This is a genomic window from Stenotrophomonas sp. STEN022, assembly GCF_056760155.1.
In genome coordinates, this window is sequence record NZ_JBRREG010000017.1 from 1 (window position 1) to 55,051 (window position 55,051).

Sequence of the window (55,051 nt, forward strand, 5' to 3'; positions counted from 1 at the left end):
CCCAACTACCCAGGAACCGGCCAGCCACCCCTGACACCCTGGTTTCAACGCAAAGAAGCGAACGCAGCCTTCTCTCAAGAAAGGCGGCGTTTTTGTAGTGGGGGGGCCAACCGGGCGGCGGGGGGTGGGGGGGGGTGCTGGGGGGGGGTGGGGGGGTGGCCTCGCGCCCGCCCACTACGCTCTGCTCCCTCCCTTTCGCGTAGCGAAGGGCTGGGGAGGGGTAGGCTCTTCGCGGGCTGATGCAGTGACGGCTTCGCGGCTTGTAGCCCGAGGCCATCCAGCGCCGCTCAGACAAGTGGCCCGGGGCTGATGCGGTGCTGGGCAAGCTCCTGCCGAGCATGGCTCGGCACTACAAAAACGCCGCCTTTCTTGAGAGAAGGCTGCGTTCGCTTCTTTGCGTTGAAACCAGGGTGTCAGGGGTGGCTGGCCGGTTCCTGGGTAGTTGGGACCACCGGGGTGGCTGCGGTCGCCGGAGCAACGTTGGGAGTGGCCGGCAGGGTCAACTCGGGGTTGACCTGCTGCGCCTGCAAGGCCTTGATCTGCTGGTTCAGGGCTTCCAGCTGGGTATTGGTGGCGCGCAGGTCCGAGCTCAGTGCCACCGCTTGCTGCTTGCGCTCCTGCAGGGCGTTGCTGACCTGCAGCGACTGCTGGCGTTGCTGTTCCGCTTCCTGCTGCAGGCCGCGCAGGCGGCGCTCGTTCATCGCTACCAGCTTCTCGCTATAGCCCTTGCCGGCCTGCAGACGGATGGTGTCCAGATAGACCTGGGCCAACTGCTTGGTCTGCTCGGCGAAGGTGAGGTAGAGCGATTCGGCGCTCTCCACCGAGTCGGTGCGGATCACCCGCCAGAACTCCTTCTCGTGGAACAACGCCACGTAGTAGTTCAGCGAATCGGCGTGGAACAGCAGGCTGGCACCGTAGTTGCCGTTATAGGTAGTACGCAGCTCGGTAAGTTCCTGGTTGCCCATCAAGCGTTTCAGCTCGGCCACGGTATTGCCAACCGCGCTGTCTTCGCTGTTGGCGGGGGCGGCCGGCACCTCGGCTTCACCGCGCTGCCAACGGCCGGCCATCGCGGCAGGTGCCGTCAGCAGGCCAACAATCAGGAATAACGCACAACCAAACCGGCTCGGAAGCATTTCGATCCTTGTCATAAGTCCTCGTAATTCCCCCGAATTGCGATGGCCGTCGCATTTCATGAATGCGCCTTGTTCGTACCCGAGCATAGCACGCGATCTGGCGCTGGAAAGCATTGCGGTGTGGGCGTCTGCACTGTTCGGGATGACCCTCATTCGACCAACTGGCTGCGGCCGCATTGGATCGACTGCATATGCACGTCGGTACGGCCCAGCTGCAGGCCCAGGACGTCCGACAGCAGCTTTGCCAGCAGGTTGCCGACGCCATCGAGCAGCGGCCGCAAGGTGTTGTCGATGACGGGTTTGAGCAACAGGCACAGCACGCTGCCGCAGCTGCCGCTGCCGGTCACCGGGTTGTAGCCGCCGCTGCCGCTGAGGCCACCGGGCTTGGTCTGCAGGTACTTGGCCAGCGAGTTGCTGACGCAGTCATTGAAGGCCAGGCCGGCGATCAGGCCTTGGCAGGACGTCAGCCCGAGTACGTCGAGCAGGCCGCCGAGCACGCTGGGCTTGCTGATCGTGGTCTCGTAGAGAAAGCCCTGCCAGACGTCGCCCTGCACTTTCTTGGGCGTGCAGCCCAGCAGCCAGCTGTCGCAGGTTGGGATTTCGGTGGTCCAGCTACCCAGTGCCGGCAGATTGGCGTCGCTGTTGCCGTTGGTCAGGGCCTGCACCACGACGGCGGGCTGGTACAGGCCGTTTTTCTTGGTGGCTTCCAGGTACTGCACGGCCAGATCCTTGGCCGCATCGCTGCTGTTGCCCTGTGGGGCGAACAGTGATTGCACGGTGCCGAGCAAGGCGTCGACGAGGTCCGAGACCAGCTTGCCTACCTTCAGATCATTGGGTTTGACCGTGCCGGTCTGGCCTGGACTCAAGGTCAGCTGATCGCTTTGTGACAGTGCTTCCAGCGAAATCTTCTTGTTGAGCACATCGCGGCCGAGCAGGCTGACCAGGGTCTCGTTGCCCAGCCCGGTGCGGCACAGCTCACGGGTGGAGTCCCATGGTGTGGTGGCCTTGCCGATGCAGACGTTGGCGATGGCACTGGTAACGTCGACCTTGGCCGTCGCCGGTTGGGTTGAACAATCGATGGCGGTGAGTTGGCCGAAGCCGTCGATCACGTCGATGTAGGTGGGCAGCTTGATGCGCGTGCCCAACCAGTTCAGTACCGTGCCGAGTGCGGGAATCCGTTGCGAGTCGATATCCAGGAACAGCCGCACCTGGCTGTTGTAGGCGGTGGTGCCGACCGGGCCGATGCCGATTGAGGCGGGCTCGACAATACTTGCCTTGGCCTTGAGCAGGCCGAGCAGGTCCAGCTGCGGTACCTCGACGGCGTGCTTGGCATTGGCGACGGAGATGCTTGTGCCAAGCAGATCGAGCGCATTGAGATCTATATCCAGCGCGCCGTTGGCTGCTTCGCTGCCCCCCGCGATCTTGGCGAACAGGCCTGCGCTGCTGGCGGTGGAGCCGAGCTGCACCAGCGCGTTGCTGATACCTGCGCCTAGCAGCTTCTGCTGTAGCAGGCGCAGGTCAACGCCAGCCAGCCCTTGTTGGTTGGCCAGCGTAGCCATGACATCCAGCAGTCTGCCCACGGATACTTGGTTGGCGGCGAGCAGGCTGTTCAATTCGCCTACATTGATGTCGGTGGCAACGGGAATTCCCAATGCCTGCAGCAGGCCGCGCGGGGTGATCTTCAGGTTGGCCAAACCCTGATAGCTTGCGATCTGGGTCTGAGTCAGATCGACACCGACCAATCGCAGTATTCCCTGCAGCGGCGCATTGCTGTTGGTGTTGAGCAGCCGCGAACCGACGCTGAAAGCCGCCTGGGGGGAAGTGCGTTTGGCCACAGCGGTGGCGCTGATCCTTGGCAGGGAGGTGAGCTGGCCCAGCAGCGGTACCGATTGCCGTGAGGCGGTGACTCTTACCGCATTCAAGGGGTGGCTGCTGGAAACTTCGACGAAGCGTGCGCCGGGCGCCAGCTCGGCTCCCCAATAGCCACAGTCGATTGCGAGTTGGCCAGCGAATCGATTGTCGGTGGTCGCATTGTTGCGTGCAGCCAGATTGTCCTTGTAATCGGTGGTGCACAGTTCCAGGCGCTGCGCGCCGGCCAACGCAGCCAAGTCGGCAGTCTTCTGCACATCTCGCTTGCTCCAGTAGAGGTAGCCCACCTCGACCAGGCCAAGTATCACCACCAGCCCGAGCAACAGCAGCAGCATTGGCAGTCCTGCGCCGCCACGTTGGCGCATGCTGGTGGATGGGTCGCTTAGCGCGCGTGACAATGAATGTGATGACCGACGCGGGCTGTACATGGTGGGCCTCAGCGGCTGCCGCCGCCTTGCTTGGGATTGGGGAGCGCTGCTTCGAAGTACTCGGGGATTGGGTGATCAAAACTGTTGAGGTAACGCTGGTAACTGCGGCTCGCGGCCTCGCCGAGCATCGGGAGCACGGTGCCGGGGCGACTGTTGTCGGCCTGCAGCTGCAGCAGGGCGCGGGTGGTGTCACCCACCTGTGAACGTGGCAGGTCGGCAAAGGTGCTGGCCGTTACCGTCGAGGCTGCAGTTGCAGTTGCAGCAACCTCGTTGCCTGCGTTTGTGCTGGTTCCGGTACTGGTATCGGACATGCGCTCGATCAAGGGAGCATGCTGGTCGGCTGCGGATGCGCAGCTAGCGAATGAACCCAGCAGCACTGCTGCGGCAATGGATGCTGTTCGGATCACGGCGTTACCTCCTGCGAAGTGGTCGACGAGGGGCTGAAACGATCAAGCATCGAGCCGGGTGGACGCGGGACATGCCTGCTGCTGGTGGCAGGCTGCTGCGCGGCCAGTGTGGTCGCATTGCTTGCTGTCGTTGCTGTCGTTGCTGTCGTTGCTGTCGTTGCTGTCGTTGCTGCAGGAGCGACAGCGGCTACTGGCTGTCGCAGGGTCTGCGCGAGCCGGTAGATTTCGTTCCGGGTCGATGGCGGCAGATTCGCGCGTTGCATCATGCTTTCCGCCGTCGTGGTCTGCCCGGACAGCAATGCCCACAGCGCCAGATTGGAGATGGCGCGGATATTGTCCGGCCCCAACTCGGCTGCCTTGGCCAACGGCGCCCGTGCCTGTTCGACGTGTCCTGCCTGCAATAGTGCAAACCCAAGGTCGCCGAGGTAGGCGACATTGAGTGGGTCGGCACGCACTGCGTTGTCGAGGGCAAGCTGCGCGGCGGTGTGGTCCTGCGTGGCGGCTGCGATCAGCCCAAGTCCGTGCCAGGCCGGTGCTGCCTGGCTACCCTTGGTCAAACTTCGGTAGATGCCGGCTGCGCTTGCGTCATCACCGGTTTCGCGCAGTGCATTGGCTTGCAGGATGCGTAGTTCCGGGCTGTCGCCGAAGCGTTGCCGGAAAGCGTCGATATGCGCCAATGAGGCGTAGTAGGCACCTTGCAGCTGCATCTGTTTGAGCAGGCCAAGATACATGCCGCGATCGTCCTGCGCGGCTTCCACCAGGGCTGGTTCAACCGGCGGTTGTCTGTAGGCGGCGCGGCTGCCGCCACAGCCCGCGAGCAGGGCAGGGGCTATTGCGATCAGCAACAGTGCCTTGATCTTCGTCAGGTCGGCTTTCATTACATCCCCTTGATCGCGGCAGCCAGCGAAATGATGGCTGGCCCGGCCAGTACCAGCATCAGTGCCGGCAGCAAGGTGATCATCATCACCACGGTCATCTTCACCGAGAGCTTGCCGACCTTCTCTTTCATCTTCATGCGGCGCTGCTCGCGCAGGCGCATGCCGAACTGCTTGAGGGGCTCCTGTACGGCGCCGCCGTGTTGGTGCACCTGCAATATCATCTGTATGAGGCTGCGCAGGTCGTCGTTGTCGAAGGAATCAGATAGACGCCGCAGCGATTGCGCGCGACTGCGGCCGCGGCTATAGCCGGCATTGGCGAGCTGCAGCTCACGGCCGAGTACCGGGATGGCGATGTGCAGTTTTTCGCCAACCATCTGCAGGCTCTGGTCGATGCTGAAGCCCACGCCCTGCAGCAGGCGCAGCAGGTCGATCAGCAAAGGCAGTTCCTCGTCCACTTTTTTTCGAAGACGCCCGGCCCAGCTGCGCAACAGCAGTTTTGGCAGCAGAATTCCCAGCGCAAAACCGACCAATAGAATGATGACCATGTCGCCGCCGTGCGGCCGTAACACCAGTACGGCAAGGAACGGCATCAGCAATGCCAGCAGCAATCGCGCGGCAAGAAAGGCGGCGGTTCCGGTGTTGTGGTTCCAGCCCACCTGTTCCAACAGCAGCTTGTCTTCGGGCGCAAGCAGCGCTTTCTGCACGCGGCTGCCGTCGAAGTGCTGGCCGATGGCGGCAAGGTCGCTCAGTCGTTGCCGCCACCAACCGGCTTTCGGTGCGTTGTCGTGTTCCAGGTGCTGGGCCGTGTCCAGTGCGGTCTGCAATGCCGCGCCCGCTTGCTGGCTGCGGCGTCCGCGGTAGAGCAGGCCGGCCGCGGCCAGTACCAGGGCCAGTACGACCAGCATCATGGCGATGGCGTACAGCTGGTTCATGCGGCTCTCCGACGGAGGTGAGGGGCGATTGATGGCGTCATAGCGATTTGGCCAGCCGGTACAGCAGAAAGCCGCCGCACAGTTCGAGCAGCACTGCGATCAGCAGGATTTTCTTGCCCAGCGGTTCATGGAACATGGGCTGGAAGAAGTCCGGACTCATCAAGGCCATCGACAAGGCCGCGCCGACTGGCAGCAACGCAAGTACCCAGGCAGACATGCGGGTCTCGGAGGTGGTCGCCTGCAGTTCGCGCTGCACCTCTTCCATATCGCGCATGAAGTCGCTCATGCGTTGCAGGATCTGGTCGCTGCGCCCGCCGATGCGGATGCTGGTGCCGAGGATCACTGCCAGCATTTCCAGAGGGCGCAAGCGATAGGCCTGCGCGGCGTGTTGCAGGGCCCGGTCCAGGTCCATGCCCGCGCGGGTATAGGTCAGTGCGTTGTCGAGGATGGGGCGCAGTGGCGGATCGACATTCTGGGTGGCGCTCTGGAAGGCCATCGACAAGCTGTTGCCGATACCGGCCATGCGCACCATGTTTTCCAGGAAGTCCGGCATCTGCGCGACCAGCCGCTGTTGGATCTTGTCGATGCGCCGGTATAACCACAACGCAACAGCCAGCAGATACAACGCCAGCACGAAGGCGCCAAACCAGGCGCTGCCCAGGCGCAGGCCAGCACCGATGGTGGCGATGATCCCGGGCACTGCGATCAGGATCAGTGTGCGCACCGAGTCTTTCAATCCCGCCCGGCGCAGCAGCTCGGCCCAGCGTTTGCTCGGTGGACGGCTGTTGCGGGCTTCATCGGCGGCGCGCTGTGGATCGGGCTGCGACAGCCGGGTGTCGGCGTGGCTGGCGGCGGCGCGCTGTTGCAGGCGGGTAGCCAAGCCCCACCACAGGCCCATCGCCAGCGCCACCAGCAGCACCGCAAAGCTCCCGAGCAACAAGGGCAGCATCATGAAGGGAAGCTCCCCATGTTGGCCTCGCGCAGTTCCAGTCGGAACGGCTCAAGCTTGTGGCAATGCGGGTGGAAGCCCAGACCTATCCAGCGGTCGCGTTCGCGGCTGTCCTGGTCGATCCAGGTTTCGTGCTTGAATAGCTCCTGGCTGGTGATGACGTTGTCGCTGACGCCGGTGATCTCGGTGATGGAGACGATCACCCTTCGGCCACTGCCCAGCCGCGATATCTGCACGATGAAGTCTATGGCACCGGCGATTTGCCGGCGCAGGCTGTCTTCGCTTCCCTGGAAGCCGGCAAAACCGGCCAGCATCTCCAGTCGATACAGGCAGTCGCGGGCGTTGTTGGCATGTACGGTGGCCATCGAGCCGTCGTGGCCGGTATTCATCGCCTGCAGCATTTCCAGCACCTCGGCGCCACGCACTTCGCCGACCACGATGCGGTCCGGGCGCATGCGCAGGCTGTTGCGTACCAGTTCGCGGATACTGACTGCGCCGTTGCCGTCAAAGCCGCCCATGCGTGATTCAAGGCGCACCACATGCGGGTGGTTGAGGGCAAGCTCGGCGGTGTCTTCGACGGTGATGACGCGCTCGTTGTGTGGGATGAAGGTTGCCAGCGCGTTGAGCAGCGAGGTCTTGCCCGAGCTGGTGCCGCCGGAGATCAGGATGTTGCAGCGGCCGCGCACCATCGCGTTGAGCAGGGCATACATCGGCTTGTCGAAGGCGCCGCGTCCCAGCAACTCATCGGGGGTGAACGGGTCCTTGCGGAACTTGCGGATCGACACCATTGGTCCATCAACGGCCAATGGCGAAATGATGGCGTTGAGGCGGCCGCCGTTGGGCAGGCGCGCGTCGACCATGGGGTTGGAGTCGTCCAGGCGGCGGCCGAGCGGGGCGATGATGCGGCGCAGGATACGCAGCAGGTGGCGATCATCGCCGAAGCGCTGGGTCGACCGACGCAGCATGCCACCGGCCGATACATGTACGTCCTTGTAGCCATTGATCAGGATGTCTTCGATTTCCGGATCATGCAGCAGGTCATCCAGCGGGCCAAAGCCGGTCAGTTCCTTCTGCAAGGCGCTGGCAACGGCTTCCATCTCGTGTGCATTGACCGGGATCTTCCATTCCCTGACGAAGGCTGCGGTCTGCGTGCGCACGAATTTGCCGATGGTTTCCGGCGACCAGGAGTCGATGTCGACACGCTGGTCCTCGATATGGTTCAACAGATACTCGTGAGCCGCGGACAGCACGGTCTGGAACTGCTCGGTCTGCTCGAACGGCACGTTCGGCGACGGCTCCACTGACAGTGCTGCTGCGGCGATGCGCGGGGACAAGGGGGTGACTTTGTCTTCCATTGTTATCTACCCAGCAGAGTGGCGAGACGTGCCAGCGGAGAGGTCGGCAAGGTGGTTGGCGCGGTTGCAGGTCGCCGCCTTTCCAGGCGTTGCAGCAAAGGCTGCAACGCTTTGACATAGGGGTCACGCGGAGCAGCGTCCGTCAACAAACGGCCTAGTCCTGCGTTGGAGCGCAGCACCCGCGAACGATCGGGAATGGTGGTCAACAAGGGCAGGTTGAAGCGCTGTGCGATCTGGGTATCGGCCAGTCCGCCGTTGGCGTCGAAACGGTTGACGATCAGCTGCAGGCGCTCGTCGCGCAGGCCGCGGCTTTCCAGCTCGCGCATGGTCTGGTCCAGCGACACCAGCGATCCAATCGCCTGGTCGGTGACCAACCAGACTTCGGACGCGCTCTTGAGCAACGTGGTCGGCAGCAGCTGTACCGGTAGGCCGCCGACATCGCAGAGGCTCAGCGGAAACACGCTGCGCAGGCGGTCGAGCAGGGAGATGGGTTCATGTTTCTTCAGCAGGCTGCCACTGGCGATTCCGAGCAGAGCCATGCCACTGGCGTGGTGGGCAAATGCGGTGCCGGCAAAGGTGCGATCCATCCGCTCGACGCTGCGCAATGCTTCTTCATAGCTGAAGTGACTTTCCATGCCCAGATAAAGCGCGGAGTCAGCAGCGGGTTGACCCAGGTCGATCAGCAGCAGCCAGCCCTGCAGGCCGGCAACATCGGGCGAAACCGGGTTCTGTTCGGCCAAGCTCACGCCAAGATGGGTTGCCAGGGTGCTGGTACCCACGCCGGGGCGCACCCCCAATAGCACGATCAGGCGACCGTCCGGGCGCAGTTCCGGTGCTGCGCTCGCGCGCACCGGGCCGGGAGCCGCGCCGACGCGCTCAAACACCTCCAGCATCTGGGCTGTGCTGTTGTCGATATCGACAAAGTCGCAGACGCCCGCGCGCATCGCTGCCAACAGGTGTGCAGCCTGTTCCGGTCCGGTAGTGCCCAGTCCAATCAGTGCAGGGCAGTCGGGCAGGGCGTGCAGTTGCCGGGCGACATCGGTGGAGTACGCAGCATTGCCACCGCAATAGTCGAGCAACACGAATGCCGAGCCGGCAGCGGCGTCGAGCAGCTGGCGCGGGTTGGTTTCGCGACTATCGACCCAGCGCAGATTGGCCTGCCCCGCGAGTACGGAACCCAGACGCGCCATGTGGCGGTTATCTGGTGCGTACAGCAGCAGATTCAATTCGGGATGGCTCTGGGTCTGGGGCAAGGGCATCACCGGGGGCATGGGGGCACTTCAGCGTGAGAAGCCAGGGAGTTGGTCGGGGCTGGCCGGGTGCAGCAACCATGCGCCCCAGACCGGAAGTTTGGGTTGTGCTTCGCGTTGTCCAGGCAGTGGGATTTCAGTGCCACGCGCCAACGGTTTGACCAAGCGCGGTGTCACCACGATCACCAGTTCTTTGTCCTCGCGCTTGTAGCTGAGGTTGCGGAAGAACGAGCCAAGAATCGGGATGTCGCCCAGCAACGGGATCTTGTTGACGTTCGAGGACAGCTGGCTGCTGACCAGGCCGCCGATGACGAAGCTCTCGCCATCGCCCAGCTCCACCGTGGTGTCGGCGCGGCGGGTGGAGATGGCGGGAATCTGGGTGCCATCCAGGGTGATACCGCGGGTGTAGTCCAGATCGCTGGCCTCCGGTGCCACCTTCAGCGCGATGCGGTCGGCCGACAATACAGTGGGGGTGACCGTCAGGCCGATGCCGAACGGTTTGAAGGTCACCGTGGTGGTGCCAAGCCCTTGCGGCTCGAGGATCGGCAGTTCGCCACCGGCAAGAAAGCTAGCACTCTGGCCAGACAGTGCTACCAGGGTTGGCTCGGCGAGCACCCGCGCCATGCCATTGGCCTGCAGCAGGTCAATATTGGCATCCCAGGCGCCGGGGATGGACTTGGCGACCAGCTTGAATGCCGATGAAAGCGCACCACCGTCATTGCTGCCACTCGGCGAGCTGATGCCGTAGCTGAAGCCGCCATTGATGTTCTTGAAGCTGATGCCGACCTGGCGCAGCACGCTCTTGTTGAACTCCACCACTTTGACTTCGACCTGCACCACGCCGCCGCTGCTGATGGTGGTCGCGTCGCTGATCACGCCTTTTTCGCCGATAGCCGAAGCCGCTGCTTTGCGGCGTGCTTCGTGCTCAAGCAATGAGCCCGCACTGCCTGACAGCAGCGCCTGGCCAGCCTGCACAGTGAGCCCATTGGCGCTGCCATCCAGTAGTCCGCCCTGTACCGCGTTGCGCACGTCAACCCGAATGCGCGTTGGCGCGGCCTGCTTCTGCAGCCACAACAGCAAGGTGGTACTGCCAGCGGACTTGCCCACCAGCAAGGCTTCGCTGTTGCGGCCGATGCGGGTGATGTCTGCGATGGATGGGTCGGCGATGGCGATCCGTTCGACGCCGGCTGGCAGGTTCCAGGGGCGTTGCTCGTTGAGTTCGAGCACAACGCTGTTGCTGCTTGCCTGTGCCTGCGCGGGCTGGGTCAGCGGTGGCATGAAGCCACTCATCGCCAATAGCGCCAAGGTGAACAACGCAGGTGCGGTGATGGAAGAACGCTGGTGCAAGATGATTCCCCCGGTCATGGCGAAGACTGCTGATTGGAAGGGGGCGTGCCGCGGATGATCTCGATGCCTTGGCGGGGGGCTGGACGTACGCCACGTTGGCGTTGCGGTGCGGCCGACGCCGTGCTTGCCGCCGGCGCTGGCCGGCGGCTGCTGCCGGCCAGTCCGTTCAGGTCGATACCCGCGTAGGCGCGGTTTTCCGGGCGGGAGGCGGCGTCGGCCGCCGCTTCGTCAAGATTTCCGCGTAGCGCCAGCACCGCTGCCGGCGTCGTAAAGATGGATTCATCCGCCAATCCAGTGTCGCCGGGATTGCGCAGCGCCAAGAACAACTTGCCGCTATGTGCGGCCAGCAACAAGCGCCCGGCATCCTGCACCGGAACGGCCAGGATCGCACTGCGCGCCTGCGCCGCATCCGCGTTTGCAGAGCCACTGCTACGGCCATCGCGGGATGCAATGGTTTCGGCACGGCTGCCCGGCTCCGGTGACGACGTGCCAACCTCGTTGCCCTGTTCGTCGGCGCGGTTGCTGGTTTGGCCAACATCGGCGTTGCCGTAGCCCAGTACCTGCAGGCGAGAGAGCAACAGTCGCGCCTGGGTATTGGTCTGGCCGCTGCCAGCGCTGGATGGGTCCTGCAGACTCATGAATACATCGACGTAGTCGCCGGGCGTGACGCGGTTGCTGACCCCGGCGAGCTCGTCAACTGGCACGGCTACGGCGCGTTCACCGGGTTTGATGCCAATGGCGATGCCTTGCAGCAATTGTTGGCTGGTGATCAGCGCGCCGGCAGCGATGTTCCTTGCCGGCGTGCGTCCTTCCACCTCGCTGATCGCGGTGTAGCCGTTGACTGGTGGCAAGGCCATTTCGGCGATGGTGAGATCGGCAGCGGTGATCGGTTGGCCGGCGGGTAGATCCTTGCTGGCGACCACCATCATCCGCTTGGGTGGGTTGACCGGTAGCGTCGCGCTGCTGGATTCGGCGGTCGGCGTTGCGCGCCGGCCGATTCCGAAGGCCAGCACCATCAACAGTGCTGCCACGGCCAACAGCAGGATTGCAGCTATGCGTATTGCCTTGGGCATCTTGAAGCTCCTCCCCCTTGGAGTCCGCGTTTAGCGGTCGCCTAGATCCAGTTGAACAACGGCGGTACTGCTCAATGACTTGCCCATGGTCCAGCCCATCAAGGTGCCAGTGCCCGGCATGAAGGGATGCGCATCATGGTCGTAATAGGTGGTCACCTTGATGCACTTGACAGTGCTATCGGCAGCGCAGACATAAGGTTGAGAGACCGCGATCGGTGCGGCATTGGCACTGCTGCAGGCGGCCGATGTCTTGGAATAATTCAACAGCCATTGCATCGAACGTGCGGCGGCCTGGCAGGCATTGCTGCGCCGTTCTGCGGTGGTTCCATAGCGCAAGGATGCACGAGCCCCCTCACCGGCGGCCAACGCCAATGATTGCTGTGCGGCGAAAATCATCACTCCGGTGAAGGTGATGAACAGCAAGGGCAATACGCCAAACATCATCATCAAGGCGAACTCGATGGTTACGACACCGCGTATCCGCTGCCGATTTGGAAGGTGCCGGCTTGAAGGGTGCCGGGCTGGAGATGGATACCTAGGCATGCGTACCTCCCTGCAATACGACTGCTATCAATGCCAGGCCCATGTAGGCGGCGTAGGGAATGCCACGTCGACCTTGGCGTGCAGAACGCAGATCCATCTGCCAGTCGTGAAAAACGGCTGGGCCTTGTAGCGATTGCACCGCTCGTAAGAGCCGGGGCGGTGCATACAGTGCTAGCGAAGGCCATGCGATGAGGAGCAGCGCGTGGGCTCCGGCAGCCAGGCTGGCGATGACCCAGACCGATAGCAGCACGCTGCTTCCGAGCAGAAAGCCGATGACGGAAAACAATTTCACGTCGCCCGCACCCATCCAGCCGATGGCGTAGAACGGCAGTAGTACCGCCAGTCCGAGCGCGCCACCAAGCAGACAATCGGCGAACGGCGGCGAGCCCCCGACCTGCAACAGCTGCATACCGGCTGTGCACGCCAACACGGATAGCAGTACCCGGTTGGAAACGCGACGGGCCATCAGGTCGCTTATGGCGACCTGAGCCCCGAGCAACAGCGCGACCAGGTAGGCAAAGGTCATGTTGGTGGCCTCGTGCTTGGCTCAGATCATGCCGCCACTGCCGCTGCCGCCGCCCGAATCGGCGCCATTGACCAGTGCAGTTAGTTTGGCGAGCACGGTTGTGAAAACCTCCATCAGGCCATCGCGGGCGAAGAAAATAATAAGCCCGGCCACCACCGCGGCCAGCAGTCCATACTCAAGGGCGGTGACACCGTCTTCTTCCCGGAAAAACCTGCGCAGCTGTGCGTTCATGATGTTCTCCCTGATGACCCGGTGTCGGTGTTGCACCGACAGAAAGCCGGGCGATGGGCATTGCTGCCCGATTGAGGTCATTGGGATGCTCATGACACCGGCAAGAGTGTGCCGACGGTTGCTCAGGTTGCCGGGTTGTGCCGGCAGTTCCCTACCTTTGCTTCCGTTGTCCCCTGTCGGCATGCAGCGCATGCCCGGAAACATCATTGCAATCGGGCCCCCGCACAGATGCGCAGATTCGGCAAAAATGAATTGTTTTTCATATATGTGATGGATTTCGCGATTAGTGGATGGCGGAGCCGGCGTGAAGACTTGTTTTTTTTGTCAGTATCCAAGGCGCAAAGGATGTTGAATGCGTCTGTCTTGGCGGTTCCGTAATGCGAGTTTCAGGCTGTGCGGCAGGGGATTGCAGGTTCTGTTCGTTTACCTGCAACGGATGGTCGGGCTTCTGAAGCGTGTCCCCAACTCAGGGGGGCGCAAAGGCGTTCACATGGATGCGGTAGTCGGCGGAAACGGTTTGCGATCATTTGATCTGGCGTCGCTGAGCGGCACGCTTCGCGTGTGCCACGTTGAATTGGTGTTGCTTGATGATCAGCCACCCACGGCGTCGATCACCTCGTTTGTTCACGACCAGGCCTTGTTGTGCACGTTCGAGGTCGGCGCACGGACACGTGGTCGCTTCATGCTGCCACTGGATTGGTGCCTGCTGGGGTGCCTGCAGACGGCGGACCCGGACACCAGCTGGTGCCATGGCGTGCCACTGGTATCGGGCAATATCGTGTCGGTAATGCCTGAGGGTGTTACCGAATTTGCCTTGGGTGCCGGCAGTCGGATGACCTTTGTGCTGGTCCCGCTCAAGCGCTTCCAGGAACGCGCGGCAGCGCAACGTCTCGGTGGTCTTCTCGAAGAAGCGGTCGGCGTACCGGTGTTGAGCAACCGCCCGCACATTCCGCTGCAGGCTTATTACCAAGGGTTGCACGAGCGCATACACCAAGGCGAAGTCGGCGGCGACGAGATAGACGCGATGCTTGATGCGCACGTCAAGGAGGTAGTGACCAATGGCGCGCCGGAACGCGCAGGCTGCAATCGCAGTCGACGCGCTCGTTATCTGATTTTTCGCCGCGCCGAGGACATGATGTATGCGAATCTTCGACGCCACATCTATATGCACGAGCTGTGCGACGCCGCCGGCGTCAGCGAGCGCGCACTGCGCTATGCCTTCGAGGAGCTGGTAGGGATTTCCCCGGTGCGCTACCTGTCGATGCTGCGCCTATGTGAGGCCTGCCGCAGCCTGTCCAGTGCGGATGCAGGCCGCAAGTCGGTCAAGTCAATCGCGTTGAGCTGCGGCCTGTGGGATCTGTCGCGTTTTGCCGACAGCTACCGCAAGGTGTTTGGTGAGTTGCCGAGCGAGACCTTGATGCGTGGAACTTACTCACCTGCCTGAGCTAGGTAGAGCCGCTGTGATGCCCATCACTTAATCGCCGTGGTTGCCGAATACGTGCATCTGCGTGCCGCTAACGGGTATCGCTTTGCCAAATTGCCCTATGGATGTGCCGGATGTGGGCAAACCAACGCGTGCACAAGCGTTGTACTGGCCTCACGAACCAAGACCTGTCCGCGCCCGGATAGGTCGAACCGGAGGCGCCACATGAACCGCATTTATCGTTTGGTCTGGAACCGCACACTCAATGCCTTCGTCGTAGGTTCCGAACTGGCCAGCGCACAGGGGAAACGTTCTGGTCCGGCAAGCTTGTCGCCGTCGATGTCGTGGCGTCTGGCTGGTCTGGGCAGCGCCATCGCGCTGGCGATGGCCGGGCCAGCGTGGGCAACCGACGCAAAGCTTGCCGACCTGCAGGACCTGGTCGCCAAGTACAGCAACACCGACGCGCAGCAGATTGTCGCCACCAGCCTGCCGACAGTCGGCGCTGGTACTGCGCTCAACGCCTCGGTGAGATTGCCGGCGGTGCTGCAGGTGGAGGCGTCGACGACTGTCATGGTCAAATCGCGTGTTGCTGCTGCAACAGCGCCAATACGCGCACAAGTAGGTGTGCGAGCTGCGCTGCCGAAGTTGCACCAGCATGGCGGGGCGACGTCACCAGCAGCCGCGCTGTCAGTCGTAGCTGATGCTGCGCTCGCAGTGAAGCCGCTGGCGGCTTCGGCCAATGCTGCGGTCACTGCAACGGTTGGCCCGCTGACCGGAACCGGCGCGGGACTGCAAGGCATCGCCGCGGTGCTGCTGCCGGGCAAGGAGGAGGGCGGAAGCCCGTTGCATGGAACATTGCTTTCAACGGCTGGTGCGGTCAAAGAGCTCACTGGCGAAGTGCTGACCGGCGAGCCGGTGGCTGCGCTGGAAACACTCACCTCGCATGTGGGGACGACGTTGACGCCGATTGGCCAGCATCTGGGCAGTGGCGTCGAAGCTGTGGTCGGTGGGCTGTTGCCGGGGCAACAGGGTGGAAGCCCGTTGCAGGGTGCGCTGGCTTCAACGGTGGGCGCGGTCAAGGAAGTGGCTGGCGAGGTGCTGGCCGGCCAGCCCGTGGCTGCGGTCGAAACGCTTACCTCGCATGCCAGCACGACGGTGACCTCGGTTACCGGTCATCTGGGCAGTGGCGTTGCCGGTGTGGGTGACCTGTTGCTGCCAGGCGCAAAGCAAAGTGGCAATCCGGTGCTTGGTGTGGTGACCGGCACGGTGGGTGCCGTTGAAGATCTGACCGGCGGGCTGGTCGAGGGTACCGGTCTGGGTGGTGCTGTGAATGGCGTGGTCGATGGCACTGCGCCTGTGCTGGACGGCGTCGGCGATCTTCTCGGTGCGGTGGTGGGTGGTGTGACCGGCTCGAACACGTTGGGCGCAGGTGTCACCAATACGGTTGGCACGCTGACCGGCGGGCTGCAGGACACGACCGGCGCGCTAGCCAATGGCGACGTGACTGGCACGTTGCAGAATCTGTTGGAAACGGTCGACAACACTGCTTCCACGCTGCTGGGTGCGACCGGCAATACGCTGGGCGGCATCGTCGGCTCTGGATCGGGCGTGGGTGGTGTGACCGGTGCACTGAGTGGCGTGATCGGTGGTGTGACCGGTGGGTTGTCGAACGTTGTTGGCGGCCTCACCGGCACTCCGGTGGTGCCCGCTGCACCGCCGGCACCCAGCGCAGGCCCATCTGGCCTGATCGTCGGCAATGGTGGGCTGGTTGGCTCGGTGAACCAACTGGTGGATTCGCCGCTTACCTCCATTCTGGGGGGCAACGGCTATATCAACAGCGGCAGCCTGAAGGTCAACAGCACCAACGTGATGCAGACCTATTCCGAGGTATCGGTGCTGGGTTTGCCGGTGGTTAATCTGAGTCCGGTAGGCAGTCTGCTGGACGGGCTGGGTGGTTTGAGCACCGGCGGCAACTCGCATTTGACCCTGATCGGAGGGGTTACCTCCGACAGCTACATCACCAATATCAACAACGGCGATCCGGGCGGCCTGCTTGGCCTGGTGTTGCCGGACGGCGCTCCGGGCTGGGCCTCCGACTGCCTCAACGTGCTGGGTGCGGTGACTGCCAAATGCTGGGCAGTGCCCGCAGCGCAGGATTACCAGGTGCTGATCGGTGACGGCGCGTTTGCAAATGGCTCCAAGGAAGTGGTGATCGGCAGCAACGCCGAGCACCGGTTGGCAACGCAGACGGCAGACCAGGTGTTCATCGATGCTGCAGGCGGCAAGACCGGTGTCCCGACGGCAGACTATGACGCCCGACTGGGCCATTCGGTGGTGGTTGGTGACAGCGCCAAGGGCACGGCCAACGCGCAGACCCTGCTCGGTGCTGGTGCAACTTCGGACAAGGCCAACAGCGTGGCGCTGGGCTTCAAATCCAATGCCGCCCGCGGCGGCCAGGACAACTACACGGCGTTCGGCCTGACCGCTACCCAGACTTCCATAGGTGAAGTGGCGGTGGGTTCGGCGGGACGTGAGCGCCAGATCACCCATGTCGCCGCGGGCAGCCAGGACACCGATGCGGTGAACGTCAAGCAGCTGCGTGGCGCATTGGACCAGATTGATGATCTGGGGCTGGCCGCCGTGGTCTACGACGAAGACGTCAATGGTGTTGTCAATTACAGCAAGGTGACGCTGGGCAGTGGTCAGGCGGTCAGCGGCACTGTGCTGGCCAATCTTGCCGCTGGCTCGGTCGCAGCGGGCAGCATGGAGGCGGTCAATGGTGGCCAGCTGTTTGGGCTGGGCAGCTCGATGGCGGCGTATCTGGGGGGCGGTGCGACCTTCAACGGTGGTGTACTTGGCGCGCCGAACTACCAGATCAACAGCATTGGTGTGCTGGGTGCGGCTTCGCTGCAGTCTTATGCAAACATCGGCAGCGCGTTCAGCTCCATCAGCGATTCGCTGCTCAACCTGCGCAATCTGTTGCCGGGCAATGTCCCGGGCAGCAGCGATCCCTTGGCGGTGAAATACATCGCCGACGCCGCCGGTAATCCGACCAATGCAGTACGTTTGACCGGCAATGGCAGTGGTGCGGCGGTGGCCCTGGGCAACGTGGCTGCCGGCAGTGTCACCACTGGCAGCCTGGATGCGGTCAACGGTGGGCAGCTGGCCGCAACCAACCAGGCGCTTGCGTCGGCCATCGGCGGCACGCTGCAGTACAACAGCAGCACCGGGCAGTGGAGCGCCGCCAGCTTCAACGTCACTTCGATCAACAGTAGCGGTGTTGGCAGCCAGCAGACGCTGGGCAATGTCACCGATGCACTGGCTGCAATGAACGGCTCCATCGTCAACGTCAACAATCGCATCGACAACATCCAGAACGGAGGCGCCGGCAACCAGTATTTCGCCGTCAATTCAACCAAGGCAGCCGCTTCGGCTACCGGCCAGGACAGCGTGGCTGCTGGTCCGCAAGCAACGGCCAGCGGCAATCAGGCGGTGGCCATCGGCAACGGTGCCAACGCATCCGCCGCCGGCAGCGTGGCGTTGGGGGCGGGCTCGGTGGCAACCCGTGCCAACACCGTATCGGTCGGTGCTGCGGGCGCCGAGCGGCAGATAACCAATGTAGGCGATGGCACCGCGGCCACCGATGCGGTCAACGTGCGCCAGCTGCAGGCTTCGCAGCAAGGTACGGTGCGCTATGACCAGAACACCGACGGCAGCACCAACTATGCCAGCGTGACCATGGGGCGGCCGGGCACCAGTACCGTCATCCACAACGTGGGTACCGGCGTGGCGCCCACCGATGCAGTCAATGTCGCACAACTCAACAAAGGCATGGGGGAGGTCATGGACTGGTCGAAGAACTACACCGATCAACGCTTCAATGATGTCACTCGCGACATCAAGCGCATCGATGACCGGGCCTCTGCCGGCGTCGCCTCTGCAATGGCAATGGCGGGTCTGCCGCAGCCCACCGAGGCGGGTAGGCGCATGGCGTCGATGGCGGCCAGTACCTTCCACGGCGAGTCGAGCATGGCGGTGGGCGTGTCGGGTGTCACCGATGGCGGCCGCTGGATCTACAAGCTCAGTGGCTCGGCCAATACCCGCGGCGATGGCGGGGTGACCATCGGTGCCGGTTTCCAGTGGTGAACACTGCGAACGGCTACCTGCAAGCAGACAACCCTGGCTACGCATCGAGGACGTTATGAACAGGAAATGGACCGCACTTGTCTTGCTGGCAACGCTGACCGCCTGTGGCAAGGACAACGTGCGAGAGGAGTTTCCGGACCCGGCTCGCGCCTATCCCGCGGGCGGCACCTATGTGAATCTGGACAACCTGCGCCAGTACGCGCCAGGCATGAACAAGCGTCAGATCCAGGAGTTGCTGGGTACGCCACAGTTCAACGAGGGTTTGTGGGGTGTGCGCGAGTGGAATTATGTATTCAACTTCCGTCGCTCGGTTGGCGCTGAGCCGATCCAATGCCAGTTCCAGGTCAGGTTCGATTCCAAAGGTGTGGCCACTGGGCAGGGATGGAAGCCGGGCAGCTGCGCGGCCCTGCTGGAACCGGCTCCCGCCCCCGTTGCGCCGGCGCCGCCTCCGCCACCACCGGCGGTGGCGCCGCTGCGGCTGTCGGCTGACGCTCTGTTCGCCTTTGACAGTGCCAATTTATCAGCCGCAGGCAGGGCAAAGCTTGATGAGTTCGTGCAAGCACTCAGTGCCAGCACTGCGACGGAGACGCTGAACATCATCGGCTACACCGATCGCATCGGCAGTGATGCCTACAACATGGAGTTGTCGCGGCGGCGCGCACAGAGCGTGCGCAGCTATCTGGTGCAGCAAGGTATTCCCGCTGCCGCGATCCATGCCGAAGGACGCGGCAACAGCGCGCCCCTGGTGCAGTGTGACGACACTGCCGGCGCAGCACTGCTGGACTGTCTGGCGCCGAACCGCCGGGTGGAAATCGCTGTGACTGGCGGCTGAGTGCTGGCAGCCAAAGCATGCGGCCGATGTCATTGTCGGTCGTAACCCGCACAATGGCGGCTGGTAGTCGTGGCAGCTGTGCCCCGGCCAGAGCGGGACAAGGTGTGCTGTGTTGAAGTGGAACAATGTAATGGCCTGGGCTGGTCCCGCGGCGGCGGCGGTGTTCATTGCCGCGGTGGCGGGCTTCGGTGCGCAGCTGCACGGCTACGACCAGATGTTGCACCCGGTGTCCTTGCTGGGCGCTCGTGGCATCCCTGGTGGCACCACCTTCAGTCTGCTTGGCTTCGTGGTGCCAGGCCTGCTGGCGGCGATAGCGATGCTGGACCTGATCCTGCGCATGCCGGCCAGCGCGCCGCGTCCGCTGCGGGTAGGTGGGCAGATGCTGCTGTTGGCCGCCATCGCCTTTGCCGCGATGGGGCTGTTTCCGCTGGATGTGGAGGATATCGAGAACCGCGCCAGCCAGTTCCACGCCAGCGCCTGGTTGCTGTGGCTGCTGGCGTTCACTGCTGCCGCCATCACCCTGCGCTTTGGGGCAGGCAAGGCCAGTGGCTGGCGGTCCTTGTCGACACTGACCGTGGTCTGCGCGCTTTGGGCTGTCTGCAGTGCCTTCCTGTTCGAGGTCGCCATGCCGGTAGCCATGGCGCAGCGTTTGGCGTTCCTGGGTTGGCTGGTATGGCTGTTTGGCGCCGCCCGGCTGGCACCGCCGCGCAGCTGAGTGGCGCGGCACAATTACCCCACTGGCGGGGCAGCGAACGCGCAAGCGACGCGCCCGGCGCTGGCCCGAGAATCTGCTGGTTTATTAAAAGCTCTATATTTCAATGACCTGCGATTCTTGCTGGATGCTGGTCCGCGCCCGGATTGGAGTGCAATGATGCACTGCGGTACCCTTTGCCGCTTTGCCGTTGCCCAGCGTTGACATGTCCAGCGTCGAACCGAATATCTACGATCCCCAGCAGGTTGAAGCCGCCGCCCAGAAGTTCTGGGAGGCCGAGAAAGCATTCGAGGTAAACGAAACCTCGGACAAGCCCAAGTTCTACTGCTTGTCGATGCTTCCGTACCCGTCCGGTGCACTGCACATGGGCCATGTGCGCAACTACACCATTGGCGACGTCATCAGCCGCTACAAGCGCATGACTGGCCATAACGTGCTGCAGCCGATGGGCTGGGATGCTTTCGGTCTTCCGGCCGAAAACGCCGCGATCAAGAACAAGACCGCGCCGGCCAAGTGGACCTACGCCAACATCGGCCACATGCGCAGCCAGCTCAAGTCGCTGGGCTATGCGATCGACTGGTCGCGCGAATTCGCTACCTGCACGCCGGATTACTACGTCCACGAGCAGCGCATGTTCACCCGTCTGATGCGCAAGGGCTTGGCTTACCGCCGCAATTCGGTGGTGAACTGGGACCCGGTCGACAACACCGTGCTGGCCAACGAGCAGGTCATCGATGGCCGCGGCTGGCGTTCCGGCGCACTGGTCGAGAAGCGCGAGATCCCGCAGTGGTTCCTGCGAATCACCGATTACGCCCAGGAGCTGCTGGACGGCCTGGACGAATTGCCGGGCTGGCCGGATTCGGTCAAGACCATGCAGCGCAACTGGATCGGTCGCTCCGAGGGCCTGGAAATCCAGTTCGACGTGCGTGATGTGGATGGCGCTGCACTGGATTCGCTGCGCGTGTTCACCACCCGCCCGGACACGGTGATGGGCGTGAGCTTCGTCTCCATTGCCGGCGAACACCCGCTGGCCGTGCATGCCGCAAAGAACAATCCGCAGCTGGCCGCCATGCTGGCTGAGCTGAAGCAGGGTGGCGTCTCCGAAGCAGAGCTGGAAACCCAGGAAAAGCGCGGCATGGACACCGGCCTGAAGGCCATCAATCCGGTCAGCGGCGAGCAGGTGCCGATCTGGGTCGCCAATTTCGTGCTGATGGGCTACGGCACCGGCGCGGTAATGGCCGTTCCGGGCCACGACCAGCGTGATTTCGAGTTCGCCACCAAGTACAAGCTGCCCAAGCTGCAGGTCATCGCGCTGAAGTCGCCGAAGAACGACGACGAGCGCAGCTACGACGACAGCCGCTGGCAGGACTGGTACGGCGACAAGACCCGCGAAACCGAGTTGGTCAATTCCGCCGAGTTCGATGGCCTGGATTTCCAGGGCGCGTTCGAGGCACTGGCCGAGCGTTTCGAGCGCAAGGCCCAGGGCCAGCGCCGCGTCAATTACCGTCTGCGCGACTGGGGCGTGAGCCGCCAGCGCTATTGGGGTTGCCCGATCCCGGTGATCTACTGCGACAAATGTGGCGCGGTGCCGGTGCCGGAAGACCAGTTGCCGGTGATCCTGCCGGAAGACGTGACGCTGAATGGAACCGGTTCGCCGATCAAGGCTGACCTGGAATGGCGCAAGACCACCTGCCCGGACTGCGGTGGCGCGGCCGAGCGCGAAACCGATACCTTCGACACCTTCATGGAGTCGAGCTGGTACTACGCCCGCTACACCTCGCCAGGTGCTCGCGAAGCCGTGGACAAGCGTGGCAACTATTGGTTGCCGGTCGACCAATACATCGGTGGCATCGAACACGCCATCCTGCACCTGATGTATTTCCGTTTCTTCCACAAGCTGATGCGCGATGCGCGCATGGTGGACAGCAACGAGCCGGCGCAGAACCTGCTGTGCCAGGGCATGGTCATCGCCGAGACCTTCTATCGCCAGAACAGCGACGGTTCCAAGGATTGGTTCAATCCGGCCGACGTGGACACGGTGCGCGACGAACGCGGCCGCATCACTGGCGCGACCCTGCGTGAAGACGGCCAGCCGGTGGTGATCGGCGGCGTCGAGAAGATGTCCAAGTCCAAGAACAACGGCGTCGACCCGCAGACCATGGTGGCCAAGTACGGCGCTGACACCGTACGCCTGTTCTCGATGTTCGCTGCGCCGCCGGAACAGTCGCTGGAATGGAACGAGGCCGGCGTCGACGGCATGGCGCGCTTCTTGCGCCGGCTGTGGGCAATGGTGCACAAGCACGCCGCCGACGGCGCTGCGCCGGCCCTGGATGCTGCTGCGCTGACTACCGAGCAGAAGGCGATCCGTCGCAAGACCCACGAAACCATCAGCAAGGTCAGTGACGACTACGGTCGCCGTCACGCCTTCAATACCGCCATCGCCGCGGTGATGGAGCTGCTCAACACCCTTGCCAAATTCGACGATGCCAGCGAACAGGGCCGTGCGGTGCGTCAGGAAGCCCTGCAGGCAGCAGTGCTGCTGCTGAACCCGATCACCCCGCATGCCTGCCATGCGATGTGGCAGCTGTTGGGCCACGCGCAGACCCTGCTCGAGGACCAGCCGTTCCCGCAGGTGGATACCGCTGCGCTGGTCAAGGATTCGCTGACCCTGGCGGTGCAGGTTAACGGCAAGTTGCGTGGCACCATCGACGTGGCCGCCGATACCTCGCGCGAGCTGATCGAAACCCTGGCCAAGGACGAGCCGAACACGGCCAAGTTCCTGGTCGGGTTGACGATCCGCAAGGTCATCATCGTGCCAGGCAAGATCGTCAACATCGTTGCGGCGTAAGCCGCAACGGGTATCTCAAGTGCAGTTCACGCGGCATCAGGCAGGCTTGCTGCCTGTTGCCGCTCCCGGCCGGCTCCTCCAGACTGTGTGCATGACTCGATACCTGACTGCCCTGATTCTCGCTGCCACCCTCACTGGGTGCGGTTTCCATCTGCGTAACAAGCTCGCGCTGCCTGCCGATATGCCGGCGGTGCAGGTGGATTCAGCGGTGCGTTACAGCGAGCTGGTCAAGTTCCTCAACCGCGGCCTGCGCTCCTCTGGTGCCACCGTGGTGGAGGACGGCGATACGCTCGCTGTGGCTGGCAAGACGCCAGGCGTCGCCCGGCTGCTGATCCGCTCCGAGCGCTGGGGTGACCTGCCCATCGCCATCGACGGCCAAGGCCGTGCCCAGGAATACAGCCTGCGCTACGCGGTGGTGTTCTCGTTCCTGCGTCCGGACGGCGGCGTGATCGTGCCGGAACAGGCGGTGGAGCTGTCGCGCGACTATGTGTCGCCGCCGCAGGATTCCACCGGTACCACCACCGAGCGCGAAATCCTTGCCGATGAGCTGCGTCGCGAAATGTCTGCCTCGATCCTGCGCCGTATCGACAGCGTGGTCCGCGCCGATGTGGAGAAAGCCCTGCAGGCACCCAAGCCTGCGGAGGACGCAGCGGGTGGGGCGCACTGAGTTGACGCGTCCTGGCGCTACGCAGACGCATAGGGGCTGAACAATGGAGCTGCGACCGGAACAACTGGCCAGCCAGATAGCCTCGCAGCCCTTGGCGCCGGTGTACCTGATCGCCGGCCCTGAGCTGTTGCGGGTGATTGAAGCTGCTGATGCGGTGCGCGCCAAGGCGCGTGCCGATGGCATTGGCGAGCGCGAAGTGTTTGATGCTGATGGTCGCGATTTTGATTGGGGGCAGTTGGCCTCCAGTTTCAACGCGCCCAGCCTGTTCAGTGCGCGCCGCCTGGTCGAAGTACGCCTGCCCAATGGCAAGCCGGGCAAGGAGGGCGCTGAGGTGATCAGCGACTTCTGCGCACGGCCTGCGCCGGATGTGGTGCTGCTGATCACCGCTGGCGAATGGAGTAAGGCACACCAGGGCAAATGGGCCGAGGCGGTCAACAAGGTTGGCGTGCTGTCAGTGGCTTGGGCGATCAAGCCGCATGAGCTGGCTGACTGGATCGAGCGGCGCCTGCGCAGCAAGGGTTTGCGTGCCGATCCTGCGGCCGTGCAACGCTTGAGCGAGCGGGTGGAAGGCAATCTGCTGGCCGCAGCCCAGGAAATCGACAAGCTGGCGTTGTTGGCCGATGGCCAGCCGCTGGATGTTGCCAGGATGGAGTCGCTGGTCGCCGATGCTGCGCGCTACGACGTCTTCAGGCTGAGTGAGGCTGCATTCTCCGGGCAGGCGCCAGCTGTGCTGCGGATGGTGGCTGGCTTGCGCGCCGAGGGCGAGGCGGTGGCTGCATTGATGCCGATCCTGATCCGTGAACTGCTGATCACCGCCGGGCTGGCCCGGGTGCAGGCCAGTGGCGGCAACCTGGCCGCGGAAATGAAATCCAAGGGTATCTGGGAGTCGCGCCAGGCGCCGTTCAAGCGTGCCCTGCAGCGCCACCCCGATCCCCGCCGCTGGGAGCGCTTTGTCGCCGAGGCCTCGCAGGTCGATCGCATGGCCAAGGGGCGGGCCGAGGGCGATCCATGGCTTGCTCTCGAGCGACTGCTGGTTGCACTGGCGGAAGCCCGCGCGGTGCGTCTGCTCGTCCGTGGTGTGCGCTGAATGAGTGCTACGGGGCTGTCGCCGGCAGCTGCTGGCGCAGACGACGGCCTGTGGCTGCTGTACGGCGGTACCTTCGATCCGTTTCATAACGGCCATCTGGCCATCGCGCGCTGCGCTGCAGCCGAGCTGCAGGTGCCGGTGCACCTGATGCCGGCCGCCGATCCGCCGCACCGTGCCCCGCCCGGTGCCAATGCTGCCCAGCGTGCGCAGATGCTGGCACTGGCGGTAGCGGGAGAACCCAGTCTGTTGGTGGATACCCGCGAGCTGCAACGCGCTGAGCGCCAGCCCGGTGTGCCGTCGTGGACCGTGGACACCCTGCGTGAGATCCGTGCCCAGATCGGCCCGCAGCGGCCACTGGCGATGCTGATGGGTGCGGACAGCCTGCTCGGCCTGCCGAGCTGGCATGAATGGGAGCATCTGCTCGATCTTGCGCATATCGTGGTTGCTGAACGACCGGGCAGCGGCTTGGACGGTGAGTTGCCAGTGGAACTGGCGCGTCGGCTGGACGGAGCTTGGGCCGGCTCGGCCGAAAGTCTGATTGATAGCCCGGCAGGACGGGTCTGGCGGCTGCGCCAGCCGCTGCATGCCGAGTCCGCGACCGAGGTGCGGGCCGCCATCGCCAGCGGCGGGCAATGGCGGGATTTGTTGCCTTCGGCGGTGGCCGGGTACATCCTTGCGCAAGGCCTTTATGGCAGTGCCGCGCGGGCGTGAATGCCGGCAGCGGCCATGTTCTCTATAATCGTTCCCCTTAATTCATCGAGTTCTGCTGCTTTGACCACCGAAGCCCAAGTCATCAAGACCCAAATGCCCAGCCCGGCACCCTCCGTACCGGCCCTGCTGGCGTCCGTTCACTCCGCCCTTGAGGAGATCAAGGCCCGGGATGCCGTCGAGCTCGATGTGCGTGGCAAGTCCAGCGTGGCTGACTACATGGTGGTGGTCTCCGGTACCTCCACCCGTCACGTCAAGTCGATCGGTGAGGAAGTGGTGCGCTTTGCCAAGAACCTGGGCGTGATGCCGCTGGGCGTGGAAGGCGAGCGCGAAGCTGAGTGGGTGCTGGTCGACCTGGGCGACGTCATCGTCCACGTCATGCTGCCGCGCGTGCGCGAGCTGTATGCGCTGGAGCGTCTGTGGACCGTTGGCGACCAGCCGCGCTCGGCCTATGACGACGAAGACGAGCAGGATGCTGGCTGAGCCTGAAGGCCGCAGCTTCTGTGACGGCGCCGCAGGGCGCCGTCTTCGTTTGTGCCGTTTGAAAGGAGGCCATGCATGAAAGCCAGATTGATCGCCACCGGCGAACGCGCACCGGCGTGGGTGGCGCAGGGGTTTGCCGAATACCAGAAGCGGCTGTCGCATTGGTTGCCGTTGGAGCTGGTCGAAATCGAGCCAGGACTGCGCGGCAAGGGCCGCGATCCCAAGCGTGCGATCGAGGACGAGGGTAAGCGGGTACTGGCCGCGCTGCCCAAGAATCCCTATGTGGTGGCGTTGGACGTGCCAGGCCGCCAACTCAGTTCCGAGCAGCTGGCACAGCGCTTGGAGCATTGGCGCACGCAGGGGCGCGATCTGGCGTTCCTGATTGGCGGCCCGGAAGGGCACGCGGCAGAAGTATCCGCAGTGGCAGATGAGAAGTGGTCGATAGGCCCGCTGACCTTGCCGCATATGCTCGTTCGGCTGGTCGTAGCCGAGCAGTTGTATCGCGCAGCGGCGATGTTGGCCAATCACCCCTACCATCGCGCGTAATTAACGTATAGAATGCGCCTCCCCGCCCGAATAGCTCAGCCGGTTAGAGCACTTGACTGTTAATCAGGGGGTCGTTGGTTCGAGTCCAACTTCGGGCGCCAAGTTTTAATTGAAAACCCGCATCGCGAGATGCGGGTTTTTTTTGCCTGTTGTTCAAGCTGGTGTGACGTATAGGGCGCGAGCACGGCTCGCACAAGGCGAGCGAGCTCTCAACATGGCGCGAGCGGAAGCTATCGAACTTTTCCCAGCATGGCGACGCTCGCTGTTGGGGCTGGGCTGGCAGTGCCCATGGCAGCACCTCAACTCGCTGCCATGAACGGTAGCCAGAACTGTTAGCCAAGTTTGAAGTCGACCGGGATCAGGCCATAGGCCTGTACCGGACGGCCACCGTCAGTTGCGGGTTGGAACTTCCAGCGGCGCAGCACCTGGCTGCGGGCGGCGTTGTCCAGGCTGCGGTTGCCGCTGCTGCGTTCGATGCTGACTTCCAGCGGCGAACCATCCACATCCACCAAGACCCGTAGTGTCACCGTGCCTTGTGCGCCGGCGATCAGTGCATCACGCGGATAGCTCGGCGCCGGAGCGTTGCGGTAGCGCAGCTGCACGCCCTGCAGCGGTGTGGATGCGCCGATTGGATCGATGGCCGGGCTGTTGTCGATCGCGGGTGCAACATCCACCGGCGCGGTGACGACCGCTTCGGTAGCGAAGATCGGCATCGGTGCGTTGTCCACCGGTGCCGCCAGCGCCGGTTGCCGCGGCGGTGACGGACTGTGGGTCACCGGTACATCGACCGGCGGTGTGGGCGGGTTGGGGATGATGGGTTTGACGTCGGGGACCTGCCAACGCTCACGCACCGCTTCGTTGTGGATCGGTACCTGTGACAGCGGAATCAACAGCAAGCCCAAGGCAAATGCATGCAGGGCCAGGGCCGTGCTGTAGGCAAGGATGCGCGAGGGTTCTACGTGCAGGGAAGGACTGCGTTGTTGCGTGCGGACCATATTCCACCTCCATGCGTGGGCGTGTGACAGAGAACAACGCGCGATGACACGGGACGGGGTTGCTGATTTGCGTCCCGTGGCTGCAGTGCGCCTGTTATTTGCGAGTTCGGCAAGCAGGGGGCTTGTATTTGGTCAGCTGGCGGACAGCTTTTGGGTGCGAAGGCCGGCTCTTGTGGGAGCGGCGAAAGCCGCGAAGCAGGTGCCGCGTCAGGTGGCACAGCTGCTGATGGGTTCGATAGTTCCAGCTTCGTCGCTTGCGCCGCTCCCACAAAAAATGCCGGCCAGCTCACCAAGGTAAGTGGCTGAAACAAGAACGGCGCCCGTAGGCGCCGTTCCGATTGCAATGGCCGCGTTGCTCAGCGGCCCAGTTCGAACACAACGTCCAGGTTGACCGAGACGGTGGTTTCGCCCGGAGACACCGCGGTATCCATTTCCATCTTGTTGGCACGACCAGCGGCCATGGCCATCATCGGCATCGGCCGGAAACCGCCCTGGCTGCCTTCGGAAATGCTGACGATGCGGCGCACGCGCAGGCCCAGCGACTTGGCATAGGTCTCGGCGCGGGCCTGGGCCTTCTTCAGCGCGGCCAGGCGGGCTTCGTCATACACCGGTTCCGGCTGGTCGATCTCGAAGCTGGGGCCGTTGATCTGGTTTGCGCCCTGTGCGGCCAGGCTGTCCAGCACCTTGCCCAGCTTGCTGATGTCGCGAACCTTCAGGCTGACGGTGTTGCTGGCCTGGTAGCCGGTGATCTTCGGCGCTTCGTTCTCGGCGTAGCGGTACTGCGGGCTGAGGTTGATGCCGCTGGTCTGGATGTCGCGCTCGGCAATGCCGGCAGCCTTGATCGCCGCCATCACCTTGTCCATCTGCACGGCGTTGTCGCGCATGGCGGCGTTGCCATCGGCGGCCTGGGTGACCACTCCGGCAGACAGTGTGGCCACATCCGGTACCCGGCGGGCCTCAGCCTGGGCGGAGACGTTCAACAGGGTCGCGTCGCTGGCAACCACGGCCGGGACGGTTTGGGCATTAGCGGTCATCGAGACTCCCAGAGCGAGTGACAGGGACAGCAGCAGTGGGGCGAGGGCGGTACGGCGCATGGTGATCCTCCTTGGCTGGATCGTGAAAATGAACACAGAGCGATGAACGGGTGGTGAGCCATGATGGGGTCACCGTCACTTTGCCAGCAATGCTCATCATTCAGGCTGCTGGCGCAGGTTATGCTTTCACGATGCTTTATCTCGCCTCCCGCTCTCCCCGTCGCAACGAACTGCTGTCCCGCCTTGATGTGCCCTTCCGCGCCCTCGATCTGGAGGTGCCGGAGCAGCGTGCGCCGGGTGAGGCGGCCGAGGCCTATGTGCGCAGGGTTGCGCTGGACAAGGCGCGGGCGGGGCTGGCGCTGGTCGCCGACGATCCGCAGGCGGTGGTGCTGGGCTCCGATACCGAGGTCGTGCTGGATGACCGGGTCTATGGGAAACCGGCCGATACCGACGATGCAGCGGCCATGCTGGCCTCGCTGGCCGGGCGCACGCACCGGGTGATCACCGTGGTGGCCTTGGCTGCGGCGGGGCGTCATGCGCTGGAAACGGTGATCTCGGAAGTGACCTTCGCGCCGATGAGCGCGGCGCAGATCCAGGCCTACGTCGCCACCGGCGAGCCGATGGGCAAGGCTGGCGGCTATGCCATCCAGGGCGGGGCGGAGCGTTTCATCAGTCATTTGGCCGGCAGCTACTCCGGGGTGATGGGGCTGCCGTTGCAACAGACCGCCGCGCTGCTGGCGGCATTTGCCGCGGGCGCGGGCGAGGATTCCATGGACAAGGGGGAATGAAGGACGTGTCTGAAGAAATTCTGGTCAACGTCACCCCGCGCGAAACCCGCGTGGCGGTGATTGAGAACGGCATGTTGCAGGAGCTGCACATCGAGCGCGGTTGGCGCCGTGGTGTGGTCGGCAACATCTACAAGGGCAAGGTGCAGCGGGTGATGCCGGGCATGCAGGCGGCCTTCGTCGAGGTCGGCCTGGACCGTGCTGCGTTCCTGCATGCCAACGACGTGGTGCGTCCGGCGCCGGTAGCGGCCGATACCGACGAAACCGCGCCCAGCCTGCCGCTGCCGTCCTCGGTGCCGATCGTGGAGTTGCTGCGCGATGGCCAGGACGTGGTGGTGCAGGTGGTCAAGGACCCGATCAGCACCAAGGGTGCGCGCCTGACCACGCAGATCAGCATTCCCTCGCGTTACCTGGTGCTGCTGCCGCAGTCGAAGATGGTCGGTGTCTCGGCCCGCATCGAGGATGAGGGCGAGCGCGCGCGGCTGAAATCGCTGGTCACCGAGATCTCGGCCCAGCACGGCGGCTACGGCTACATCGTGCGCACCAATGCCGAAGGCCAACCGGCCGAGGCCTTGGCTGAAGACATCTCCTATCTGTCGCGGGTTTGGGCGGTGGTGGAACGTCGCGGCCGCGAAGCGCCGCCGTGCAGCATCATCTATGAAGACCTGAGCCTGCCGTTGCGCTCGGTGCGTGACCTGATCCGCAAGGACGTGGACAAGGTCAAGGTCGACTCCAAGGAAACCTTCGGCCAGCTGCAGGCCTTTGTCGCCAAGTACATGCCGGTGCTGGGCGAGAAGCTGGAGCTGTATACCGGCGACCGCCCGATCTTCGACATGTTCGGGGTCGAGGATGAAATCGTCCGTGCCTTGAACAAGCAGGTGCCGCTCAAGTCCGGTGGCTATCTGGTCATCGACCAGACCGAGGCGATGACCACCATCGACGTCAATACCGGTTCCTTCGTGGGCCAGCGCAACCTGGAAGAAACCGTATTCCGCACCAATCTGGAGGCGGCGCAGACGGTGGCTCGGCAGCTGCGGCTGCGCAATCTGGGCGGCATCATCATCATCGACTTCATCGACATGGATGACGCCGAGCATCGCCGCCAGGTGCTGCGCACGCTGGAAAAAGCGCTGGCGCGCGACCACGCCAAGACCACGGTTTACGATTTCTCACCGCTGGGCCTGGTCGAAATGACCCGCAAGCGCACCGTCGAAAGCCTGGAGCGGCAGCTGTCGGAAACCTGCCCGCAATGCAGTGGCCGCGGCAGCATCAAGACCGCCGAAACCGTCACCTACGAGATCTTCCGCGAGATCACCCGCGCCGTGCGCCAGTTCGAAGCCGCGCGCCTGCTGGTGATTGCATCGAGCAAGGTGGTCGCGCGCATAACCGACGAAGAGTCGGCGGCGGTGGCCGAGCTTGAGGAATTCCTCGGCAAAAGCATCCGCTTCCAGGCCGATGACCAATACCTGCAGGAGCAGTTCGATGTGGTGCTGCTCTGAGCCGGCTCACTTCGCCGCACGGAAGCGCGAAGTGAGCTGATGACCACGTTGTTGCGCCACCGCCTGCGCCGCTTCCGTCGCTATGCCTTGATGGCATTGGCGATCGCGTTGGTGTGCGTGGCCTTGCTGGTTGGCACCGTCAGCCAGCTGCTGCCGATGGTGGAGGCGCATCCAGACAAGGTTGCCGCCTGGCTCAGTGAGCGCGCCGGGCAACCGGTTGCGTTCGATAGTCTGGACACCCACTGGACCCGACGCGGCCCCATCCTGCAGCTCGATGGTTTGCGGGTGGGTCAGGGCGAAGGTGTACGCATCGGCCAGGCCGAAGTACTGGTGGCGGTGTATTCGGGCCTGCTGCCCGGCGCGCCGCTGACCGAGCTGCGCCTGCGCGGGCTGGCGTTGACCCTGCAGCGGGCCGATGACGGCCGCTGGTCGGTGCGTGGTCTGCCCGAGTCCAGGACAGGCGGCGATCCGCTGGACGCGCTGCGCAGGCTCGGCGAACTGCAGGTGATTGGCGGTCAACTTCAGGTGCAGGCACCGTCGATCGGCCTGCAGACCCGCATTCCGCGCATCGACCTGCGCCTGCGTGTGGATGGTGAGCGCCTGCGGGTAGGTGCAAAGGGCTGGATCAATACCAAGGCCGCGCCGGTTACCGTGGTATTGGATTTCCAGCGCCAACGCGGTGATGGCCAGGCCTGGTTCTCCGCTGATCCGGCCGAACTGGGTGCATGGTCCTCGTTGTTGAAATTTGCCGGAGTGCAGCTGCGCCAAGGCAAGGGTGAACTGCAGGGCTGGGTGCAGCTGCAGGACAACCGTGTGGTAGCGGTCAGTGCCGAGGGCGAACTGGACGATGTGCAGCTTGCCGGTGCGCCGTTGCAGGGTGTTGCCGCACCGAGCGTCGCCTTCAACAAGCTGCAGCTGCGCGCGCGCTGGAAAGTGATTGACGGCGGCTGGCGGCTGGACGCGCCCAGGCTGCGGATTGCCACCGACAGCAATACCCAGTCACTGGATGGCTTGCTGCTGGCAGGCGGCAAGCACTATGCGGTGCAGGGCAAGCAGCTCGATGCCGGTCCGATGCTGCAGGTGCTTGCGCTCAGCGACCGCCTTGAGCCCAGCCTGCGGAACTGGCTGCATCGTTCCAAGCCGTCGTTGAAATTCGCCGACATCAGTGTGCTCGGTACTGCCGATGGCCCCTTGCGTGCCAGTGGCGAACTGCTGGACGCCAGTTTTGCGCCGGTTGGTGGCAGCCCCGGCGTCACTGGTCTACGCGGTCATTTCGAAGGCGATGCACAGGCGTTTTCGCTGGGTCTGAAGCCGGACCACGTTGTGCGTTTTGATTGGCCGACAGGCTTCGGGGTGCTGCATGAGCTGCAGCTTTCCGGTGATCTGGTCGGCTGGCGTGAAGGCGCCGGTTGGCAGATAGGGACGCCGGCATTGCGGGTACAGGGCCAGAACTACGCCGCCGATGTGCGTGGCGGCCTGTGGTTCCAGGGCGACGGCACCCGGCCATGGATCAGCCTGGCTGCCAAGATCGATGATGTGCCGATGACCGCTGCCAAGCAGTTCTGGGTGCGCTCAAGCATGAGCGACGCGGCGATCGAGTGGCTGGATGCGGCGCTGGTGAATGGCACCCTGCGCGGCGGCACCGGTTTGGCCGTCGGTGACCTGGACGACTGGCCGTTCACCGGCAACAACGGTCGCTTCGAGGCGGGTGGGCATATCGATGACGGCTCGATCCGCTTCCAGCAGGAGTGGCCGTTGATGCAGCACGTCAATGCCGATATCAACTTCATCGGTGGCGGTTTTGATTTGGCTGGCCGCGGGGATCTGGCGGGGGTCAAGGTGGATCGCCTGCGTGCGGGTATCGCCAGCTTTGCCGACTCCAAGCTGGTGGTGCAGGCCAGTACCGTCGACGAAAGCGCGCGCCTGCTGGCGATGCTGCGGCAGAGCCCATTGCAGGCCAGTTACGGCGACACTTTGGACAACCTGACGGTGGCCGGGCCGGCGGCGGTCAATTTCGATCTCTTGTTGCCGCTGCACCACGATGGCGGAGGACATCTGCTGGGCGACGTCGATCTGCGCGACGTGCGCATGGCCGACAAGCGCTGGGACCTGCAGTTCGAGGGGGTGCGCGGCAAGGCCCAATACAGCAGCGAAGGCTTCGACGCGCCGGCTTTGCAGGTACGCCATCAGGAACGCGATGGGATGCTGGCGCTGCGCGCCGGCAAGCCGGTCAAGGATCCCGCGCACGCCTTCGAGGCCGAGCTGAGTGCGGATCTGGATGCAGGCAAGCTGCTGGACCGCGCGCCGGAGCTGGCTTGGCTCAAACCCTATGTGCATGGCACTTCGGCATGGACGGTCGGGGTCAGTCTGCCCAAGGAGCAGGCCGGTGCGCGCACTGGCCCGCCAACCCTGCTGACCTTGCGTTCGGACCTGCAGGGCACCCGCCTGCAGTTGCCGGCGCCATTGAACAAGCCGGCCGCCGATGCCTTGGCAACCACCGTGCAGGCAGCCTTGCCGATGGGGGCGGGGCGGATTGATGTCTCCTTTGGCAAGCTGATGGCCTTGGCTGCGCGCAGCCAGAACGGCAAGACCGGCGTGCAGGTCACGATGGGCAGCGACACGGTCGATCACGAGCCGCCGGCCGATGGGCTGGTGGTCAATGGCCGCACCCCGTCGCTGGACGCGCTGGAATGGATCGGCCTGGCGCGCGGTGGCGACAACGACGGTGGTGTAGCGCTCAAGCAAGTTGACGTATTGGCTGACCAGCTGTTGATGGTGGGCGGGCGCTTCGCGCAGACACGGCTGCAGCTGCGGCCCGGTGCCGATGCGGTTGCCGTGCAGCTTGATGGGCCGGACCTGGCCGGCAACCTGCGGGTACCTACCGCCGACGGCGGCACGGTGAGTGGGCAGCTGTCGCGGGTGCATTGGCAGGCAGCAAAGGCGGCCGCGGCCGAATCCAGCGACACCCCTGCCGAACCAATCAACCCGGCCAATATCCCGCCGCTGGCACTTGATATCGACGACCTGCAATTCGCCACGGTCAAGCTTGGCCAGACCCGTCTACGCACGCGCCCGACCAGTGACGGCCTGCAGGTACAGGAGCTGGCGATCCGCGCGCCCAAGCAGGTCATCGACGTGCACGGCGAGTGGCGTGGCATGGGCGTGCAGGCACGAACCCAGGCAACGGCGCAGGTACAGAGTGAAGACCTGGGCGACTTGTTGCAGCGTCTTGGCTATGCAGGGCAATTGCGTGGCGGCCAAGGCAAGGTGAATCTGCAGACCGGTTGGCAGGGCGGGCCGATGGCCTTCAACCTGGCCACGCTGGAGGGCGGCATGGACATGAACCTGCGCAATGGCCAGTTGCTGGAAGTAGATCCCGGCGCCGGCCGTGTGCTCGGCCTGCTCAGTGTGGCGCAGTTGCCACGGCGGCTGCTTTTCGATTTCCGCGACCTGTTTTCCAAGGGCTTGGCATTCAATCATGTCGAGGGCGCGATGCGTTTTGGCGATGGCCAGGCCAGTACTGACAAGGTCGCCATCGAGGCGCCAGCAGCGGAGATCACCATCCGCGGCCAGGCTGACCTGGTTGCCCAGCAGTTCAACCAGACCATTGACGTGAACCCGCGTTCGGGCAACCTGCTCACCGTGGTGGGTGCAGTGGCCGGTGGTCCGGTAGGTGCGGCAGTGGGTGCCGCAGCCAACGCGGTGCTGGGCAAGCCGCTGGGCGAGATCGGCTCCAAGACCTACAAGGTGACCGGGCCATGGAAAGACCCCAAGGTCGAAGTGCTGGACCGTGACGCCGTCCGTCTGCCGCCCCCGGTAGTTACGCCCGGCGCTGCCAGCAACCCTTGAATCTGTGCAGGCTTGCATGCGGCCAGCCTGCCCCCATCTGGATAGTCATGACCGAAAACGCTCTCACGCTCGCCGAAACCCGCCTGCTGCTGCCCGCAGGACTGGATGCCAACCGTCTTGAACGCACCTTTGGCACCTTGCTGGGGCCGGGCATCGACTTTGGTGATCTGTATTTCCAGCATTCGCGCCGCGAGAGCTGGAGCGTGGAGGACGGCATCGTCAAGGACGGTGCGCATTCGATCGAGCAGGGCGTGGGCGTGCGCGCGATTGCCGGCGAAAAGACTGGCTTTGCCTACTCGGACGATATCCAGCCGGCAGCCCTGCTGGCCGCTGCACAGTCGGCACGCGCCATCTCCCGCGAGGGCGGTGAGCAGAACGTGCGCTCGCTGGTGCGCGGCAGTGGTCGCGCGCTGTACCCGGCGCTGGACCCGGTGGACAGCATCGGCAACGAGACCAAAGTGGAAGTGCTCAAGCGTCTGGATCGCTACCTGCGTGCGGCCGATAGCCGCGTGCAGCAGGTGATGGTGAGCCTGTCCGGCGGCGTCGATACGGTGCTGATCGCGCGCAGCGACGGCGTGTTGGCTGCTGACGTGCGCCCGCTGGTGCGTTTGAACGTACAGGTCATCGTCGAGCAGAACGGCCGCCGCGAGTCCGGCTATGCCGGTGGCGGTGGTCGCTACAGCTATGAAGAACTGTTTGCCGGTGAACGCCCGGAAGCCTTCGCCCGCGAGGCGCTGCGCCAGGCACTGGTCAATCTTGAAGCCATTCCGGCGCCGGCCGGGGTGATGCCGGTGGTGCTCGGCCCGGGCTGGCCCGGCGTGCTGCTGCACGAGGCGGTAGGCCACGGTCTGGAAGGTGATTTCAACCGCAAGGGCACCAGCGTCTACGCCGGCCGTATCGGCGAGCGCGTGGCCTCGCCGGGCGTGACCATTGTTGATGACGGCACGCTGGAAGGGCGCCGCGGTTCGCTCAATATCGACGACGAAGGCACCCCGACCCAGTGCACCACGTTGATCGAGGACGGCATCCTGGTCGGCTACATGCAGGACACACTCAATGCCCGTTTGATGGGCGTTGCGCCGACTGGCAATGGTCGCCGCGAGTCGTTCGCGCACATGACCATGCCGCGCATGACCAACACCTACATGCGCGCAGGCAACCATGACCCGGAAGAGATGATCCGCTCGGTGAAGAAGGGCTTGTACGCGGTCAACTTCGGTGGCGGCCAGGTCGACATCACCAGCGGCAAGTACGTGTTCTCGGCCACCGAGGCCTACCTGATCGAGGACGGCAAGATCACTGCGCCGGTGAAGGGGGCGACCCTGATCGGCAACGGTCCGGAGACCATGCAAAAGGTGCGCATGATCGGCAACGATCTGGCGCTGGATGAGGGTGTGGGTATCTGCGGCAAGGACGGGCAGAGCGTGCCGGTCGGTGTCGGCCAGCCGTCGTTGCTGATTGATGGGCTGACGGTGGGTGGTACGCAGGCTTGAGGGTACGGTTCAGGCTGAAGGGCCTCCCTCATCCGCCCTCCGGGCACCTTCTCCCGTAAACGGGAGAAGGGATTGCAGAGCTGCAGTTCGAGCTGACTCCGCCAAATTCCAAATTCCAGCCGTCCCTTCTCCCGCGAGCGGGAGAAGGGACTGTCCCCGCGAAGGCGGGGATGCCCCGAAACGGGCGGATGAGGGGAAGCTTTTCGCTACAGAACCAAACCAGCAGCAACGCCCCTCAATCCAGATCAATCCTGCTCGTCTTCACCTTCAACATCATCAGCAGCGTCGTCATCACCGCCACCAACTTCCGCAGCCGCGCTCAATACCGGCACCAGCATCAGCTCGCGCAACACCTGGTAGATCTCGCGGAAGGCGCGCGGCGGCTTGTTCTTGGCCTTCTCGGCCAGCGCATTGCGCACCAGCGTGCGCAGGGCTTGGCGGTCGGCCTCCGGATGCTCGTCCAGCAGTTCGCCAAGGGCGACGTCGCCTTCGGCCAGCAGCCGTTCACGCCAGCGCTCCATGCGGTGCATGATCGCCACTTCGCGGCGCGAGGTCTCGCTGTTGGCATCCAGTGCGTTGCGGATCGCGTCCAGCGTCTCGTCTTCCTCGCGGCGCATCTGCTTGGCCAGGAAGGCCAGCTGGCGCTTGCGCGCGCCGTGCGAGGTGATGCGCTTGGAGTACTCGATGTGTTCCAGCAGGCCTTCGGGGATCGGCAGGCGCGCCAGCTGCGCCGGGGTCAGCTCCACCAGGGTTTCGCCCAGTGCCAGCACTTCCAGCGCTTCGCGCCGGTTCTGGCTACGGCTTTCGCCCAAAAATTCACCGGTTTCTTGATCGCGTCCGCGCATCGCACTGCTACCTACTAAACTTCATGACAGGAAAGCCTGGCGCTCGCCGGGCTCCACGAAAAACCCACGTCACGCCGCCGCCAGTCAAGCAAGACCGGGCAGATGTGAAGGGATTTGGCCACCAAGGATAAAGCATTGAACGCCATTAGCACCGATAAGCCTGCCGTCGACGACAGCCTGCAGCGCCTGGAACGCCTGACCGGCATCTCCCAGCGCCTGCTGGAACGGGCCCGCGCCATGGGCGCCAGCCAGGCCGAGGTCAGCTGCAGCGAGGACCGAGGGCTGGACGTGAACGTGCGCCTGGGCGAGGTGGAGACGGTCGAAGCTACCCACGACCGCGGCATCGCGGTGACCGTTTACTTCGGCCAGCGCAAGGGCAGCGCCAGTACCGCCGACCTGCAGGAAGCCAGCCTGGAGGCCACAGTGGCCCAGGCCTGCGCCATCGCCCGCCATACCGAGGACGACCCGGCCTCCGGTCTGGCCGATCCGGCGTTGATGGCCACCGAGTTCCCAGACCTGGACAGCTGGCACCCCTGGGAGTTGAGTGCCGAACAGGCGCTGGATCTGGCGCTGGCCTGTGAATCGGCTGGCCGTGCCAGCGACAGCGGCATCAGCAATTCCGACGGTGCCTCGGCCTCCACCGCGCAGAGCGTGTCGGTGTATGCCAACTCGCATGGCTTTATCGGCCGTGACCGCAGCAGCCACCATTCCATCGGCTGTGCGCTGATCGCCGGCCAGGGCGACGGCATGCAGCGTGACGGTTGGTACACCAGCGCCATCGCCCGCGAAGACCTGGACGACCCGGCAGCGGTGGGCCTGCGCGCGGCCGAGCGTACCGTCGCCCGGTTGCAGCCGCGATCGCTGCCGACCGGCGAGGTGCAGGTCTTGTTTGCTGCGGAAATGGCGCGCTCCCTGATCGGCCACCTGCTCAGCGCGGTCTCCGGTGGCGCCCTGTATCGCCGCGCCAGCTTCCTGCTCGACAGCGTGGACACCCAACTGTTCCCTGACTGGTTTGCCATCGACGAACTGCCGCTTCTGCGTCGCGGCCTACGCTCCAGTTCTTACGACGGCGAAGGCGTTGCAACCCGCAACTCGGCCTTGATTACCGACGGTATTCTGCAGCGTTACATCCTGGGCAGTTACTCGGCGCGCAAGCTCGGCTTGCAGACCACGGCCAACGCCGGTGGCGTGCACAACCTGAAAGTGAAGGCCAATGCTGGCGACCGCGCATCCATGCTGTCGGGTATGGGGACGGGGCTACTGGTGACCGAGTTGATGGGGCAGGGCGTGAATGGCATCACCGGTGATTACTCACGCGGAGCCGGTGGCTTCTGGGTCGAGAACGGGCAGATCGCCTATCCGGTTGACGGCATTACCATCGCTGGCAACCTCAAGCAGATGTTTGCCGGCATTGAAGCAGTGGGTACCGATGTGGACCCGCGCTCGCATGTTTCCACCGGCTCGATCCTGGTGGGGAAAATGACCGTGGCAGGTAATGATTGACGGAGTCTTGCCAAACAGCGGACTATTCTTACGTGGGAGCTGATGTGCTCCCTATAGTTGTCAGCCATTACGGATAAACCCTTTACAAGGATCTTGGGGAAACAATGAGCGATTACCAGACCACTCCGCCGCCGGCACCGACCAGCGCAGGCGCTTCCGACGACAACAGCATTGCGATGCTGGTGCACCTGTCGGGCATCTTTTTCAGCTTCATCGTGCCGTTGATTGTTTGGCTGATCAACAAGGACAAGCCGGAAAAGGCCTTCTTGAATGCCAACTCCAAGGAAGCGCTGAACTTCCAGCTGACCCTGCTGGGCGCCTACTTCATCAGCGGCATCCTGATGGTGGTGCTGATCGGCTTCCTGACCTATGCCGTGGCATGGATCGGTGGCCTGGTGTTCGCGATTCTTGCTGGCCTGGCTGCCAACAAGGGCGAGACCTACCGCTACCCGATGACCATCCGCCTGATCAAGTAATCGGCGCGGTGTTTGTTCGACAAAAAGCCCGGGGAATCCCGGGCTTTTTGTTTGGGTAGAGAGCGCTCGTTTTGCCCCTTCCCTTTGCCGAAGGCAAGGGCAGGGTTGGGAGGTGGTGGCTTTGCGCTGTTGCTTTGTGAGCTTCGCGGCTTACGCCGCTCGCACAAGACCAGCAGTTGCGCTCAATGCGAGCGACGCACCGTCAACTCGGCCAATGCCGACAATGCCGCCGCGCGCTGGCCGAACGGTATCAGTGCCGCCTGCATTGCCGTTGCCAGCTCGGCCAGGGTGGCCTTGGCGCCGTCCATGCCCAGCAATGAAGGGAAGGTCGACTTGTCCTGCGCCTGGTCCTTGCCGGCGGTCTTGCCCAACTGCTCGGAGCTGGCCTCGACATCGAGGATGTCGTCGCGGATCTGGAAGGCCAGGCCCAGCGTGTCGGCGAAGCTGTCCAGCTGTGCAAGCTGGGCATCGCTGGCTTCACCACACAGTGCGCCCATGCGCACTGCGGCGCGGATCAGTGCACCGGTCTTCATCGCATGCATGCGCTTGAGCTCGTCCAGTGCCTGCTGCTGCCCGGTGGCGTCGATGTCCAGCGCCTGCCCGCCGCACATGCCGGCAGCACCGGAGGCACCGGCCAATGTCTTCATGCAGTTCAGCGCCAATGCCGGTGGCATCCAGGCGTCGGCGAGGATCTCAAAGGCGCGGGTCTGCAAGGCATCACCGGCAAGGATCGCGGTGGCCTCGTCAAAGGCGATATGGGTGGTCGGGCGGCCGCGACGCAGGGCGTCATCGTCCATTGCGGGCAGGTCGTCGTGCACCAGCGAATAGGCGTGGATGAACTCGACCGCGATCGCTGCGGCGTCGAGGCGCGCCTCATCGGCGCCGAACAGATAGCCGGTGGCGTAGACCAGCATCGGCCGCATGCGTTTGCCGCCACCAAGCGCTGCATAGCGCATGGCCTGGTGCAGGCGTTGTGGGGCGAGCTCCGGATCGGGCAGGGCGTCCTGCAGCTGTTCTTCGGTGCGTTCCAGCCAGCGGGTGAGCAGGGCGTCAGTCTTCATTGCCGCTGCTTTCAAAGGGTTCGGATTTCTCCGGCTGGGCCGGATCGGTAACCAGGCGTACGCGCAGCTCGGCCTGTTCCAGCGCCTGTTGGCACTGGCGGTAGAGACCTACGCCACGTTCGTAAGCGGTCAGCGACTGGTCCAGACTCAGGTCGCCAGCTTCCATCTTCTCTACCAGCTGCTCCAGTTCTTCGAGTGATTGCTCGAAGTGGGCGACCGGTGAGGTTTCATTGGGGGACTTCTTTGCCATGACGCAAGTGTGAGCGGCCAGCGGGAAAGGGTCAATTCACCGGATCTGGCGATTGCCACTCCAGGGATGCGCTGCGGACCTGTAGCCAATCCTGCAGCGGGGCCGAGATGACCCGATCCGCTGCAGCCAGCACGCTGTCGCCAATGCAGAGCAAGGGCAGCTGAGCACGTAGCCATGGCGGCACATCGGCTTGCTGCAGGCAGTGTTTGAGCTGGTGGCTGTGGCTGCGCCCGGGCAACTGGATGCGTTCGCCGCCGTGACGTTGGCGCAGTTGCAGCGGTTCATCGAAGGCGTCCGCGCCGCGCAGCAGCAATTTGCCGCCGTCGGGTAGCTCCACTGGTTCAGCGCCGTCCCACTCCCGCGTCCAGCCCTCGGGCCAGGGCTTGATCAAGGGCACTGCATGCAGTTGGTCACGCCAGCGCACGATGCGGGCCTGCTGCCAGCGGAACTCGGCTTGCTGGTCATGGCCAGCGGCCATCAGTTGTTGTTGGATGGCCAGTACACCATTGGCCGGCAGTGCTGGCAGTCCTTGTTGCTTCGCCCATAAGCGCAATACCCGGGTTTGCTGTGGGGCTGCGAGCTGGTTGAGCTCGGTCAACTGCAGTGCATTCCCTGCACTCAGGCAACGCAGCAACAAATTTGCGTCATTCTCGTGTAACAGCGCCGCTGCCTGCGACGCGAGCTCGGCGCTGCGGGCCATCGCAGCTGAGGCGTGCGGCCAACGTTGACGCAGCAGTGGTAGAACCTGCAGGCGCAGGAAATTGCGGTCGAAGTCCACACTGCTGTTGCTGGGGTCCTCGATCCACTGCAGTTGATGCTGGCTGGCATAGGTCTCTAGTGCGCTGCGCGCTACCTGCAGCAGCGGCCGCCACAAGGTGTTGATCCCGAAGCTGCGTTGCGCCTGCATCGCGGCTAGACCATCGACACCGGCGCCGCGCAGTGCGCGCAGCAGGAAGGTTTCTGCCTGATCGTCCTGGTGATGGGCCAAGGCCAGCCATTCGCCTTCGCGCAGGTGGGCTTTGAAGGCAGCGTGGCGGGCATCGCGGGCGGCCGCTTCCAGCCCTTGGCCAGCGTCGCGCGGAACATCGACATGCACTACCTGCAGCGGGATGTCCCACTGCGCACAGAGGTTGGTGCAATGCTCTTGCCAGTCATCGGCAGCCTTTTGCAGCCCGTGGTGCACATGCAGTGCGCGCAGGCTGGCGGGCTGGCGTCCAGGGGCGTTGGCCAGCAGATGCAGCAGCACGGTGGAGTCCAGGCCGCCGCTGAAGCCGACCATCACCGGGATGTCGGTTGCGGGCTGCAACAGGGAAGAGGAAAGCGGGTTCATGACCGCGCCGAGTATCGGCGGCGGCGGCGATGGCTGCAATTGTTGGTGCGCCGTGTTGTGGGAGCGGTGAGAGCCGCTAAGCAGATTGACCCTCAGATTGCTGGTGGGCTGGCGATTTCATTGTTGCCAGCTTCGCGGCTGACGCCGCTCCCACGAATCCACCCAAGACCAGGCTCAGGGCAGGATCTTGCCGTGGCGATCGATGCGGTAATGCTTGCCGCCCTCGATGGCGGTGTGGCCGCCGGGGTCGGGTTTGCCTGGTGCGCAGCCCTGGCAGACCTCGGCAACACCGTCCTTGAACGGCCAGCCCCAGTCGAAACTGGCGGCAAAGGCCGGTTGCAGTTGACGGTCGTAGTAGCCGATCTGGCCGTCGACCATGGAACGGGTCAGGCCTTCTTCGAAGGCATCCGGGCCGTTGTCGTAAGTAATCACCGGCAGATGGCGGCCATCGCGACGCAGGTAGTAATGCTGTTTCCCTGCACTGACCGCGGTCAGCCCATCAGCATCGTACTCAAGCTGCGCCAGTGCCGTTTCGGCGACGATCAGCCTGCCATCGCCGGTCCGCTTGCAGCCTTCCAGAATCTTGAACGTATCGGTGTCCATCCGGTAGCAGGCATCGTCGGCCAGCGCGATCGCTGGCAGCGAGACCAGTGACAGCATCGCTGCCACTGGCCATCCGGCACGTTGCCGGAGCAGGCTCACTGCGCCTTGCGTTCGAACTTGGCCGGCTGCGGCAGCTCGACCGGTACGCCCTGCGCGTCGCAGGTGCCAAGTGCGCACAGACGCTCACGCAGGCGCGGGGTGGACTGCACGATCAGGTGGTAGATGGTGTTCTGTTCCATCGTGCCGCGCACCGCCTTGCTGCCGGGGCCGCGTGCCCAGATGCCGACGTCTTCACCGCCGTGCGATTCGCTCTTGGACGGCACCAGCGCTTCCTGCATGTAGTCCGGGTGCTCGGTGTCGACATGGGTAAGGTCGGGGCGGCCGTTGGCGGCTTCAAAGCTGCTCGGGCCGTGCGGGAACCGCTTCGGGCCGGCCGGCTGCTGGTTGCTGGCACCGGTGTAGCCCGGGCCATTGGCATAGCTCAGGGTGGTGTAGGGCATGCCCATGCCGTCGCGGGCCAGGTCCAGTGCGCCCATGCCGTCTTCGCCGCCCTTGTCCTTGACCTTGCCGAGGATGGCGTTGCCGCGTGCCGGGTAACCGACGAAGTTCAGCGTATGCGAGTGGTCGGCGGTGACGATGATCAAGGTGTCTTCGGCCGACGTGGCCTCCACCGCAGCCTTGACCGCATCCGACATGGCGATGGTGTCGCCCAGTGCGCGGGCCGCATTGCCGCTGTGGTTGGCGTGGTCGATGCGGGCGCCTTCGACCATCAGCACGAAGCCTTCCTGATGCTTGGATAGGTTGGCGATGGCGGCGCGGGTCAGTTCTGCCAGCGACGGCTCACCGGCGCGGTCCTTGGGGCGATCCTGCTCATATTGCATGTGGTCCGGCTCGAACAGGCCGAACAGGGCCGGCGCGTTGGCGGCAGCCTTGAGCTGGTCGGCATTCCACACGTAGGCGCCCTGCGGGTGCTTGGCCTGCCATTCGGCGACCAGGTTGCGGCCATCCAGGCGCAGACCAACCTTGTCGGCGTATTCCGGATCCTGCTCGTTGATGGTGGTGAACTGGCCGCGACCGCCGCCCAGTGCAACCAGTGGGCCCTGGCCGTAGCGCGAGGTGGAGATCAGCTGCTGGGCAATGTCCACGCAGCCGGCAGCCTTGGCCGCTTCCGGCAGGTCGGTGTCGTTCTCCCAGTTGCGTTCGGGCGAGTGCGCGTAGGTTGCCGCCGGGGTGGCGTGGGTCAGGCGTGCGGTCGAGACGATGCCGGTGGCCATGCCGGCGCTGTCGGCCAGCTGCAGCCAGGTCAGCAGGCCCTTGGGCAGGCTGTCGGCGCAGTTGTTGCGGCTGCCGGCGCTGACCCCGATGGCGCCCATATGACTCTTCACGCCGGTGGTGATGGCGGTCATGGTCCCGGCCGAGTCGGGGGTCTGTGAGTCGGTGTTGTAGGTCTTGCTGAACGCAGTGGCCGGGAAGCGCTCCCAGGACAGCAGGTTCTCTTCACCTGGCTGGCCCTTGCGCTGGCCTTCGAGGATGCGTGCGGCGGCCACGGTGGTCAGGCTCATGCCGTCGCCCAGGAACAGGATGACGTTCTTGGCCTTGCCGGCCATTGCGCCATTGCCAGCGGCGCGGGCGGCACCGTCGCGGTACCACCACTGCGGCGTTTCCCCGTCCGGGTGGTTGATCTGGGGGACGTCAACGCTGAGCGCGTTGGTCGGACCGGTCTGCGAGCCGGTGCTGGCGCAGGCGCCGAGCAGCAGGGTGGACAGGGCGGCGGACAGGAAACAGGCTTTTTGCATCGGGGTTGTTACCGCTGGATGAATACAGACCCCCATTATGGTCAAGCGTGGAAGGCATGCATATGACACGCAGCTTTTCTGTGTGGGCATCGTGCTCGCCCAGGCCTTGCGCTATCGTGGCAACCTTCGATTTGTTTTCCGGATTGACGATATGAATGTGGTTTCTGCCTGGCTGCGGATCCCTTTCTGGCAGCGGGTGGTCGGCGGCTTCGTGCTGGGCGCGCTGGCTGGCTGGGCGCTGGGACCGGCGGCTGAGACCTTTTTCGGTCCGTTGGGCGAGCTCTATGTCACCTTGATCAAGATGATCGCGGTGCCGCTGGTGTTCTTCGCGGTGATCAACGCGATCGGCTCGCTGCACGGGCAGAAGTCGGTGGCCGCGCTCAGTGGCCGCACCTTCCTGTGGTTCGTCATTACCGCTGCGTTGGCGGTGGGCATCGGCTTGCTGGTCGGTACGGTGATGCAGCCGGGCACTGGTGGCCTGAAGCTGGCGGTGGATTCGGCCTACACGCCGCGTGACGTGCCATCCATCGCCAAGGTGCTGATGGATGTGGTGCCGTCCAATGTGTTCTATGCGCTTGCGGGTATCGGCACCAAGGCCAATGCGGCCGGTGAGCAGGTGCTGGCGGCCGGCCGCGGCTCGATCCTGCCGGTGATCTTCTTCGCTGGCCTGCTCGGCTTTGCGATGGTCAAGCTGGGCGAGAAGGTCAACGAGGCACGCAAGCTGGTTGGCCAGATGAGCGAGATCATGATCCAGGTGACCCGCTTCGTGCTGGAGATGACGCCGCTGGGTACCTTCGGCCTGATCGCAGGGCTGGTCGGCAGCTACGGCTTCGAGAAGCTGCTGCCGCTGGGTAACTTCGTGCTGGCGCTGTATGTTGCCTGTGCGCTGCATATCGTCATCGTCTACAGCAGCCTGCTGCTTGCCCATGGTCTGAACCCGTGGAAGTTCTTCCGCGGCGCGGCGCCGGGCATGCAGGTGGCATTCGTGGCCTCGTCGAGCTTTGCAGCGATGCCAGTGGCGATGCGTTCGATCAGTGACAACCTTGGCGTCAACAAGGACTACGCCTCGTTCGCGGTGCCGCTGGGGGCGAGCATCAAGATGGATGGCTGCGGGGCGATCTACCCGGCCTTGTGTGCTGTGTTCATCGCCCAGTACACGGGCGTGCCACTGACGCCGGAACAATACGTGATCGTGCTGATCGCATCAGTGCTGGGCAGCTTCGGTACGGCCGGCGTGCCAGGTACTGCGGTGGTGATGGCGACGGTGGTGTTGAGCGCGGCCAACCTGCCGCTGGAAGCGATTGGTTACCTGTACGCCATCGACCGTATTCTCGACATGATGCGCACCATGACCAATGTCACCGGGCAGATGGTTGTACCGGTGATCGTGGCCAAGGAAACCGGCCTGCTTGACCAGCAGGTATACGACGCTGCGGGTACGCCGGCGATGGGCGCTGGTGCGAATGGACGCCATCTGGATTAGTGACGCTGTTGCTGCGAGGTAAGGAGAAGGCCGGCATTGCCGGCCTTTTTCATGTCGACGGTTGTTGCTTGTAGCAGGTGTAACACTGGTCTGTAACAAGGCTGATACAGCGGTGTGAAAGCCAGACCACGTCAGCCTTTTGCGGCTCCATCGGTGCTGCCCTACGTCGTATCTGATAGCCGTACTGCTGTTACATGGATACACCTGCAGTTGCCAGGGTGAGTTATTAACCAATTGTTTTTGCAGGTAATAATTGCTTGGCACGGATGCTGCTCTAACACTCGCGTTGGTACGAGTGGACGACGCAATGGACAGCTGGACCCTACATCGTTATTCCGCCCTGATCGGATTGCTGCTGGTCAGTACTGTCGCCAGTGAGGCCGCAATGGCTTCGGGCGCACGTCAGGGCGTAAAGGCACAACCGGGTGAGATCGTGCTGCTGCGTGATGTATCCACGCGGCCGGCCTACCGCATGGCACCGCCGGGCATGGCCTTGATTGCCGATCCCTCTCCGCGCAAGGAACTGAGCTCTGCGTTGGGGGTCGGTGGCATGAGCGAGCTCAGTGATGACGACTATGCGGCAATGGGCTCGGGCATGGCTGGCAGTCAGCTGGCTGGGCACGGCCAGACCACGGTCGAGAGGGTAACCACCGGGATGGTTGGTGGGACCTTGGGACGCGTAGTTGGCGATGACGGCATGTTGTCCGGAGGGCAGTTGTCACGTGCCATCGGTGGACCGATGGGTGCTGTGGGCGGTGCGACGCGCGGCATCGGCGACCAGGTGCGCGGTGCCTTGGCACAGTTTCCACTGGGCCAGCCGGCCGGGCCGGGTGGCAAATGAACACCTCCATCGTCCGCCGCTCTGCTGCCTTGCTTGTAGTAGCGCTTTCCGCAACTGGTTACGCGAACGCGCAGTCGGGCACTGACAGCTACAGCGGGATGCTGTCCTATCTCTCCACTGATACGCGGATTGAAGGGGGAGCCATGGCTGGCGCCAATGGCTCGATCAAGATCAATCAGGCTGCGGGTGATCTCAACCTGCAGGCCAACCTGCACAGCATGGCCAACGGCCAACAGGCATCGGCCGGTGTCAGCAGCCTGCAGCAGCGCCAGTCCAATCTTTTCGATTCACCGATGCAGGCCACGGCCACCATCGGCGGCAATGCGCTGGCCGGGGCCGGTGGTATTGCTTCAATCAATCAGGCCAGTGGCGGCGGCAATGCGGAGTTGAACTCCGTCACCGCGACACTGGCCGCACAGGGCATACGCGAGGCAAGTGATGAGGCCATGACTTCATCCGAAGTGCTCGCGTCGGCAGGGGGGCAGGCCATCGTCAGCGACCCACGTGCTACCCGACGGGTAGGTGTGGAGGCATCCGCGTTGCGCGGATTTGACGGCGTACTGCAACTCAATCAGATCGCGGGATCAGGCAATGCAACGGAGAACAGATTCAGCATCTCCGTGCAGGGCACCCCGTGAGCACAGCTCCATCCACCCGATGCATCAGAAAACCTGAAGAGGGCACCATGAAAGCGAATAAATGGACAGTACTCGCCATGGCGGTTACCGCATTCACCATGAGTGCGGCAGCCAATGCGGCGGACGACCAGAACGCGAGCGCGAACATCAATCACCAGCACAACGTGAATGAGACGCGCACGCACACCAATACCAACGTCGATACCGACATTGATCTGAAGTTGGATGCCGCAGCCCGCCTGCGCTACAACGACACGCGTACCAACACCGAAACCACCACGACCGTAACCGAGAATGTGCAGAAGACCTCGAACATCTCGGCCGACGAGCGCAAGGAAAAGAACAACCACGGTGTTGATGTGAACCTCGAGAAGGATATCCGTCTGAGCTCGGACGTGAACTTCTCCGGTGATCCGACCATTACCGGCAACATCGATCTGGATTCGGCTGCGATTGCCCTCATTGACAACCGTCAGTCGGTCTCGAACAACCACGCCCGCAATGGCTTGCTGGACAACACCGCAACGATCGGCGATGACGTGGGTTCCGAGGCCTCGGGCAACCTCGGCTTCAACGTGGCTGCCGGTGACAACAACACCCAGGACAATGCTGCCGCACTGTCCGCTGCTGATGCGTCCTTCAGCTTTGGCATGGCCGACGCGGAAGTGTTCGTGAACCAAGCCGGCATGAACAACATGACCTGGAACCATGGCGTGACCAATGCGGCTGGTATTGGTGACAACGCCTTCTCCGGCGCAGCCGGCAACATCGGCGTCAACGTGACCTCGGGCAACAACAACGAGCAGAAGAACGCTCTGGCTGCCTCGGTTGCAACCAGCGCCTATGCGACCTCGACCATCAGCTCGAACCAGAGTTCGAGTGGCAACAAGGTCGAGAACAACGGCTACTACGACCGCATGGTCAGCACCGTCAACGTAAGCCTGAGCGGCAAGGTGACGGGTACCACCACGGGCACCGGCACTGGCGAGTACGCTGGCACCGGTAATTCCTACCAGAAGACCAACTTCTATCCGGACAACTGGAGTGGCGACACGCATCCGGCCGGAAACCAGACCGGTCACTCTGATTGGGACAACCAGACCCAGGGTGCCGTCGCCAACCCGAATCGTCCGGGCGTGGGGGGCATGGCATGGGATACCGATGAGAAGGGCAACCTCAAGTTCAGCGAGATGGGAACTGCTGACCTGACGGCCAGCCTGAGCGGCCAGGTAACCACCGTTGACTGGGTGGCGGTCAATGCGACCAATACCGCCAGTCTGTCGGGTTCGGCGTTCTCCAACGCTTCCGGCAACATCGGTGTGAACGTGTCCTCGGGCACCGGCAACCTGCAGGCCAACAGCCTCGCGCTGGCGGTTGCACAGCCGTCAACCGGTGGTGGTGGCGGTACCGGTAACGAGCCGTAACCGGATGCGTCATCCGCGTGGATGACGCACTGGCTTGGCGTAACAAACCCGGCCATCCGCCAATGACCGGGTTCCGGGAGCCCCCATTCCCCTCCCCCGGGAGGGGGCTCCCACCTTCCGGCGCTCTGGAGGTACTACGCTCATGTTTGCTCGTTCGCTGCTGTTGGCTTGTGCGTTGAGTGTGTCGCCGGGCCTGCTGCATGCAGGCGAGGTGGCGTTCAGCAGTGTGTTGCCCAATGGTGCGTTGTACAGCGGCAAGATCGAGAGCATGAAGGAACGGCGCTTCCGTAACCTGGTGCGGCAGCAGACCGATTACAGCTGCGGTGCCGCGGCGTTGGCGACTATCCTCAAGCATGCCTACCACCTCAACACCGACGAGGCGACGGTGATCGAGGGCATGATGGGTGTGGCCGACCCGGAGTTGGTGAAGCAACGCGGATTCTCGTTGCTGGATATCAAGCGTTACGTGGAATCCCTGGGTATGCGTGGTCGCGGCTATCGGATTGATGAAGAGCGGCTGATGAACCTGCGCGTCCCAAGCCTGGTGTTGATGGATGTACGTGGCTTTCGCCACTTTGTCGTTCTCAAGCAGATACGTGATGGCATGGCCGAGGTCGCTGATCCGATTCTCGGCAACCGCGTTGTGCCGTTGCCGGAGTTTCTTGAAGCCTGGCCGTCGCGCGCGGTATTCGTGGTCATAGGCAGCGACTTCGATCGCAATACGGTGCTGCTGCAACCCAGTGAGAGGCCCAGTGCACGCGCGCTGTATGCACGCCAAGGGGCCAACCCCATTACCGATGCGGAACTGGTCGATTTTGGCTTCAGCCATGCCGACCTGTTCTGAAGGAGTGTTGTGATGAACGTATTCAAATTCGCCCTGCTGGCTTTGGCGCTGAGTGTCGCGCTGCCGGCGCTTGGCGCGGAGGCACCACAGAAGCCGGGCAAGGGCCTGCACGAGATCCCCGACCCGGAGCTCAACCTGATGCGTGGTCGCTATACCGTGGGTGGCAATGCGGTGGCATGGTTCGGGGTGACCATGGTCTCGACCTGGCAGACCACGACTGGCCAGAGCCTGCAGGGCGCCATGACGCTTGGCATGGACTTCAGCAAAGGTGGCAACGTACCGAAGGTGACGTTCACACCCATCGTCAGCATCACTGATGCCAACGCGCCGTTGCCTGATGCCAGCGGACGCAGCATCGATGGCAGTGGTTTGAACAACGTGGCAGGTGTCAGCCAGAGTGTGCAGATTGCCGGCGACGGCAACCGCGCCAGCAATGTGATGCATCTGAATGTACGCAACGATGGCATTGTGCCGGGCAGTAGCGGCTCGGTAGCGGGTAATGCGGCGGCACAGTCGGGTGACGCAAGTGCTGTAGCCAGCTTTGACGGCAATGCGGCACGCTTGCAGCTGACCATCCAGGGACAGGGTGCGGTGCAACAGTGGCTGCGTAGTGGCAGTGTTGGCCAAAGCGTCCAGTTGACCAGCGATGGCCAGTTGGTCAGTAACCGGCTGCAGATCGATCTGGTAAGGGAGTCGATGGCGGGGAACCTGCCGTTGGCCCAGAACGTGGCACAGGCCATCACGCTCAATCGGGGGATTGGCGGGATAGGCGGGCAGTGAGCACGCGCCTGGCGCGTGCATTGGTTGGTTCAACGTAGAGGAACGACACAATGAAACGACTGGCGATGGCGGCGCTGGTGAGTCTGACTGTTGCTTCACCACGGGTGATGGCGCAGGAGGCGACAACCGGCAGTAAGGATGCAGAGGACGTAAGGGCACTGGTGGCACAGCTGGAGGCGCTCAAAGCCAGCTACGCCCAGGAAGTGCGGCGTCTGCGCGAGCTGGACATGCAGGTGCAGGCAATCCAGGCGCGGGTCAGTGGCAAGACTGCACAGGCGTTGCCGCCCCCTCCGCAGCCCGCGGGCGAGGCAGCGACTGCTCCGGTTGCTACGGCGCCGCCAGCAGCGGCAGCGCCTGCTGGTGAGGGCTATGCCAGTAGTGCGGCTGAAGCGCAGCAGGCCAAGGAAGCGGCGCGGCGCAGTGTTGACGATGTGAAGCAGCAACAATCGGCACTGTTCAATCAAAAGCTCACGCTGGAAAACAGCATCACCTACGCACGTTATGACCGCAAGCAGCTGACCCTCAATGGCTTCCTGGCGTTGGACGCGATCTTTCTCGGCAACATCGCCATCGAAAACGTCGAGTCCGATTCGCTCACCTACAACTTTGCTGCACGCTGGGGCCTAAATCCCCGCCTGACCTTGAATCTGGATGTGCCCTACATTGCCCGCAAGACGATCTACCAGAAGGGCGGTGCGGGTGGTTCAGCGGCTGCCATCGCGCAGGAGGAAACCCATGGCACCGGCATTGGCGATGTCACCGTCAGTGCCAACTACAAGCTGTTTGGCGAGCGCGGCTGGCGCCCGGAAACCGTCCTGACCGGCGGTATCACCGCGCCGACGGGGCGCGAGCCCTATGGCCTGGATTGGAAGGTGATCGAGCGCGACGATGATGATTTCATCCGCTTCGCGGTGCCGTCGAAACAGCCGACCGGCAACGGTCTCTGGCAGGCGAACATCGGCCTGTCGGCGGTGAAGAGTGCGGACCCGGCGATCCTGTTCGGCAACATCGGCTATGTGCGTTCGTTCAAACGCAGTTTCGATGACATCGATGCCAATCCGGACACGGTCAATCCTGGTGAGGTGAACCTGGGTAACTCGTATTACTTCGGTGCGGGTGTGGCATTTGCATTCAACGAGCGGACCAGCCTGAGCATCTCCTTCAGTGATCGCATGAGTGCACGTGCCAGTACGCGTTACAAGAACGGCAAGTGGATGAAGGTGATCGGCAGTGATGGCAACGCGGGCACACTCAATCTGGGTGTGACCTATGCGCTGACATCCAAGGCGACTTTTGTCAGCATGCTGGGCATTGGCCTGACCCCGGATGCGCCGGATTTCACCTTGGCGTTCAAGGTGCCTTACATGTTGTGACGATGTGTGCAGGATGAGCGTGGATGAAGGGCGGAGGCGCTGCGTTCAGTCGATCAACGCAGCGCTTCCAGTTCCAGGTGGTGCTTGCGGCACATCCGGTAGATGGTGACCCGCGAGACCTTCATCAATCGCGCGCACGCGCTGATGTTGTATTGGCTTTGTTGCAGGCAGGACAGCAGGGTTTCGCGTTCGGCATGACAGCGTGCCTGGCTGAGTTGGGCGCCATTCGCGGGCTGATTGAGCTCCAGATCGGCGCAGCTGATCAATTCGCCTTCGGCGGTGATGGCCGCACGTTGTACGCGGTTGAGCAGTTCGCGGACATTGCCGGGCCAGGGAAAGCGGTCCATCGCCTGGCGTGCTTCAGTGGTGTAACCGCGCGCGCGGGTGGGGTGGCGGGTGCGGAAGTTGCGGAGGAACTGGCGGGAAAGCAGCTCGATGTCGCCATCGCGTTTGCGCAGTGGCGGCATCGCCAGGCGCAGCACGTTCAGGCGGTAATAAAGGTCGCGACGGAAGCGGCCTTCTTCCACCGCACGTTCCAGATCCACGTGGGTGGCGGCGAGGATGCGTACATCCACCGGGATGGGCTGATTGCTGCCGACCCGTTCGATGGTGCCTTCCTGCAATACCCGCAACAGGCTGGTCTGCGCATCCAGTGGCAGGTCGCCGACTTCATCCAGGAACACGCTGCCGGTGTGTGCGGTTTCAAACAGGCCTTGGCGACGGCCGGTGGCACCGGTGAAGGCTCCACGCTCATGACCGAACAGTTCCGACTGAACAAGGGTGGAAGGAATGGCACCGCAGTTGATGGCCTGGAAAGGCTTGCCATTGCGTGCCGACAGGCGGTGCAGCGCATGTGCGGCGACCTCCTTGCCGGTGCCGGTTTCTCCGGTGATCAGGACGGGGAGATCCACCGGCGCGTATTTACGCAGGGTGGCACGCATGACCAGCATCACCTCGCTCTCGCCGAGCAGGGTATCCAGCACGTCTTCACTGGCTGCGTGAGGTATTTCATTGCTCAGGCCCTGCAGCCCGCGCAGCAGTTCCTTCAGATCCGGTGGGTGTGGGAACTGCTGGCGGCAAGCAGCAAGCAGGGGATGCCGCGGCAGGTTCTCGATGTCATCGGTGGCCGGGGTGATGGCAAACAGTGGCATATGGTGATGCTCGGCGGTGAGCTTGCCGATGCGCTCCAGCTCACTTTCCGAGCTGGTGCGGAAATCGATCAGGCCAACCACCGTGTCGCCGCCACGCATGCCAATGTCGGCGGGCTGTTGGGGAAGTACCGTCCGTACCTGCCAGCCATCCGCAGCCAGCATTACTTTCTCCCTTGCCCCCGGATTTCCAAACCAGATCACACAACGTGTACTTGACACAGATGTCGCGGCCATGCCTGGTCACTCCTCCATTCGGCGTCACCATATACCTGTGATTCACGCATGCGCAATCGTATTTGGCACTTTGTTGCAGGCGGCAGAAGTGTTGTTCGTATTAACTTTTGTGCAAGGAGAGTGATCTGAAAAGGCATGCAATAAAAAAGCCGCAACCCAAAGGTTGCGGCTTGGCAGGTAGTGGCCGGCAGGGCGCTTACAGCGCCATGCGGCGGGCCTGCATGAACTTGTCACCCCAGTAGCCGGTGAGCAGGGTGTCGGTGCGGACGTCCTTGCCGGTGCTCGGGGCATGCAGGAAGCGGCCCTCGCCTACGTAGATGCCTACATGGTCAACGCGGCCCTTGCGACCGAAGAACACCAGGTCGCCAGCGGCCAGCGCCGCCCGGTCATTGATCAGTTCGGCATTGGCCTGGCTGGCCATTTCGCGCGATACGCGCGGCAGCTCGACACCCAGGGCGGTACGGAACACGTAACCGACCAGGCCGCTGCAATCAAAGCCGGCGTCCGGCGAGGTGCCGCCCCAGCGGTACGGAGTGCCCAGCAGGGTCATGGCGCGGCGCAGGATGGACTGCACCTTGCCATCGGAATCATTGGCCAGCGCTGCCTCGGTGGCAGCGGAGACACCCTTGGAGGCGTCGTAGGCGGAAATCAGGCGGCTCAGATCGCCGGCAAACATCGCCGAGCGGTCCATCAGCGGAATGGTGTCGCTGGCGGCAAGATGCGGCAGCAGCGCGGCGAGGGTTGCAGTGGCAGCGCTGTCAGCCTTGCTGCGCGGTGCTTCGGTTTTGGCCGCCGCGGGCTTGGCAGCCGGGGCGGTATCGGCGCTCTGAGCGAGGGCTGGCAGGCTGGCCAGAGCCAGTGCCGCGGCGCAGATCAGGCGGCGGAGGGTGAGCGGAACAATCTTGGGCTGGCTCGGATGGGACGTGTTGTCAGTCGTCACGCGGCAGTCACTGGAAAAAGTCGATGGGGGATCATGCCTTGTGAAACGTGTGGATAGGTACAAATTTCGTTAATAAACCGTTATTTTTCGTGGTGAAAGTCTCGTTTTATCGCAATACCCGCTTCGCACCGGTGTAATGATCGCGCCAATAGGCTCCGTCAAGGTGGTCGAGGCGAACCGTTCCGCCGGTGCTGGGCGCGTGTACAAACCGGCCTTCACCGACATAGATTCCCACGTGCCAGACGTTGCCTTTGTTGCCGAAGAACACCAGATCACCGGCGGTCAGACGGTCGGGAGCGATCTTTGGTCCCTGGATGGCAGCCAGTTCGCGCGAGGTGCGTGGCAGGTTCAGTGCCAGCATGTCCCGATATACGTAAGTGACCAGGCCGCTGCAGTCGAAACCGGACTCCGGAGTGTTGCCGCCGTAGCGGTACGGGGTGCCGACCAGCCCCAGGGCCCGCATCAGCACCGAGGCCGCCGCGGCGGGGTCTGCAGGGGCGACCGGCGAGTAATTGCGGGCCGGATCGGGTGCTGAGGCCCGTTTCGGGGGGCTGTGCCCGCAGGCGGTCAGCAGTGCGGCGGTCAGGAGCGTGGCCGGCAGGCGCCACGAGCGGAAGCGGGGAACTGGCGTGATGTGCATGGAGCCCGGATAATGCGCCACCTTAGAAGGCCGTCATCATGGCGGCGTCCCCGGCGGCCGACAAGCCGCCCCAACGTCTGCCAGCGGGCAGCCATTTATCAGAGTTGCGCATGAAGATCGAAAAAGACCGCGTCGTCCGTTTCCACTACACCGTCTCCGAGGTCGGCCAGGAGCCGATCGAAAGCTCCAAGGACCGTGATCCGTTGGCCATCCTGATCGGCCACGGCAACATCATCCCGGGCCTGGAAGCGGCGATGATGGACAAGGAAGCCGGCGAAAGCTTCGGCGTCGACGTGACGTCGGCCGATGCTTACGGCGAGCGCCGCGAGGGCATGACCCAGCGCGTGCCGAAGAAGCACTTCGGCAAGACCCCGCTGATCCCGGGCACCCAGGTGATCCTGCAGACCAACTTCGGCCCGCGTGCGGTCACCGTCGAGAAGGTCGGCATGACCGTGGTTGACGTCGACCTGAACCACCCGATGGCTGGCAAGGACCTGCATTTCGACGTGGAAATCGTTGAAGTGCGTGAAGCCAGCGAAGAAGAAGTGCAGCACGGCCACGTGCACGGCGACGGTGGTCACCAGCACTAAGCGCTTGCCGCAAGGCAATGCAGCATCGGAGCGGCCGGCGAAAGCGGGCCGGTCTGCGGTGTAGGGCTGCTCCCATGTAGTGGGGGGGGGGGGGGGGGGGGGGGGGGGGGGGGGGGGGGGCGGGCGGGGCGGGGGGGGGGGGGGGGGGGGGGGGGGGGGCGGGAGGGGGGGGGGGGGGGGGTGGAGGGTGGGGGGGGGGGGGGGGGGGGGGGGGGGGGGGG

The 55,051-nt window shown here is 63.7% G+C and carries 47 protein-coding genes, 1 tRNA gene and 1 pseudogene; 25 read left to right on the plus strand and 24 right to left on the minus strand.

Going from position 1 to position 55,051, the window contains the following annotated elements; all coding sequences use genetic code 11:
• Positions 1-413 precede the first annotated feature (413 nt).
• From ACVOMF_RS05575 to ACVOMF_RS05635, 13 genes are all read right to left on the minus strand, one after another.
• On the minus strand, positions 414-1,148 hold the full coding sequence (locus tag ACVOMF_RS05575; protein ID WP_481508379.1) for a DUF2968 domain-containing protein: 735 nt from the start codon (positions 1,146-1,148) through the stop codon (positions 414-416).
• Between the two features lie 134 nt (positions 1,149-1,282).
• Positions 1,283-3,430 (minus strand): TadG family pilus assembly protein, encoded by a 2,148-nt coding sequence (locus tag ACVOMF_RS05580; protein ID WP_481508380.1) that lies wholly within the window; start codon positions 3,428-3,430, stop codon positions 1,283-1,285.
• An 8-nt stretch (positions 3,431-3,438) separates the two neighbouring features.
• Positions 3,439-3,741, minus strand: a complete 303-nt coding sequence (locus tag ACVOMF_RS05585; RefSeq protein ID WP_481508381.1) for a DUF3613 domain-containing protein — start codon at positions 3,739-3,741, stop codon at positions 3,439-3,441.
• A gap of 92 nt (positions 3,742-3,833) precedes the next feature.
• The gene (locus tag ACVOMF_RS05590) at positions 3,834-4,715 is read right to left on the minus strand and encodes a tetratricopeptide repeat protein (protein WP_481508382.1); all 882 of its coding nucleotides are present in this window, start codon (positions 4,713-4,715) and stop codon (positions 3,834-3,836) included.
• Complete coding sequence (locus ACVOMF_RS05595; protein ID WP_481508383.1) at positions 4,715-5,647, minus strand: type II secretion system F family protein; 933 nt, start codon at positions 5,645-5,647, stop codon at positions 4,715-4,717. Before ACVOMF_RS05595 ends, ACVOMF_RS05590 begins: the two co-directional genes overlap by 1 nt.
• Positions 5,648-5,684: 37 nt before the next feature.
• Entirely contained in the window at positions 5,685-6,599 is a 915-nt protein-coding gene (locus tag ACVOMF_RS05600) for a type II secretion system F family protein (protein ID WP_481508384.1), read from the minus strand.
• On the minus strand, positions 6,596-7,951 hold the full coding sequence (locus ACVOMF_RS05605; protein WP_481508385.1) for a TadA family conjugal transfer-associated ATPase: 1,356 nt from the start codon (positions 7,949-7,951) through the stop codon (positions 6,596-6,598). The genes ACVOMF_RS05600 and ACVOMF_RS05605 overlap by 4 nt, the downstream gene beginning before the upstream one ends.
• Positions 7,952-7,953: 2 nt before the next feature.
• Entirely contained in the window at positions 7,954-9,204 is a 1,251-nt protein-coding gene (locus tag ACVOMF_RS05610; RefSeq protein WP_481508386.1) for a CpaE/TadZ family protein, read from the minus strand.
• Between the two features lie 27 nt (positions 9,205-9,231).
• Positions 9,232-10,491: a type II and III secretion system protein family protein gene (locus ACVOMF_RS05615; RefSeq protein ID WP_481508417.1), complete on the minus strand. Its 1,260-nt coding sequence runs from the start codon at positions 10,489-10,491 to the stop codon at positions 9,232-9,234.
• Between the two features lie 71 nt (positions 10,492-10,562).
• Positions 10,563-11,621 carry a Flp pilus assembly protein CpaB gene (gene cpaB, locus ACVOMF_RS05620; protein ID WP_481508387.1) on the minus strand — a complete coding sequence of 353 codons (1,059 nt, stop codon included), beginning with the start codon at positions 11,619-11,621 and terminating at the stop codon, positions 10,563-10,565.
• A gap of 30 nt (positions 11,622-11,651) precedes the next feature.
• A complete protein-coding gene (locus tag ACVOMF_RS05625; protein ID WP_481508418.1) occupies positions 11,652-12,068 on the minus strand; it encodes a pilus assembly protein in 417 nt (138 codons plus the stop codon).
• Between the two features lie 88 nt (positions 12,069-12,156).
• On the minus strand, positions 12,157-12,690 hold the full coding sequence (locus ACVOMF_RS05630; protein WP_481508388.1) for an A24 family peptidase: 534 nt from the start codon (positions 12,688-12,690) through the stop codon (positions 12,157-12,159).
• Positions 12,691-12,711: 21 nt separating this feature from the next.
• A complete protein-coding gene (locus ACVOMF_RS05635; RefSeq protein ID WP_481508389.1) occupies positions 12,712-12,921 on the minus strand; it encodes a Flp family type IVb pilin in 210 nt (69 codons plus the stop codon).
• A gap of 490 nt (positions 12,922-13,411) precedes the next feature.
• On the opposite strand from ACVOMF_RS05635, the gene ACVOMF_RS05640 reads away from it, so the two are divergent.
• From ACVOMF_RS05640 to ACVOMF_RS05690, 11 genes are all read left to right on the plus strand, one after another.
• Positions 13,412-14,365 carry a helix-turn-helix domain-containing protein gene (locus tag ACVOMF_RS05640; RefSeq protein WP_481508390.1) on the plus strand — a complete coding sequence of 318 codons (954 nt, stop codon included), beginning with the start codon at positions 13,412-13,414 and terminating at the stop codon, positions 14,363-14,365.
• 204 nt (positions 14,366-14,569) lie between these two features.
• On the plus strand, positions 14,570-18,490 hold the full coding sequence (locus tag ACVOMF_RS05645) for an ESPR-type extended signal peptide-containing protein (protein ID WP_481508391.1): 3,921 nt from the start codon (positions 14,570-14,572) through the stop codon (positions 18,488-18,490).
• Positions 18,491-18,545: 55 nt separating this feature from the next.
• A complete protein-coding gene (locus ACVOMF_RS05650; RefSeq protein ID WP_481508392.1) occupies positions 18,546-19,322 on the plus strand; it encodes an outer membrane protein assembly factor BamE in 777 nt (258 codons plus the stop codon).
• A 112-nt stretch (positions 19,323-19,434) separates the two neighbouring features.
• Positions 19,435-20,037, plus strand: a complete 603-nt coding sequence (locus ACVOMF_RS05655; RefSeq protein ID WP_481508393.1) for a DUF998 domain-containing protein — start codon at positions 19,435-19,437, stop codon at positions 20,035-20,037.
• Positions 20,038-20,239: 202 nt separating this feature from the next.
• Positions 20,240-22,882, plus strand: coding sequence for a leucine--tRNA ligase (gene leuS, locus ACVOMF_RS05660; RefSeq protein ID WP_481508394.1), 2,643 nt, complete (start codon positions 20,240-20,242; stop codon positions 22,880-22,882).
• A gap of 91 nt (positions 22,883-22,973) precedes the next feature.
• Positions 22,974-23,549: an LPS-assembly lipoprotein LptE gene (locus ACVOMF_RS05665; protein WP_481508395.1), complete on the plus strand. Its 576-nt coding sequence runs from the start codon at positions 22,974-22,976 to the stop codon at positions 23,547-23,549.
• A 43-nt stretch (positions 23,550-23,592) separates the two neighbouring features.
• Positions 23,593-24,636: a DNA polymerase III subunit delta gene (gene holA / locus ACVOMF_RS05670; protein WP_481508396.1), complete on the plus strand. Its 1,044-nt coding sequence runs from the start codon at positions 23,593-23,595 to the stop codon at positions 24,634-24,636.
• The gene (gene nadD, locus ACVOMF_RS05675; protein WP_481508397.1) at positions 24,637-25,347 is read left to right on the plus strand and encodes a nicotinate-nucleotide adenylyltransferase; all 711 of its coding nucleotides are present in this window, start codon (positions 24,637-24,639) and stop codon (positions 25,345-25,347) included. It abuts the gene before it with no gap.
• Between the two features lie 60 nt (positions 25,348-25,407).
• Positions 25,408-25,827 (plus strand): ribosome silencing factor, encoded by a 420-nt coding sequence (gene rsfS, locus ACVOMF_RS05680; protein WP_282269796.1) that lies wholly within the window; start codon positions 25,408-25,410, stop codon positions 25,825-25,827.
• Positions 25,828-25,902: 75 nt separating this feature from the next.
• Positions 25,903-26,373 (plus strand): 23S rRNA (pseudouridine(1915)-N(3))-methyltransferase RlmH, encoded by a 471-nt coding sequence (gene rlmH, locus ACVOMF_RS05685; RefSeq protein WP_057627097.1) that lies wholly within the window; start codon positions 25,903-25,905, stop codon positions 26,371-26,373.
• A 24-nt stretch (positions 26,374-26,397) separates the two neighbouring features.
• A tRNA-Asn gene (locus ACVOMF_RS05690) sits at positions 26,398-26,474 on the plus strand.
• 231 nt (positions 26,475-26,705) lie between these two features.
• Here the strand turns inward: ACVOMF_RS05690 and ACVOMF_RS05695 are convergent.
• A complete protein-coding gene (locus tag ACVOMF_RS05695; protein WP_481508398.1) occupies positions 26,706-27,368 on the minus strand; it encodes an energy transducer TonB in 663 nt (220 codons plus the stop codon).
• A gap of 356 nt (positions 27,369-27,724) precedes the next feature.
• A complete protein-coding gene (locus tag ACVOMF_RS05700) occupies positions 27,725-28,462 on the minus strand; it encodes an SIMPL domain-containing protein (RefSeq protein WP_481508399.1) in 738 nt (245 codons plus the stop codon).
• A gap of 131 nt (positions 28,463-28,593) precedes the next feature.
• On the opposite strand from ACVOMF_RS05700, the gene ACVOMF_RS05705 reads away from it, so the two are divergent.
• From ACVOMF_RS05705 to tldD, 4 genes are read left to right on the plus strand one after another with little or no spacing between them, the layout of a single operon-like run.
• On the plus strand, positions 28,594-29,190 hold the full coding sequence (locus ACVOMF_RS05705) for a Maf family nucleotide pyrophosphatase (protein ID WP_481508419.1): 597 nt from the start codon (positions 28,594-28,596) through the stop codon (positions 29,188-29,190).
• A 5-nt stretch (positions 29,191-29,195) separates the two neighbouring features.
• Positions 29,196-30,686, plus strand: coding sequence for a ribonuclease G (gene rng, locus ACVOMF_RS05710; RefSeq protein WP_057627141.1), 1,491 nt, complete (start codon positions 29,196-29,198; stop codon positions 30,684-30,686).
• A gap of 39 nt (positions 30,687-30,725) precedes the next feature.
• Positions 30,726-34,535, plus strand: coding sequence for a YhdP family protein (locus tag ACVOMF_RS05715; RefSeq protein WP_481508400.1), 3,810 nt, complete (start codon positions 30,726-30,728; stop codon positions 34,533-34,535).
• 47 nt (positions 34,536-34,582) lie between these two features.
• A complete protein-coding gene (gene tldD / locus ACVOMF_RS05720; RefSeq protein ID WP_481508401.1) occupies positions 34,583-36,028 on the plus strand; it encodes a metalloprotease TldD in 1,446 nt (481 codons plus the stop codon).
• A gap of 245 nt (positions 36,029-36,273) precedes the next feature.
• Here the strand turns inward: tldD and yjgA are convergent, their stop codons facing one another.
• Positions 36,274-36,873, minus strand: a complete 600-nt coding sequence (gene yjgA, locus ACVOMF_RS05725) for a ribosome biogenesis factor YjgA (RefSeq protein WP_481508402.1) — start codon at positions 36,871-36,873, stop codon at positions 36,274-36,276.
• 135 nt (positions 36,874-37,008) lie between these two features.
• Between yjgA and pmbA the strand changes: the two genes are divergently transcribed.
• Positions 37,009-38,376: a metalloprotease PmbA gene (pmbA, locus tag ACVOMF_RS05730; protein WP_481508403.1), complete on the plus strand. Its 1,368-nt coding sequence runs from the start codon at positions 37,009-37,011 to the stop codon at positions 38,374-38,376.
• A gap of 104 nt (positions 38,377-38,480) precedes the next feature.
• Positions 38,481-38,852, plus strand: a complete 372-nt coding sequence (locus ACVOMF_RS05735) for a DUF4870 domain-containing protein (protein ID WP_481508404.1) — start codon at positions 38,481-38,483, stop codon at positions 38,850-38,852.
• 182 nt (positions 38,853-39,034) lie between these two features.
• Here ACVOMF_RS05735 and ACVOMF_RS05740 read toward each other — a convergent pair whose 3' ends face one another.
• The 5 genes from ACVOMF_RS05740 to ACVOMF_RS05760 all read right to left on the minus strand — a co-directional run bounded on the left by ACVOMF_RS05740 (position 39,035) and on the right by ACVOMF_RS05760 (position 43,892).
• Complete coding sequence (locus tag ACVOMF_RS05740; RefSeq protein WP_481508405.1) at positions 39,035-39,913, minus strand: polyprenyl synthetase family protein; 879 nt, start codon at positions 39,911-39,913, stop codon at positions 39,035-39,037.
• A complete protein-coding gene (locus tag ACVOMF_RS05745; RefSeq protein ID WP_282269773.1) occupies positions 39,903-40,163 on the minus strand; it encodes an exodeoxyribonuclease VII small subunit in 261 nt (86 codons plus the stop codon). Before ACVOMF_RS05745 ends, ACVOMF_RS05740 begins: the two co-directional genes overlap by 11 nt.
• A gap of 31 nt (positions 40,164-40,194) precedes the next feature.
• On the minus strand, positions 40,195-41,493 hold the full coding sequence (gene tilS, locus ACVOMF_RS05750) for a tRNA lysidine(34) synthetase TilS (protein WP_481508406.1): 1,299 nt from the start codon (positions 41,491-41,493) through the stop codon (positions 40,195-40,197).
• 174 nt (positions 41,494-41,667) lie between these two features.
• Positions 41,668-42,153, minus strand: coding sequence for a WG repeat-containing protein (locus tag ACVOMF_RS05755; protein ID WP_481508420.1), 486 nt, complete (start codon positions 42,151-42,153; stop codon positions 41,668-41,670).
• A gap of 38 nt (positions 42,154-42,191) precedes the next feature.
• A complete protein-coding gene (locus ACVOMF_RS05760; protein ID WP_481508407.1) occupies positions 42,192-43,892 on the minus strand; it encodes an alkaline phosphatase in 1,701 nt (566 codons plus the stop codon).
• A gap of 151 nt (positions 43,893-44,043) precedes the next feature.
• Between ACVOMF_RS05760 and ACVOMF_RS05765 the strand changes: the two genes are divergently transcribed.
• From ACVOMF_RS05765 to ACVOMF_RS05795, 7 genes are all read left to right on the plus strand, one after another.
• On the plus strand, positions 44,044-45,375 hold the full coding sequence (locus tag ACVOMF_RS05765) for a dicarboxylate/amino acid:cation symporter (protein ID WP_481508408.1): 1,332 nt from the start codon (positions 44,044-44,046) through the stop codon (positions 45,373-45,375).
• A gap of 307 nt (positions 45,376-45,682) precedes the next feature.
• A complete protein-coding gene (locus ACVOMF_RS05770; RefSeq protein ID WP_481508409.1) occupies positions 45,683-46,216 on the plus strand; it encodes a hypothetical protein in 534 nt (177 codons plus the stop codon).
• Complete coding sequence (locus tag ACVOMF_RS05775) at positions 46,213-46,854, plus strand: hypothetical protein (protein ID WP_481508410.1); 642 nt, start codon at positions 46,213-46,215, stop codon at positions 46,852-46,854. Before ACVOMF_RS05770 ends, ACVOMF_RS05775 begins: the two co-directional genes overlap by 4 nt.
• A gap of 47 nt (positions 46,855-46,901) precedes the next feature.
• Positions 46,902-48,278 carry an adhesin gene (locus ACVOMF_RS05780; RefSeq protein WP_481508411.1) on the plus strand — a complete coding sequence of 459 codons (1,377 nt, stop codon included), beginning with the start codon at positions 46,902-46,904 and terminating at the stop codon, positions 48,276-48,278.
• Between the two features lie 142 nt (positions 48,279-48,420).
• On the plus strand, positions 48,421-49,122 hold the full coding sequence (locus ACVOMF_RS05785; protein WP_481508412.1) for a C39 family peptidase: 702 nt from the start codon (positions 48,421-48,423) through the stop codon (positions 49,120-49,122).
• 12 nt (positions 49,123-49,134) lie between these two features.
• Positions 49,135-49,902: a hypothetical protein gene (locus ACVOMF_RS05790; protein ID WP_481508413.1), complete on the plus strand. Its 768-nt coding sequence runs from the start codon at positions 49,135-49,137 to the stop codon at positions 49,900-49,902.
• A gap of 50 nt (positions 49,903-49,952) precedes the next feature.
• A complete protein-coding gene (locus ACVOMF_RS05795) occupies positions 49,953-51,275 on the plus strand; it encodes a transporter (protein WP_481508414.1) in 1,323 nt (440 codons plus the stop codon).
• A gap of 53 nt (positions 51,276-51,328) precedes the next feature.
• Here ACVOMF_RS05795 and ACVOMF_RS05800 read toward each other — a convergent pair whose 3' ends face one another.
• The 3 genes and pseudogenes from ACVOMF_RS05800 to ACVOMF_RS05810 all read right to left on the minus strand — a co-directional run bounded on the left by ACVOMF_RS05800 (position 51,329) and on the right by ACVOMF_RS05810 (position 54,304).
• A complete protein-coding gene (locus ACVOMF_RS05800; RefSeq protein WP_481508415.1) occupies positions 51,329-52,660 on the minus strand; it encodes a sigma-54 interaction domain-containing protein in 1,332 nt (443 codons plus the stop codon).
• A gap of 196 nt (positions 52,661-52,856) precedes the next feature.
• A complete protein-coding gene (locus ACVOMF_RS05805) occupies positions 52,857-53,600 on the minus strand; it encodes a C40 family peptidase (RefSeq protein ID WP_481508416.1) in 744 nt (247 codons plus the stop codon).
• Positions 53,601-53,706: 106 nt separating this feature from the next.
• A pseudogene (locus ACVOMF_RS05810) lies at positions 53,707-54,304 on the minus strand (C40 family peptidase).
• Positions 54,305-54,350: 46 nt separating this feature from the next.
• Between ACVOMF_RS05810 and ACVOMF_RS05815 the strand changes: the two are divergent.
• Positions 54,351-54,830 (plus strand): FKBP-type peptidyl-prolyl cis-trans isomerase, encoded by a 480-nt coding sequence (locus ACVOMF_RS05815; protein WP_282271251.1) that lies wholly within the window; start codon positions 54,351-54,353, stop codon positions 54,828-54,830.
• The last annotated feature ends 221 nt before the right edge of the window (positions 54,831-55,051 follow it).

What these genes read in the sequence shown, in the direction of transcription:
- tldD (WP_481508401.1), top strand. Translation starts at nt 34,583, where the DNA reads ATGACCGAAAACGCTCTCACGCTCGCCGAAACCCGCCTGCTGCTGCCC.
- ACVOMF_RS05665 (WP_481508395.1), top strand. Translation starts at nt 22,974, where the DNA reads ATGACTCGATACCTGACTGCCCTGATTCTCGCTGCCACCCTCACTGGG.
- ACVOMF_RS05740 (WP_481508405.1), bottom strand. Translation starts at nt 39,913, where the DNA reads ATGAAGACTGACGCCCTGCTCACCCGCTGGCTGGAACGCACCGAAGAA.
- ACVOMF_RS05640 (WP_481508390.1), top strand. Translation starts at nt 13,412, where the DNA reads ATGGATGCGGTAGTCGGCGGAAACGGTTTGCGATCATTTGATCTGGCG.
- ACVOMF_RS05695 (WP_481508398.1), bottom strand. Translation starts at nt 27,368, where the DNA reads ATGGTCCGCACGCAACAACGCAGTCCTTCCCTGCACGTAGAACCCTCG.
- ACVOMF_RS05815 (WP_282271251.1), top strand. Translation starts at nt 54,351, where the DNA reads ATGAAGATCGAAAAAGACCGCGTCGTCCGTTTCCACTACACCGTCTCC.
- ACVOMF_RS05590 (WP_481508382.1), bottom strand. Translation starts at nt 4,715, where the DNA reads ATGAAAGCCGACCTGACGAAGATCAAGGCACTGTTGCTGATCGCAATA.
- ACVOMF_RS05715 (WP_481508400.1), top strand. Translation starts at nt 30,726, where the DNA reads ATGACCACGTTGTTGCGCCACCGCCTGCGCCGCTTCCGTCGCTATGCC.
- tilS (WP_481508406.1), bottom strand. Translation starts at nt 41,493, where the DNA reads ATGAACCCGCTTTCCTCTTCCCTGTTGCAGCCCGCAACCGACATCCCG.
- ACVOMF_RS05630 (WP_481508388.1), bottom strand. Translation starts at nt 12,690, where the DNA reads ATGACCTTTGCCTACCTGGTCGCGCTGTTGCTCGGGGCTCAGGTCGCC.
- ACVOMF_RS05635 (WP_481508389.1), bottom strand. Translation starts at nt 12,921, where the DNA reads ATGAACGCACAGCTGCGCAGGTTTTTCCGGGAAGAAGACGGTGTCACC.
- ACVOMF_RS05595 (WP_481508383.1), bottom strand. Translation starts at nt 5,647, where the DNA reads ATGAACCAGCTGTACGCCATCGCCATGATGCTGGTCGTACTGGCCCTG.
- ACVOMF_RS05735 (WP_481508404.1), top strand. Translation starts at nt 38,481, where the DNA reads ATGAGCGATTACCAGACCACTCCGCCGCCGGCACCGACCAGCGCAGGC.
- ACVOMF_RS05770 (WP_481508409.1), top strand. Translation starts at nt 45,683, where the DNA reads ATGGACAGCTGGACCCTACATCGTTATTCCGCCCTGATCGGATTGCTG.
- ACVOMF_RS05615 (WP_481508417.1), bottom strand. Translation starts at nt 10,491, where the DNA reads ATGAGTGGCTTCATGCCACCGCTGACCCAGCCCGCGCAGGCACAGGCA.
- ACVOMF_RS05645 (WP_481508391.1), top strand. Translation starts at nt 14,570, where the DNA reads ATGAACCGCATTTATCGTTTGGTCTGGAACCGCACACTCAATGCCTTC.
- cpaB (WP_481508387.1), bottom strand. Translation starts at nt 11,621, where the DNA reads ATGCCCAAGGCAATACGCATAGCTGCAATCCTGCTGTTGGCCGTGGCA.
- rlmH (WP_057627097.1), top strand. Translation starts at nt 25,903, where the DNA reads ATGAAAGCCAGATTGATCGCCACCGGCGAACGCGCACCGGCGTGGGTG.
- ACVOMF_RS05780 (WP_481508411.1), top strand. Translation starts at nt 46,902, where the DNA reads ATGAAAGCGAATAAATGGACAGTACTCGCCATGGCGGTTACCGCATTC.
- ACVOMF_RS05745 (WP_282269773.1), bottom strand. Translation starts at nt 40,163, where the DNA reads ATGGCAAAGAAGTCCCCCAATGAAACCTCACCGGTCGCCCACTTCGAG.
- ACVOMF_RS05700 (WP_481508399.1), bottom strand. Translation starts at nt 28,462, where the DNA reads ATGCGCCGTACCGCCCTCGCCCCACTGCTGCTGTCCCTGTCACTCGCT.
- ACVOMF_RS05760 (WP_481508407.1), bottom strand. Translation starts at nt 43,892, where the DNA reads ATGCAAAAAGCCTGTTTCCTGTCCGCCGCCCTGTCCACCCTGCTGCTC.
- ACVOMF_RS05575 (WP_481508379.1), bottom strand. Translation starts at nt 1,148, where the DNA reads ATGACAAGGATCGAAATGCTTCCGAGCCGGTTTGGTTGTGCGTTATTC.
- ACVOMF_RS05600 (WP_481508384.1), bottom strand. Translation starts at nt 6,599, where the DNA reads ATGATGCTGCCCTTGTTGCTCGGGAGCTTTGCGGTGCTGCTGGTGGCG.
- ACVOMF_RS05795 (WP_481508414.1), top strand. Translation starts at nt 49,953, where the DNA reads ATGAAACGACTGGCGATGGCGGCGCTGGTGAGTCTGACTGTTGCTTCA.
- ACVOMF_RS05775 (WP_481508410.1), top strand. Translation starts at nt 46,213, where the DNA reads ATGAACACCTCCATCGTCCGCCGCTCTGCTGCCTTGCTTGTAGTAGCG.
- ACVOMF_RS05800 (WP_481508415.1), bottom strand. Translation starts at nt 52,660, where the DNA reads ATGGCCGCGACATCTGTGTCAAGTACACGTTGTGTGATCTGGTTTGGA.
- yjgA (WP_481508402.1), bottom strand. Translation starts at nt 36,873, where the DNA reads ATGCGCGGACGCGATCAAGAAACCGGTGAATTTTTGGGCGAAAGCCGT.
- holA (WP_481508396.1), top strand. Translation starts at nt 23,593, where the DNA reads ATGGAGCTGCGACCGGAACAACTGGCCAGCCAGATAGCCTCGCAGCCC.
- ACVOMF_RS05650 (WP_481508392.1), top strand. Translation starts at nt 18,546, where the DNA reads ATGAACAGGAAATGGACCGCACTTGTCTTGCTGGCAACGCTGACCGCC.
- ACVOMF_RS05790 (WP_481508413.1), top strand. Translation starts at nt 49,135, where the DNA reads ATGAACGTATTCAAATTCGCCCTGCTGGCTTTGGCGCTGAGTGTCGCG.
- nadD (WP_481508397.1), top strand. Translation starts at nt 24,637, where the DNA reads ATGAGTGCTACGGGGCTGTCGCCGGCAGCTGCTGGCGCAGACGACGGC.
- ACVOMF_RS05585 (WP_481508381.1), bottom strand. Translation starts at nt 3,741, where the DNA reads ATGTCCGATACCAGTACCGGAACCAGCACAAACGCAGGCAACGAGGTT.
- ACVOMF_RS05765 (WP_481508408.1), top strand. Translation starts at nt 44,044, where the DNA reads ATGAATGTGGTTTCTGCCTGGCTGCGGATCCCTTTCTGGCAGCGGGTG.
- ACVOMF_RS05605 (WP_481508385.1), bottom strand. Translation starts at nt 7,951, where the DNA reads ATGGAAGACAAAGTCACCCCCTTGTCCCCGCGCATCGCCGCAGCAGCA.
- leuS (WP_481508394.1), top strand. Translation starts at nt 20,240, where the DNA reads ATGTCCAGCGTCGAACCGAATATCTACGATCCCCAGCAGGTTGAAGCC.
- ACVOMF_RS05625 (WP_481508418.1), bottom strand. Translation starts at nt 12,068, where the DNA reads ATGATGATGTTTGGCGTATTGCCCTTGCTGTTCATCACCTTCACCGGA.
- ACVOMF_RS05755 (WP_481508420.1), bottom strand. Translation starts at nt 42,153, where the DNA reads ATGCTGTCACTGGTCTCGCTGCCAGCGATCGCGCTGGCCGACGATGCC.
- ACVOMF_RS05580 (WP_481508380.1), bottom strand. Translation starts at nt 3,430, where the DNA reads ATGTACAGCCCGCGTCGGTCATCACATTCATTGTCACGCGCGCTAAGC.
- ACVOMF_RS05705 (WP_481508419.1), top strand. Translation starts at nt 28,594, where the DNA reads ATGCTTTATCTCGCCTCCCGCTCTCCCCGTCGCAACGAACTGCTGTCC.
- ACVOMF_RS05785 (WP_481508412.1), top strand. Translation starts at nt 48,421, where the DNA reads ATGTTTGCTCGTTCGCTGCTGTTGGCTTGTGCGTTGAGTGTGTCGCCG.